Here is a 41808-nt window from a genome sequence, read left to right on the forward strand (position 1 = left end):
CCGGCATGTTCCCTCACTGCCCCGACGCTCCCTGCACGCTCGAAGGGCTCGATGCGCTCGAGGGCGTCATCGACATTGTCTACAACCCCGCCCGCACGGGTCTGATGCTCGAGGCCGAGCGCCGCGGGACCCCCTGCATCGGAGGTCTGCTCATGCTTGTTGCCCAGGCAGCACAGGCTGTCGAGCGCTATACCGGCCAAGCCACCCCGCGCGAGCGCATCCTGGATGTGACGGAGCGCTTGTCTCGCCGCGAGCAGAACATCGCGCTCATCGGCATGCCGGGCTCGGGCAAGACCCGCGTGGGCGAGCAGATCGCCCAGCTCACGGGCCGCGAGCACATAGACTTGGACCGTGCTCTCGAGGAGCGCCTGGGCATGCCCTGCGCCGACTTTATCGTCGAACGTGGCGAGGCTGCCTTCCGCGAGCAGGAGACGGCGGCGCTGGCCGACATCTCCAAGCGCAGCGGCCTGGTGCTTTCCACGGGCGGCGGCGTGGTCACGCGTGACGAGAACTATCCCCTGTTGCACCAGAACAGCCAGATCGTGATGCTCAACCGTAAGCTCGAGGAGCTCGCCCACAAGGGCCGCCCCATCACCGCCCGCGACGGCATCGACAAGCTCGCCGAGCAGCGCATGCCGCGTTACCGCGCCTGGGCCGACTACATCATCGACTCACGCGACAGCGCCGCCAACACCGCCCGCGCCGTCCTCGACGCCCTCTAAAACCTGCCAAAAAGGGACAGGTTTATTTTGGCAGGTTTTATCTGGGCAAACGTCGCAGACAGCAAGCCCCGCCACCAACCAGACCACAAAGGAAGCAACCATGAAAGCACTCGTCATCAACGGCCCCAACCTCAACATGCTCGGCATTCGCGAGCCGGGCATCTACGGCAGCGACAACTACGACCGCCTGGTCCAGATCTGCCAGGAGGCAGGTGCCGCACAGGGCTTTGACGAGGTCGAGGTCTTCCAGTCCAACCACGAGGGCAGCATCGTCGACAAGATCCAAGAGGCCTACGGCAAGGTCGACGGCATCGTCATCAACCCGGCTGCCTACACGCATACGAGCGTGGCCATCCTCGACGCCCTCAAGGCCGTCGCCATCCCCGCCGTTGAGGTCCACATTAGCGCCGTAGAGACGCGCGAAGACTTCCGCCAGGTGAGCTACGCCCGCCTGGCTTGCTTCGCCACCATCACCGGCGAGGGCCTGCAAGGCTACGCGCACGCGCTGGAGCTGCTGAGGGAGCGTCTGCTACACTAATCTATGGGGCAAATGAGTCAGTGGCGTTTGTCCTGAATCATTTGTAACTGTCTAATCGACATACAAAGGAGCATATCCATGTCCCAGTACGATTACCTCGTCGTCGGCGCCGGCCTTTCGGGTGCCGTCTTTGCCAATGCCGCCAAGCGCGCCGGCAAGTCGGTCCTGGTCATCGACCGCCGCGACCACATCGCCGGCAACATCTACACCGAGGACGTCGAGGGCATCCAGGTCCACCGCTACGGCGCGCATATCTTCCACACCTCCATGAAGGACGTCTGGGACTACGTCAACCGCTTCGCCGAGTTCAACAACTACGTCAACTCGCCGGTCGCCAACTTCCACGGCAACATGTACAACATGCCCTTCAACATGAACACCTTCGCCAGGATGTGGCCGGGCGTCGTTACGCCGGCCGATGCCAAGGCCAAGATCGCCGAGCAGGTAGCCGCGGAGAACATCGGCGAGCCGCAGAACCTTGAGGAACAGGCACTGTCGCTCGTCGGCCGCGACATCTTCGAGACGCTCGTGAAGGGTTACACCGAGAAGCAGTGGGGCCGTGATTGCCGCGACCTGCCCGCGAGCATCATCAAGCGCCTCCCCTGCCGCTTTACCTACGACAACAACTACTTCAACGACCGCTACCAGGGCATCCCCATGGGCGGCTACACCAAGATGGTCGCCAACATGCTCGAGGGCGTCGAGGTGCGCTGCGGCGTGGAGTACAAGGAGCTGATCGCCGCCGAGCCCGATATCGCCGCCAAGACGATCTACTGCGGCCCCATCGACGCGTTCTACGACTTTAAGCTGGGCACGCTCGAGTACCGCAGCCTGCGCTTTGAGACCGAGACGCTCGACGAGCAGGACCACCAGGGCGTGGCCGTGGTCAACTACACCGAGCGCGAGATCCCCTACACGCGCATCATCGAGCACAAGCACTTTGAGTTCGGCTCGCAGGACAAGACCGTCATCACGCGCGAGTACCCTGCCGACTGGAAGCCCGGCGACGAGCCCTACTACCCCATCAACGACGCCAAGAACGAGGCCCTGTACAAGCAGTACGAGGAGCTGGCGGCACGGGAGGGTGACGTGATCTTCGCCGGTCGCCTGGGCGGCTACAAGTACTACGACATGGACAAGGCCATCGCCGCCGCCTTCCAGCTCGTGCGCCACGAGCTGGGCGTGGAGCCGACGGAGGCGTAAGACCCCAACAGTCAAAGGCTGATAGCCATTCTGGGATGTAGAAAGTCCGGTGCAGCATCGCTGCATCGGACTTATTGTTGAGGGAGCACTGCACGCGCACGCGTCCCAAAAAGCAAAGACCCGGCACAATAACCGGGTCTTCAAAAACTCTCTGGTGCTCCATGGCGGATTCGAACCGTCGACCTTGGGATTAGAAGTCCCCTGCTCTATCCAACTGAGCTAATGGAGCATAAGGCCGCACGTCCAAGCGGGTACAAGTTCACACGGCTAATAAATTATAACCTACTTGAACTGGTCGTGGTATGCCTTGCAGACCTCATCCACGGGGCCATCCATACGTAGATCGCCCTTTTCGATCCAAACAGCACGTTGGCAAATACGCTCAACCTGCTCCATGGAGTGAGAAACGAATAAGACCGTGACGTCGCCGCTCTCGATAAAGTGCTGAATACGACGCTCGCACTTCTGCTGGAAAAAGACATCGCCAACAGAAAGAGTCTCATCGACGATCAGGATATCGGGCTCGGTAATCGTGGCGATAGCAAAGGCGATACGCGCGACCATACCCGAAGAGAAGTTCTTCAGCGGCATGTCAACGAAGTCTTTAAGCTCAGCGAACTCAATGATATCGTCAAAGCTAGCGTCGATAAACTCCTTGGTATAGCCAAGCAGTGCACCGTTCAGATAGATGTTCTCACGCGCAGTAAGCTCCGGATCAAAGCCGGCGCCGAGCTCAATCAGCGGCGCGATATTGCCGTGGACCTTAACCTCACCTTCGCTGGGCTCCAAAACGCCAGCGATGATCTTAAGCATCGTAGACTTGCCGGAGCCGTTAGTACCAACAAGGCCAACGACCTCGCCGCGATGCACATCAAACGAAATGTGCTTAAGCGCACGGAACTCCTCAAAGAACAGCTCGTGCTTTGCGAGCTTAATAAAGTACTCCTTGAGGTTTGTAAGCGATTCGGACGCCATGTTAAAGATCATGGTGACGTCTTTGACCTCAACAGCAAGGGGCTGCTTGCTGTAATCAATAGCAGATTCAGTCATGAACAGCACTCCTTAGATGTAGAGAATGAACTTGTGCTCGGTTTTGTGGAACACGGTATAGCCAATGGCAAGAGCAAGAACAGCCCAAACAACACACAGCCCAAAGGTAAGCGCAGAAGGCACGGTATTAAACAGGAAGATATCACGCATAAACTGAAGGTAGTTGTACATGGGATTGACAACCACGAGTACCTGAATCCAACGAGCCATCTGGCTGATAAAGTCTGTCGTCCAGAAAATCGGCGTCAAATACATCCAAGCAGTAATAACAACGCTCCACAGGTGCATAACATCGCGGAAAAAGACCGCCAACGCCGAAAGCATCAAGCCCAAGCCCATGCAAAAGCACATGAGCAAAAACAGGCAAACGGGCAGCAGGATAAGATGCCATGAGGGAACGATATGGAACCACAGCATAACAATCGCTACGGCAACCAGTGAAAAAGCAAAGTTCACCAGCGAGAACAGAACCTTCTGAACCGGGAACACCCAGCGATGCACCTTAACCTTCTTGAGCAGCGATGAAGCGACGATGATCGACATAAGTGCCTGATTCGTTGACTCGGACATAACCGAGAACGTAATGTTACCGACGATCAGATACAGCGGGTACATATCAGGCGTAATGGAGCCGTTGCGACCTTGAGCAAAAATGGTCGAGAACACAATGGACATGACGACCATCATAAGAAGCGGATTAAGCACCGACCACGCAACACCCAAAACGCTGCGACGATACTTAATCTTAAAATCCTTGGTGACAAGTTGCCTCAGGATGTATTTGTCTTTTTCGAAATCATTTTTAGCGTGAGAGGCCGGCTTAGCCACCGCTTTCTGACTATCTACGCTGTCAGTCACGGACCAACTCCTTGTCTCGTAATACATAACAGTGGAAAGTATAGCCTTCAAACTCGGCAACTAACCCAGCGATGCAAATCTGGAAAAGTACCCCATAGCAATTACAGGCACCAGCCGACAGGTATACTAGCAACCTGTCAATAACTTATGGGGGCATTCATCTTGGACTACACAGACACAGCGGTCATCATTCCCTGCTACAACGAGGCCGTCACCATAGGCAAGGTCGTCGACGACTTCCGCCGCGAGCTCCCCGGGGCCACGGTCTACGTCTACGACAACAACTCGACCGACGGCACGTCCCGGATCGCCATGGAGCATGGCGCCACCGTGCGCCTCGAGTGTTTAGGGCAATCTGATTGTTGCTAGTGCGGCACCCATTCTTTTCATCTACGGAAACGAAAAATTTCAGAAAAGGCAAAGGCATGCCGACCAGCTAGGCCTACCGTTGCAATTGCAGCTACCAACTGACAATTGCACAGGAGGCAGGAAGGATGATCAGCATGCCAATGATCGAAAGTATACGAGAGATGTCGAGAAGGGGCCTCTCCAATGCGGAGATACAGCGCAGGACGGGGATATCCCAACCGACGATCCGCAAGTACATCGCGATGGACGATTTCTCGCCGCAGGCCCCGAGCCTGCAATCGCGCCCGTCGATCCTTGACCCTTACAAGCCCTTCGTCGACGAGATCCTGCTCGGCGACCAGCGCGTATGGCGCAAGCAGCGACACAGCGCAAAGCGCATATACGAGCGCTTGCTGGACGAGACCGCCTACGACGGCGGCTACGGAACCGTCAAGAACTACGTGAGGAGGCGCAAGGCCGAGATATCCGCGGCGTCCGACTGCTATATGGAGCTTGTCTGGGCGCCGGGGGAGGCGCAGGCCGACTTCGGCGACGTCGACGTGCTGGCCGGGGGAGAGCGCGTGAGGATGCACTTCCTGGTGCTCAGCTTCCCCTTCTCCAACATGGGCTTCTGCCAGCTCTTCGCGGGCGAGACCAGCGAGTGCGTGTGCCAGGGCCTCCGCGACATCTTCGAGCACATCGGCTGCGTTCCCACCTGCATCGTCTTCGACAACGCCACGGGCGCCGGCAGGCGCCGCGGGCAAAGCGTGACCGAGGCGGACCTCTTCCGCCGGATGAAGGCCCATTACGGGTTCGAGGCGACCTACGCCAACCCCCGCGCCGGCAACGAGAAGGGCAATGTGGAGCGAAAGGTCTACTGGTGTCGCCAGCATCTGTTCACGCCTGCGCCCAGCGTCGACGACATCGAGCTGTTCAACGCGGAGCTGCTCAGCCGCTGCTCGGGCTCGGGTTCGAACCGCCACTACGAGAAGGGGCTGACATGGTCGGAGCTGTTCGAGAGGGACAGGTCGGCGATGCCGCCCCTGCCCGCCAAGCCCTTCAGCTGCATGCGATTCGTCACCGGCGTGTCGGTGGACAAGCGCGGCGACGCCACCGTCGACGGCGGCCACCGCTACCATGTGGGCCACAGGCAGGCTTCCGGCACCGTCACCGCCGTGTACGGCGCCCACACCGTCGCGTTCGCGGACGCCGCGGGCGAGATCGTGGCGGAGCACGCGAGGAGGTTCGGGGCCGCGAAGAACGGGCCGGAGGCCGTGTCCCAGCTGGCGTTGCTGGTGAGGAAGCCCGGCGCATGGCGCAACTCGGCGGTCAGGGCCGCCATGCCCGCAGACGTGAGGGTCCATGTGGACGCGCTGGAGTCGGCTGCCAGAAAGGACCTGATCGTGTGCATGCGCAGGTGGTGCAGGGAGAGCTCGGTCGAGGACGTCGGCGCCGCTATCTCCGAGGTGCTGGCCTCAACGGGGAGAGCCAGGCCCTCCGACGTGGAGATGATGCTCGCGAGGATGGGCGGGTTCGGCCTTGGGACGGAGCCCGACGTCGGCCCGGATCTCACTGTCTACGACAGGATGCTCGGAGGTGACGCCGCATGAGCGCGCGAGGCGACCTGGAGAGCGCGGTGAGAAGAGGGTTCAGGGCCGTGATGCTATCCAACCACACTGCGGAGAAGTACGCGTCGGAGTCGACGGCCGCAGAGCTCAGGTTCTTGGCAGGCATGTTCGAGGAGGAGCTCTCCTGGAGAGAGGAGAGCAGGAGGGGGCGGCTGCTGAAACGGGCCAAGTTCCCGGTCCCCAAGACCTTCGAAGGGTACGACTGGTCGAGGGTAAAGGTGCCGGAGGAGATCGGACGCGGGGGCATCGAGAGCTGCAGGTTCATTGCAGACAAGCAGAACCTCGTCCTGTACGGCGGCGTGGGGAACGGCAAGACCCACATGGCCATAGCGTGCGGAACCGCAGCCTGCGCCATGGGGATGACGGTGATGTTCACGACGATCGCAGACCTCGTCGTGAGGATGACCAAGGCCGAAGCCGAGGGAACCTTGGAGAAGGTGTTCAAAGAGGTCGAGAGGGCCGATCTGGTGATACTGGACGAGCTTGGGTACCTTCCCATAAACCAAGATGGCGCCAAGCTCCTGTACCAGGTGGTGAACAAGTGCTACGAGAGGAGAAGCCTTATCGTGACCACGAATCTTGAGTTCAGCAGGTGGGGAAAGATCCTGACCGACGACCAGATGGCGGCTGCCATGATCGACCGAATCGTCCACTACGGCCACCTGGTCGTGTTCGAGGGGCCGACGAAGAGGATGGAGGCCTCGCCTATGGCCCGAAGGGGCTAAGAGGCAAAGCCAAAGAGAGAAAGAGGCACGCCTTTGCCAAACCTGAAACCTTTCCTTGCCACGTGTGAAAAGAACCGCTGCCTCAATTGAAAGCCCGAGCTTGACACAAACACCTCGAGTCGCGCCAGGGCAAGGGCAACGTCTGCCGCCAGATGTTCCGCGACATCGACGCCGCCTGCTACCTCATGGTCGACGGGGACGACACCTACCCCGCCGAGGCGGCCCGCGCGCTCTGCGACCCCGTCCTCGCCGGAGAGGCGGACATGACCGTGGGCGACCGCCTGTCCAACGGCACCTACGCCGAGGAGAACAAGCGCGCCTTCCACGGATTCGGCAACAACCTGGTCCGCGCCATGATCAAGTGGATCTACGGCTACAGCTTCGAGGACGTCATGACGGGCTACCGCGCCATGAGCCTGCCATTCGTCAAGACGTTCCCCGTCCTGAGTGAGGGGTTTCAGATCGAGACCGAGCTCTCCATCCACGCCGTCGACCACCGTTGGCGAATTAAGGACGTCCCGGTGGAGTACCGGGACCGCCCCGCTGGTTCAGTGTCCAAACTCGACACGGTCGGCGACGGCATCAAGGTCATAGCCATGATCGGCACGCTCTTCAAGGACTACCGACCGCTCAAATTCTTCAGCCTCATCGCCCTGGTCTTCGCCGCTATCGGCCTTGTGCTCGGCATCCCCGTCATCGTAGAGTACTTCCACTCCGGGCTGGTTCCCCGCTTCCCAACTGCCATGCTCGCCGCGTGTTTCATGTTCCTGTGCGGCCTCAGCCTGGCAACGGGCTTCATCCTCGACTCGGTCGCCAAGGTCGAAAAGAAACAATGGGAGCTTCAGGTATACAAAACGCGCAATTCAATAGGTGAGTAGGCTTCAATGAACACTAATAAGCGTCTTACAAACTGGGATCTTCTAAGAGCCCTCTCAATGTTTTTAGTTGTTGTTGTTCACATCGCACCGCAACTAGGCAGTTTTCGCGGCATTAACGCTGGCGCAATAGCAGGCACGGCCGCCATCATCTGCGACCCAATCTTCTTTTGCCTGTCGGGCTATTTCGCGCTGAAGCCACTTAAGAAGAGCTACAAGGACTACCTCTTCGGAAAAGTCTTATCGTTGCTGCTTCCTATCTTTGTATATGCCGGACTTTTATATGCATACAAAGCAGCAACCGGCTCAGTACATGATACCAGCTACATCAGATATACCAGCGGTCTAGTTCAAGGCGGTTGGTGGTTTGTACCAGCGCTCATTCCGTGCATTTTGGTAGCACCGGTACTGGCCAAAATGTTTGATGCACTCGACGACCGCACCTGCAAAATGGCCCTGTTCATAACCTTGGGAATCTATGCATGGGGTGGGCTGTCGTGTGCCGCAAACTCCTTGCTCGTCAACTCTCAGCATGTCACCCTTGCAGCAGCCGTAAGCATACTTCAACGCATTATTCCGCGATCGCTGCTCGGAGGAACGTATTTCACGTTCTTTTGCTTGGGATATTTCATCAAGCGAGTAACGCCATTATTGGACAAGCGGGAAACTAGTTTTATTAAGTCAATCGGTATTCTATTTTTCATCTTCGATATTGCTAGCGCGTATTTTGGTTTCGAAAGATCCGATCCGAGCTTTAACTGGATGATTGTGACCGTAGCCGTATTCATCACGTTTGACGGAATCAGAGTCCACTCACAAGCGCTTTCAAAAATTATCGAATGGGCCGCAAAAAGGTCCTACTCAATTTATCTCTTGCAATATGCAACGATTGAATTTGCCACCACTGCAATCTATGCTGGAGCACTGAACGGAGGGTATGCGGAACTCACATGGCCCCTTAGGCTGGCGTCTTGGATATTAGCGGCAGCACTGGCCTACGGACTAGCGCTAGCGGTAGCATCGATTGTGGACCCGCTCATCATTGAGTCCATCCGAACAAAGCTTAAGCAGCATCGCCTGAAGGCCGCAGGCTAGGTTGTTCAAAGGTGAACACAGTTTGATAGCAACTTAAACGATATAGAGGCGGTTGGTAACAACATACCAACCGCTTCTCATCTAGAATTCAAATAGCCGCGATTCACGAACGGCGTCACCACAGTAATAAGAATTATGAGCGCGACTTAAACGCCTCAATCGCCTCAGAGATAGACGGTGCGTCTTCAAATAAGTCGTCCTGTATATCCTTCGCAGACAAAACGCCACACGCGGTAAGAAGCGAAGTTTTAGCGCGATCGATTAGCATAAACACAGCTGCCTTATAGCCCTTTAGCTCGGCAACAAACGAATAGATGCTGGATGCACCAAACGAAGCAGGGCCGTCTTGCGCGAGCAGCTGCTGGTAGAACTTTAGGATTCTATCACCCGACAGCAACTGTTCAATTTCATCAATCGTCAAATACTTCGAAAGAATGCGTTGCAGCTCTCGCAGTAGTTCCTCTCGAACTGCCTGGTTCCTGATTTCGAGCAGATCGAACACAAGGAAGTCTGCAACAAAGAGCAGCATAGAGCGACCGGACTCACCTTCGAATCTCCCCTGCTTGCCCCAATCGGCCATGATGCAATCGACCACTTGCAAATGCTTCTGGAGGCGCAATTTCTCATCCTGGGCCATCAGGCACATCGCCGAATCCTTGCGGGACAGACGGTAATCGTACAGCGAATCAGAAAGAAGCTTTGTGCGAGAAGACCTTCCCAGCGTAGCAAACGAAAAAACCTGGTCCTCGCCGAGCGTCAGCCCAACGGGAAAATAGAGCTCATGGTCGCGCAAGAAGGAAAGGCGATAAGCTCCATTCCAGGGAAACGGCCTAGTCTTAGCATAAAAGACTAGCTTATCACTGTAGCCGGAATACTCTTCATCATCCAATGACAACGTCGACGTAAGCCACGGATTGGAAAGCTCGATCGGAAAGGGATCGGCGGAGAACTTTAAGATATCCACCTGGTCATCATTGTCAAAGGCTTGGCGAATGACATCGCAAGCATTGGACTTTAGCAAGTCGTCAGCATCAACAAAAAGGACAATCTCGCCATGGGCCTTATCGATACCAAAGTTTCTAGCAGCAGAAACTCCACGGTTAACTTCGTGATAGACAGCAAATCGGGAATCACGAGCGGCGTACAAGTCGAGCAGCTCGCCCGACCCATCTGTGGATCCATCATCAACGCAGATAATCTCGATATTGCTGTAAGACTGAGCCGCAATCGAGTCGAGGGTATCCAGTAAGTAGCCGCCGACGTTATAAACAGGGACAACGATCGACAGCAACGGGCAATATGAAGCAGACATATTAACGACGAAGCTTTCTCTTCATCATACGAACCACCATAGAAAAGCCGCCAGCCGCAAAGTACTCGCGAATCGTATTGAATTTACCGGACCCCGTAAGCGAATACTGGACCGCGAGAAGATCCGCGTTCTCAGCAAAGTCCTTAACGCGAGCCAACTCGCTATGATTGAAGCCATAACGATCAAACGGAGCCTCGGCACAAATAATATTATTCGACTGAAGCTCCTCAGCCATTTCAGACGAAAAGACGGCGATAAAATCGCGACGGAGTTCAGGAGCCAGCCTATTAAGATTCCAATCGTAGTTATAGAACTTTACCTTTGCGCGAATGGGATCCAGCGCCGGCTTGAGATCAGGGCGGTCCTCATTAAGGAAGCGCGTCATCTCATGATGCTCATCGCAAACGCAAAATACTTTGCCGGGGTTATTCACCGAAGAATGTTCGTTATCCTGGCGATAGTGCAAAAACGCCTTTCCCGAATACATGGCACGCTGCGCACAAGCGAGGACTTTGAAAGTAAAACTGGTGTCCTGGAAGGATGCTCCGGGAGTGGGAAGGAACGAGATGTTATTGGAAGACAAAAAGTCCTTACGGTACAGCGCAGACCAAATGGAAGGTTTGGCCCAGAATGCATCGGGTGCATCGATGGGCTTGTGAACGCCCATGCCAATCAGCTCTTGGCTCATCGCAGGAAAATAGACATCGTGCCGATTGAGTCGTGCGCTATCGCAAGACGACCAATAGAGCCAAAAATTGCATTTAAACAGATCAAGCGTATTGTCCTCAGCCTGCTGAGCCATAAACTCAAGAGCATCAGCATCAAGGAAGTCATCGGACTCGAGGATGGAGATGTACTTGCCCTTCGCAGTCTCCAAACCGCGATTCATAGAGTCGCCATAGCCGGAATTTGGTTTATCGATAACAACAAAGCGAGAATCTTCAGACGCAAATTTGTTGATGATCTCCAAGGAAGAATCCGTAGAGCCATCGTTAATGCAGATGATTTCGATATCTTTGAGGGTCTGGTTCTGCAGAGAGCCAAGGCACTCATCGAGATATTTCTCAACATTGCAAATGGGTACAAGAACCGAAACAAGCGGCTGGTTTTGCGACACAATGACTCCAATACAAGCCCGACACGCATGATATACAACTCAAATGAATGATTATATCAAATGGCCTTACACGAGACCGAATCCTCAAACACCGCCGACAGCAAACAATAAGACCGTAAGCTAAACTCAGTACTGGCAGTTACGGACTTATTAAAACGCCCACATTGACGGCGCCACGGGTAAGGTTAATAAGAATGCCAAATCGCTTCTGATGCCATATCTGATTACCTGTATAGGCGTAATTGGATACTCGTTCTTAGGGGCGATCTTAACAGGAAAAACTAACCCGGCAGAGATAACAAACCACTGGTTTATGGCAAGTCTTTACGGCTGCGGAGGAATCACGCCCGCAATCCCGGCATTCGTATCCGCCATTGGCGCACTTTGGTATCCCTTCGCGCTATTCTTTGGCAAAATGCTCATAACCATCGTAATTCAATTTAGTCATCCCGCGATTTTGGTTCTCGGTTTTTTCTTCTGTGGTAATGTTTTGACCCAAATCATTTGGCTTCCCTGGAGCATCCTGCAGGCCTTGAGCGCAACGTTCTTTTTGTACATTGGACAGGTCGTTAGAAAGCACGCCCTACTCGAAGATAACTCAATCGAGCCCATCTGCTGGTTATTCATGGCAGGAATCTGAGACTATTCAGCCCTACGCTTTGGAAAGCTCTACATGGTAACAAACACCTACGTCAACGGGACGCAGGATGTCATTGGGAGCATCTTTGGCTCATTGGTGATTCTCAAGCTATGCCAATTGACTTGTAAGCACATCCCAAGCGTAACGAAACCCGTCGCTTGGATCGGAAAGTACACGCTCCCGCCCTTTTGCATGCACCTTATTGAGCTGAACATGTTTCCTTATCAATATGTTTCCGGTATCGTCGAGAGCCTTCCACTAGCGCCATGGATCGAATATCTGATTGTCCGCTTCGCCATCATTGCGCTACTCACTGGCATCCTATACGTGCTTCCACGCCCGATTTCCAAATGGTATTTCCAGTCAAAACAAAAGAGCCAAACTGGACGATAAAACCTAAATGTCCTCGCAAATAAGGACAGCGCCTCTATTCAATTGAGTAGAGGCGCATATCTTTCTCGCTTAAAACGAGCGAGAAGCCGGGGGTGGAATCATCAACCGAATCAATGCCCGTCCAGCCAGACCTTTGATAGCCAGGCATATCTGCGCCCTCGCGCCCACTCTCACCATAATCCAATACGAGGAGATACTTGGCACCAGCTTGCTTAACGTCGTGCGCAATCACCGAATCATAAGAAATGCGATCGAGCCCATAGCGAATTTCCCTGCTGGCAGTTGTCTCACTCTTACCAAAAGAGCTGAAATTTCGATACATAAGATTAAGATCGCTTATGGCATATCCGTAGACGCTGCCGTCAAAGGGGTTGTTGATAATCAAATCGTCACCGGCAATTTGCTTGACCTTACCAAGGAACGTCAGCTCATCGGACGTCAGATTATTATCGACATCATTGATGCTATACATGTAATTAAACACTTCCTTGGCAAAACCGACCGGCGAATAGTTGCTAACGGCAGGATTGACGCTTTCGGGCCAAAACAAGCCACAGGAAATCAAAACGACACAAAACGCCTGGGGAAAATACTTAGACGTACAATCTATTCCATCAGAAGCAGAAAAAGCGTCCTGCACTTTGCCGAGGATGAAATCGAGCCCGAGCGTCGAAAGCGGAATGCTGAACAGCACAACCATCGCAGCGATGCGGTATTGGTCTGTATACCAGAAGCCCGTAAGAAAATGCTTGATAAAGCCATCTTGGGTGGCATCGACAACAAAGAGTACAGCAGAAAATAGGTATACGAAGAAATAACCTCGGAAGGACTTATTGGCCAACGCGCAGAGGCTACCAAGAACGACCAGGCACGCAACAAGAATGCAGGAAGTATTCTCCTTAAAGGAAAATGAGAATGACCTCCAAACGGCATCAAAAAAGTAGGTAAAGGAGGGCCAGTGGAAATTGATGACCCCCTGCAAAAAACTTGCTCTTGTCATCAAAAACCAAATGATAGCCACGGCTAAAAGCACAAAGCCGCGTGAAACATGATAGGCAAATTTAATCGAGATAGATTGCATACGAAGCAGCTGGCGTTCAAGAAGACCACCAACGCAAGCAACAATCGAAGGCACCAAAAGAATGCCAAGCGTGAAAACCGCATTCGGTTGCAACGCAACTAGAGCCACCACACCAAAGAACAAAGCCACAAGGACAGAACGATGAGCTGCGCAAACAGAGCAAGAAACTTCAAAGTTTTGCATAAACCAAATGAAAACAGCGGCAACAGCAGGAATAGCACAATATGCAGCGAAATTTGGATAGACAGGTCCCCAGTAGAGCAGTGTCCAAGGGAAGGCCGTCGAAGCAAGCGTGACAACAGCAGCGCAAATGCCCTTTCTCGCATCATCCTTGGTGATAACCGCAATGAAGGACTGAATGCCCAGGGGCAATACAAACGCGACAAATACAAAATTGGTGAGATTAATGGCCGCCATAACAGAGATATTAAAAGTACGTGCCGCGAGGGCGGCAACGATATGCCAGGCAGCGGGATAAAAACCGGCACTTGCATTAGGGTTAAACGCCTCGGATCCAGCCTCGAGATACGACCCAACCGAGAGGATTGAATAGCTAGAAGCATGCTTCATGCTCCGGACAACACTCAAATGAAACGAATTGTCGTATACCTGAAGAAAGTTATCTGGCAGACCAATACCACGAACAAAAAGATAAACCGTCACAGGAACGGACAAGGCAAGGGCGCACAGGTATGGCAGTAGAGAGGCGATATCGGTGTCAAAAAAGGCGCTTCGTCCGCGAAATCGCAAAAAGCACGCCAAGCCACTGACCACAGCAAAAAGGAACAATGAAATCAATAAAGCAAAATAAGCCCCGGCAACACCAATAAACCGGAGAGCGATGCCCATAAAGACCAAAAAGAAGACGCTGATTACAGGACCAAAGGAAAGAGATTGTTTAAAGGGAACACCAAATGCCCGCGAAGCCAACATACCTGGCAAAATCAAAACAACGGCGACAACAAAGGCCTCAAGAAACAATAATGACCAGCTCATAAATGACCTCGCTAGAAGGTAAATAAATGTTTTGAGAATACTGCGTTCAATTCTAACAGGAGATATTGAGCATAGTGGGTTCGCCATATTCTGCCGAGAAAGCAAAGAGGCTCGTGCGCGAGAAAAACCCACGCACGACCCCAGAGAACCAGCTTATTCTAATGACAAAATCTCGAAGTCTTATAGGATGCTATCGAGATACTCCCCCAGCTCTTCCTCCCAGTCTGGCATGCGGAAGCCGACGGCCTCGAGCTTGGACAGATCGAGTGCGGAGTGGACGGGGCGCAGGGCGACGGGGCCGGAGGCATTCGCGTAGTAGCCGGCGGTGCTGACCGGCACGACCCTCTCGCCGTTGCCGTTGGCCGCCTCGAAGACGGCGCGGGCGATGTCCGCCCACGACCTGATGGCGCCGGAGCCAGTGCAGTTATATGTGCCGTAGGGCGCATACGTCCCCAGCACATGGAAGATGGCCTCGGCCATGTCGTGCGTGAAGGTCAGGCGGCCCAGCTGGTCGTCGACCACGGTGACCTGCTCGAGCCCGTCCTCGGGGTCGGCGACGCGGTCGGACAGGCACTTCATGGTCTTGACGAAATTGTGCCCCTCGCCGATGACCCAGGAGCTGCGCATGATGTAGTGGCGCGGGCACCCGGCCACGGCGATGTCGCCGGCGGCCTTGGTCTGGCCGTAGACAGACAGCGGACTGAAGGGCTCCTCCTCGGTATGGACCTCGGCGGTGCCGTCGAAGACGTAGTCGGAGGAAACGTGAATGAGGGTGATCCCGTGCCCGGCGCAGGTGCGGGCGAGCAGCGCCGGGCCGGTCGCGTTGGCCTTCCAGGCGGCTACGCGGCCCTCGGGGGTCTCCGCTTTATCCACGGCCGTGTAGGCGCCGCAGTTGATCACGGCGCCGTAGAGCGACCAGTCGTACTGCGAATAGGCCGCCGGGTCTGACATGTCGAAGGTGTCGATGTCGCAGAAGTCGAAGTCCTTGGCGACGCCGCGCTCCTCGGCCAGCGCGCGGACCGCACGGCCCAGCTGGCCGTTGCAGCCGGTGACGAGGGTGCGTTTCGGAGCCATGGGGACGACGTCGGCGAGCATCGGGTGGTTGAGGTCGGCCTCAGAGACGGTGGCCTCCTCCAGCGGAATCGGCCACTCGATAGCGAGCTCGGGGTCGGCGAGGTTCACGAAGGTGTAGGTCTTCTTGAGCTCCAGCGACCAGTGGGCGTCCACCAGGTAGGTGTAGGCGGTGCCGTCCTCCAGGGCCTGGAAGGAGTTGCCAACGCCTCGCGGGACGTAAATGGCCTTGCTTGGGTCCAGTACGGTCGTGTAGACCTTCCCGTAGGTGGAGCTGCCCTCGCGCAGGTCCACCCAGGCGCCGAAGACCGAGCCTCGGGCCACCGAGATGAACTTGTCCCAGGGCTCGGCGTGGATGCCGCGGGTGACGCCGCGGCTGTCGTTGTAGGAGATGTTGTTCTGGACGACGCGGAGGTCAGGGACGCCCAGAGCGGTCATCTTGGCGCGCTGCCAGTTCTCCTTGAACCAGCCGCGCGAGTCGCCGTGGACGGCGAGGTCGACGACCTTGAGGCCCTCGATGCCGGTCTCGGTGACGGAAAGGTCCTTCTCGAATGCGATGTCTGCCATGCGGGAAAAGCTCCTATCGACGATACGATGGTTGTGGGCGTCCCGTGCGGGCCGCAGGATCATCCCCATGCCCTGCGGTCCGCCCGGGGCGCCCCGTAAGGACACTCGGGCGGCCTACTGGCCCTGGGCGCGGTAGCGTGCCTCGGTGGCCTCCTTGGCCGGTCGCCACCAGGCCTCGTTGGCGACGTACCAGTCAATGGTGGCCTTGAGCCCCTCGGCGAAGTCGGTGTGCGCCGGCCTCCAGCCCAGCTCGCGCTGGAGCTTGGTCGAGTCGATGGCGTAGCGGCGATCGTGGCCGGGGCGGTCGGCGACCCAGTCGAAGTCCTCGGGGTCGCGGCCCATGGCCGTGAGTATCATGCGCAGGACGGTGATGTTGTTCTTCTCCCCGTCGGCGCCAATGAGGTAGGTCTCCCCCATGCGGCCCATCGTGAGGATGTCCCAGACGGCCGAGGAGTGGTCCTCGGTGTGGATCCAGTCGCGGACGTTCTCGCCCTTTCCGTAGAGCTTGGGGCGGACGCCGTCGATGATGTTCGTGATCTGCCTGGGAATGAACTTCTCCACGTGCTGGTAGGGGCCGTAGTTGTTGGAGCAGTTGGAGATCGTGGTGCGCAGGCCGTAGGTGCGGGTCCAGGCGCGCACGAGCATGTCGGAGGACGCCTTTGTGCTCGAGTACGGAGAACTCGGCTTATACGGCGTCTCCTCGGTGAACTTGGCCGGGTCGTCGAGCGCCAGGTCGCCGTAGACCTCGTCGGTGGAGACGTGGTGGTAGCGGACGCCGTACTTCCTCACGGCCTCCAGCAGACGGAAGGTGCCCTCCACGTTGGTGCGAAGGAACGGCTCCGGGTCGGCGATGGAGTTGTCGTTGTGGCTCTCGGCGGCGTAGTGCACGATGGCGTCGTGGCCCGGGACGATCTCATCGAGCAGCCCGGCGTCGCAGATGTCGCCCACGACGAGCTCCACGCGATCGGCCGGCAGCCCGGCGATGTTCTCGGGGTTGCCGGCGTAGGTCAGTTTGTCCAGGACGGTCACGTGCACCTCGGGGTGGTTCTTCACCACATAGTGCACGAAGTTGCTGCCGATGAAGCCGCAGCCGCCTGTGACGATGATGTTCCTGGGCTCGAAGAGCTCTTCGGACATGTTTCTATCTCCCATTGGATCGGATTAGTACTCGCGCGGGCTGTTGACGATCTCGCCGGCGGCGACCTTCTTCAGGTGCTGACCGTAGACCGACTTGCCGTAGGCCTTCGCGGCCTCCTCCAGCTCGGCGGTCGTGATCCAGCCGTTCTCCCAGGCGATCTCCTCGGGGACCGAGACCGGCAGGTCCTGGGAATGCTCCACGGCGCGGACGAACTCCGCGGCCTCGTGCAGGCTCTCCATGGTGCCGGTGTCCAGCCACGCATAGCCGCGGCCGAGGGTCACTACGGACAGCGTCCCCTCCTCCAGGTACATACGGTTGAGGTCGGTGATCTCCAGCTCGCCGCGCGCGGACGGCTCCACCTCATGTGCCTTGGCGGCAACGTCGCCCGGGTAGAAGTACAGGCCGGTGACGGCGTAGGAGCTCTTGGGACGCTCGGGCTTCTCCTCGATGGAGACGGCACGGCCCTCCCCGTCGAACTCCACGACGCCGAAGCGCTCGGGGTCGTCCACGTGGTAGCCGAAGACCGTGGCGCGGCCCGAATCGGCGTTCTGCACGGCGCGCGTCAGGTGGCGCGACAGGCCGTTGCCGTAGAAGATGTTGTCGCCGAGCACCAGGGCACACGGCTCGCCGGCGATGAACTCCTCGCCGATGGTGAAGGCCTGCGCCAGGCCGTCGGGGCTGGGCTGCTCGGCGTAGGACAGGTTCACGCCGTAGCGCGAGCCGTCCCCGAGCAGGCGCTCGAAGTTGGGCAGGTCGGCCGGCGTCGAGATGATGAGAATGTCCCTGATACCCGCCAGCATGAGGGTGCTAAGCGGATAGTAGATCATGGGCTTGTCGTAGACCGGCAGTAGCTGCTTGGAGGTCACGAGCGTGAGCGGGTACAGGCGCGTGCCGGACCCGCCGGCGAGGATGATGCCCTTCATGAATTAGCCTCTTTTCGCGTGGCTCTCGTCATTGTAGTGACGCTCGAGCTTTTCAATCGCCAACTGCTGGGTAAGCTCGCGAAGCTTTGTATCGAGCTGAGAAAGACGAACGCTCAACCTAAAGCAAACAATAAGCAAGATGAAGATGAAGAATAGAAACACGAAGTTCGAAGGCGACATGGTGCCAACGAGATTCGAAAGCGAGAAAAACACCTGAGGGAAAATGCTGGCAAGCAGCAGCAAAGCCGAGAAGCAAAACCAGAACAAAGAGTCCTCAAGACGCATTTTTGAATCGCGAATCTTGACGGTCATATAACCAAAGGTGAGCAGAGACGCTGCAAACAGCGTAATGCGAAGCGGAAGCGTCATGCAGCATCGCCCTCCAAGCGTTTACGGAAGAACTGGATAAACAGAATAGACAGAGTCATGCGAAGCATGTACTTAACGGAAGATTTCCAGTTAAGATAGCTCTCCCCCGCCTCGCGCTCTGCCATAGTTACTGGAACTTCAACAACCTTGGCGTTGGCCGATCGAATGAGATACGAAACGGTATCGGGCTCTGGACCCATATTGAGACCGAGAGCAAGCAGCTTAATCATGCGCTTGTTAAAAGCACGCATGCCCGAGGTGGGATCATGGATGACTTGACCTGTCGTGACTTTAATAGCTCCTTGAATGATATTGCTGCCAAACATACGCAGCGAGCTGCCCTTGGGCTGATCGACGAATCTCGAGCCAATTGCAATATCGCTTGTCTGGAGCGCCTGCTCCAGATCGTGAATGTATTGAGGCAGGTGCTGGCCATCGGCATCAAACTGAATAGCGCAGTCGTACCCATGCCGATAAGCATATTTAATACCCGCCTGGAACGCACCCGCGAGGCCAAGATTGCAGGGCAGATCCAAAAACGGATAGCCATTGTCACGGCAAATTTGGGCAGTTCCATCAATGGAACCGTCATTAACGACCAAATAATCAACATCGGGAACAACAGCCGCCAACTTGGCAACCGTATTCCCCAGAGAAGCTTCCTCGTTGTAGGCAGGAATAATGATTAGCGTCTTCAAAACTTGCTCTCACAATATTTGACTAATAATGTATCCATGATAGCGAATGATTAATGACTATACCTTAGCCAGCTTAAATGTGGCAATTTCTCCAGTTTAAGGATGAGAAACGTAAGAAGCCACGATGCGATAAGCACGATTACAAACATCGCGTTTTGAGTTACGCAACACCCAAAGTAACTCATCAAAATGAACTGCAAGTTTGCATGTAAACAAAATGTCACCGTGCTCGCACAGCGTAAAAACTTCGTATGCTCAATTTGAACATCACAACTAAGCAGCAATAGAAATACGGGAATGCAGAAAAAAGGCAGCGTAAAATAACAGTCATCTGCAACAGCCCAGCCCCGTGACATAATTAAAAATTGTTCACAATAGAGCAGGACAATGCCAGAAGCACTTAATATAACGAGCTCTTTGGGTTTCGGAGCCTTATCAGGCGGAAACTCTGCAAGCATTTTCCCAACTACAACCCAAAACAGAGCAACCCAAAAATTGTTATAGTCGAACCCATATGATTGGGAAAATACGCTAATATGAGCCTGCATAAACGCAGTATTACCGTAACCGCTCATAAGACAGCATGCTACAAAAGGTACCAAAGATAATAGAAGCATCGTGGCATTCGAAAGATATCGCGAGAGCACAGTTATCAAAACTATTGCAATAACCGCTGCCATAATAAACCATGAAGCAATAAAGGTACTGCCCACAAAAAACGACCTAGCCCACAAAGCAAACCCATTAAGTACACCATTCGCAAACCACTGTCTATACCTAATGGTAGGAATCAGAAATGCTATCATCCAAAATAGATACAAACGTAGATTTCGAGAAACATGACGCTCTATATGGGCGACCTTTTCATCCAGGCCAGACAGGTCCTTATGCCGGACAAAGAAAAAATAAGACGTAATTAGAAAAAAGAGCGGAACAGCCGTTCTAAGAACAGGACGGAAATAAACTGAATACGCGTCAAATGGTCGAACATGAATTGCGACGACAAAGATGCTCAAAATAAATTTTGCCAGATCAATCGAATCGTAGTTTCTACGTATCGCAGAAGGCATTGACGCACCAACCAATCTTATAACTTACTAAATGCCATATGAATACGACAGAGATAGACCCCAATCGGCGTACATAGCAACTAAGTGCGGCGAAGCCTATAATACCCATTGCCCAAGCGGTCATTCAAGACTCGCAACCACTGCAAGTTCAAACGTCAAAGAGAGTATTATGCCGAATATCTCTGTCATTATGTCGACCTATAAAGAAAATGCTGTCCTCGTAGAGGCATCTATTGACTCAGTTCTTCACCAAACCTATTGCGATTTTGAATTTATAATTATTATCGACTGCCCAGATAATCAGCCGGTAAAAGACCTCGCATACCGAAAACAAATCGAGGATAATAGGATTACAGTAATTGAAAATGAATATAACCTAGGTCTCGTTAAATCTCTAAACAAGGCACTCGGCATAGCAAGAGGAAATTATATTTGCCGAATGGACGCTGACGATATTTCGGAGCCCAATCGAATCGAATCACAGCTGTCGTTCCTAACATCGAACGAACTAGATCTTGTTGGCGGCCGAATGAGCATTATCGACGAGAGCGGCGCCTACCTTTACGACATTCCCCAGCCGCCTATAACACCAAATGCTGTCAATAGAGCCTTGCGCTGGAATAACTGTGTCCCACATCCCACCTGGCTTGGCAAAGCCTCCGCTTTCGCCCAGGGCTACAGAGAGATCCCCCTCTGCGAGGACTACGACTTTTTACTCCGCGCATCCATGGCAGGACTTAAGATTGGAAACTGCAACCAAGAGATACTTAAATACCGAATGACTTCAGAAAGCATCTCAAGGTCATCGCTCTTTCGACAATATCTCTATCAGCGCTACATTACAAAAGAGTTCAGAAAAAATCGGGCAGCAGACCCTCGAGAAGCCGATATATATGTTGATGCTGCCTACTCAGAAGCAAAAGCCATTCGCTACTCAAAGGCAAACGATATCTTCAATAACGCTTTGACATCCTTGGGCGAACGCAGGTATTTTAAAGCTTTCGCCAACTCAGCAGAACTCCTATTCTGTTCTAGCAATTATCTCAACAAGATACTTAGGCTTGCCTTAGCGTCTTTTACTTTCTGACGGCAGTCTGTGTGCAGCCACTAGCACATAAGCTTTATTAAGGATTTTCTATTAAAAACAGAAGGGTGGCACCAATACAGGCCACCCTATCCTAAGGAAAACCAATTAACACCTAAATGTAATACGCCTCATATGAATGACGGACTCTATCTTTCTCCGGAGGCAGCTGCATATAATCGCCGAATTGACGGGTAAGCACATCATCGAACCGCTTGGGCACGTAGAAAGATTTCCCGCAAAATGAGAGCTCGGCGACCTCATCCCAAAGCGAGGCGTCGAAATAGTGTTCATCGTGATCAGCCCAAGTGATATCCATAAGCTTATCGCCAGAGTCTGGCATCAACTTTTCAATCTCGAGCATCTTGTACGTGAGATTTGGACAGGCAGCGCCAAATAGAGAAATAATTCCTTTTACCATCGTCAGCAAAGGTGACAGTGCCTTGTATAGCGGTGTAGAAAAATCACCAGCAACAGCAATCTTATTCAGGTTACGCAATTTCATTATGTGGTGATACTTATCGATGGTCTTAGAAAAGTCGGCGTCGCAGTGTGAGAGGCGAAAAACATCAAGCCAAAGCCCGATGGAATATTGGCGATCAATATCCTTTTCATAGACAATGGTGCATGTATCAACGACTTTTAAAAAGGGATAAAAGTTTGGCAACTCTGCAGGCAAAAGAAACTTATACCGCTTCAAAGAATCAAGGTAAGGGTCTTCTTTAGCAAGTGCAACGAGCTTGTCATATTCAGCGTCAACCATCGAAACATCTGCATCATCGTCCCACGGGATAAAACCTTTATGTCTTACAGCACCTAATAAGGTTCCATCAGACAAAAAATATATTAGCCCATGTCGTACGCAATAATCGTGAAACGCAGAAAGCATGTCTAGAAGAAGAGGCTGGATATCGTCCTGATTAATTGATCGCATCGCTAAAGCACCTCTTCATATCGTCCAAAATCAAGCTCTTTGGGAAAGTGATTCGTGCGTTTCTCGACCGGAGGAAGCTCCATATAATTTGGACCCATATGCCTGCAAACTTGTTTCTCGTACTCATGCACAAGCTTCACGCTCGTGTTTTCGAAAGGCATATCAACCAGGGGATACAATTCATCCTCGTCAACATACATGTACGTCATACCGTAATCTGTAAGAGCGGAATAGCGCTTGGTTTTTCCCCTATACTTTTTGGACAGGGCATCGTATTTCTCCCATATCCACTTCTCGCTTCCTGGAATCAAGCGCAGCGCATTACCAATAAGATAACTTGCAACATACTTGGACTTGCCCATCAAAGTGTCCTGAGTATCAAGCAAATTTTCAAAATGAACATGATAGGCAAACCATAAAATGGTAAAAAACTTGCACTGACGATGGTATTTAGCAAGTTCACCCTTATCAACGGGAATATTGTCATAGATAAACAGATCGAGGAAAAAACCGGGCTTGAATCCCGCAGACCATGCTTCATTGGTCACGAACGTCGTGCCCTTTAAAACCAGATGCGGCTTAAGGTTGTAATACTTATGCTCAAACTCGGGACCCATCAGATAATACTTGTCTGCAAGCTCCACCTTTGCATATCTTACAAATCGCTCGTAGTCATCACGCAGCATGGCTATGTCAATATCATCATCCCAAGGGATAAAGCCCTGATGACGCAATGCGCCAATTGCGGTACCGGATATTGCAAAATAATTAATCTGATGACGTGCACATAAATCTGCAAAATCCTGATAAATGCAGAGATTGATCTTATGGACCTTCTCAAGGGTCTCGCTGTCATAACATTTAGAAATCAATTTTGCTCCATGATGCTAAAACAAAAGTAGCGGTAACTATACACATTAATTGATGGTCTTCGTAAAGCGGGCACAACAAAAATGCTCAAAAATTCGAGCTATCGCGATTGACTCGTCAAGGGTTACTCCGGGCATGCGGGCACCGCGCTCCACGGCACGAGAAAAAGCAGCAAGCTGATTACGAATACCTTCACCGTCAAGCTGAAAAAAATAACGCCTGTTATTATCGGCATTCTCACGCCTAACTTCAAAATAATCAGTTTTCCACCATGGAGCCGGAACGTAGATATACCCCTCCGTTCCAGAGATGATTAACTCGCCCTCAGATTTAACCGTACGCCCCACTTTAAATGAAGCCACTGCGTTGGGATATTCAAACGAACCGCGCACAAACATATCAACGCCTTTTTGAGCGGCGTCGGTAAAGGAAACATAGCTCTCCGACGCAAAGGAGTCTCCAAGAAGCTGGACGATAGGAAGAACTGCAGTAGGAGCCCAATAATCCATCGCGCCTTGCACGGCATCGCCATCAGTACAATGGGATCGAAAACCACTCATTCCAGTGCAAGTAGCATCGACAGACACAATCCTTCCGACCGTTCCGGCCTTTGCTAGCAGGAGAAGACGCGTGTACGCCATCGCATGGGCAGTTTTAATGGCATCCATTAATACAAGACCACGTTCTTGGGCAATTTTCTGCAGCCAACGAGCCTCATCCTCAGTTTTTGCAATTGGAGACTCACATAAAACGTGAACACCGCGATGTAAGGCAGAAAAAATCTCTTGATAGTGGCCGTCGGGATGAGTGGCGAGGAAAACCGCATCACTCTGAGCGAGAATGTGCTCATAGTCCTGGCTCGAGGCATCCGTTACTCTCGAAATAACGAGCCGACCAGCTTCTTTCATCCCGTTAACAAAGGAGCTCTCCACAATATACTTATCAAGCACGGGGCCTGATCCAACAAATGCCATTTTGAGAGCTTGCCTTTTGCTTCGGATCTCGGAACTAGATATACCTGCAGTGCGATCGAGATAAACAACCCTGCAGTATTCGTTGAGGTAGTCAAAATGACCCTGCCAGTCAGAGCCAACGGTGAATATATCGATATTGTACCTACGGATATCGTCGATTTTCTGGCCTTCGTACTCCTCAACAATGATCTCATCAGCTAAGCCGGTAGCTCGAACGGCTTCCATGCGCTCTGCCAAAGGCTGTTCCACGTTGATTTTTCCACGGGCACGATCGAAGTCATCGGCGGTAACGCCAACGATAAGGTAATCGCCTAGCTCACGCGCCCGCTCCAACAGTCGAATATGACCATAGTGAAGCATGTCGTACGTGCCATATGTAATGACTTTAACCATAGTGACTCTATCCCACCGCCCTACAAAAGCCCCTTTGAGAGCATATCCTTAAGAGCAACGATCAGCACTGTATTGTCTTCAATTGAAAGGCATCCGATATGACCGACGCGGAAGATAACATCAGCAAGATCACCGCCGTTGGGGCAGACCCAAATGCTATAACGATCCTTAAGGGTTATAAAAACATCGCGCGCGGAAACATGCAGAGGCTTAAGGACGGTCACCGCATTTGAGGGTGCAGGGGAAACCTGCTCAAAAGGCATATCCGCAATGCGAGACCTAAAATCATGGGCCAGGGAAGCGACACGGTCAATCTCAGCAGAGGGGCCACCGTTATCAGCAATCAAATTGAGACGCTTATTAATCTGCAGGAGCGTTCCCACAGCAGGAGTAAACGGAGTCTGCCCACGCTCGCCGTTCTTAAGAGCAGAGCGAAGGTCAAGATACATACAGCCCGGATCGTTGGAATTAACGCGGTCGATCGCCCGAGGCGAAAGAGCAATGAGCGAGACGCCCGGCGGGCACGCAAGAGCCTTTTGCGAACCCGTAATAAACACATCGACACCAAGCTCCACCATGTTCAGAGGGTCGGCCAAAAAGGCACTGATGGCATCCATGATGTACAGAGCATTATTTCGCTTGCAAAAATCTGCAAGCATGGAGGCGTCGTACAGAACACCCGTTGAGGTTTCATGAATATTGACCAGGAGTGCCGTGTAGCCTTTTTGATCATACTGACTCAAGATTTCCTGCGTCAACGTAGTTCCAAAGGGCAAAACGATATCGTCATGGGGAACCCCATGGATATCGCAGAGCTTGGAGAAGCGCTCGCCAAAACTGCCGCCAACCACAACAAGGGCCTTATCTTTTGGCGACAACGCATTGGCAACCGCTGCCTCGAGCGATGCGGTTCCCGAGCCTGTAATAAACACCGCTCGAGAATTATCGGGCGCATCAATAAACTGAAGAAAGAGCCGCTCGTTCTGCAGCATCACGTCAGAAAACTCAGGCGTTCTAAAATACGGAACCTGTTCTGAGCCAAGGCGAAGCACCTCGGAATCGGACATCACCGGACCGACGGTAAAGTTAAGCATCGTCATTACTCCATTCAAACGAAAGCCGCGCATAGGTGCAAATATAGAGGGTTTTCTACATAAACTTACCCCATGAACTAAAACGTAATGGGCAAATAAAATATTAAGAACTAGCTTTCTCGATTCCAGCAAGCTTAGAAACATAACCCGAAAACAAAACGAACCAAAGCAAGAGCCTAAAGTAGCCGCCCATAAGCAGAGAGTACTCAATTCTATGAACAGGCAGAAGCTCTTTTCGCGTTATGAGATGATCGTACTTTAAATATACATCCCTCAGCATTCGGTACAAAGGAAGTTCAATCTCAAGGGATTTAACCTCCTTGCGCCTGACATTTACCACCTGAAACGGCATCTGGCTCACAATGCGACGAGAGAAAGCTCTCGGATTCGTACGATCAAAGCCATGGGCGACAAGATAAGACACCTCTAGAGCAAGCGCCCGATCGATACCATCAATCGTGTCGGGACTCACAGACATAGATGCGCTGTGACCCTCACGCCTAAGCCACTCATAATACGACTCTGGAATTAAGCCAATTGAACGGGCCACAGACAACACTTGCATATTAAACAAAAAATCTTCAGCCCCATGGCGGAGGGACTCATCAAATTGAATCTGATTAGCGAGCAACATGCCCCTACGATAGCATCTACACCAAACGCCATCCGATGCATAGGCCACCTTGTCATAGTTATCGGCAATTGCTTCGCCGTAAAACACGTCACGCACAGAAGGAACAGCCTCGGATTCATACAGCAGCGTCCCGTTTTCGGCATATTGCCTCAAATAACGTCCGTAGCAAATGCAGTCAATATCCCCGCCATTTACCCGGATGAAATCATGCGCCGCCTCAAGCAAACCCGGAAGATAGTGATCGTCATTGTCACAGAAAGTTACATAAGTGCCCGTTGCCTCTCTGAGCGCAACGTTTCGTGCGTGGCACATGCCACCGTTCACCAGATGAAAGGTCTTAATCCTAGAATCCGCAGCGGAAAACTCGTTACAGATCTTGCCTGAATTATCAGTTGAACCGTCATCAATGAGCAGCAACTCCCAATCGGCAAAGGATTGCTCAACGATACTTTCCACGGCTGAAGCAAGATACTTATCCGAGTTATACACGGGGACAATGATGCTGAAGAAGGGGTCTTCCATTAGCAGTCCCCCCACAGCTGTTTCATTTCCTTATAGTCAACAAAGCCCTTGTAGGAATAAAAATCACGGGGTGTTGTAATCTTAATATTATCGACAGGTCCCTCAATAGTATGAATCACATAACCATAGTCAGACATAAGGGAAATCGAGTCGATATAGTCATGGCGGCCCTTTGCACGAGCATCGAGCTGTGCGGAATAAAGATCTTTGAACATAAAGGCTTGGGGGGCGCGTGCGAGCTTACACTTGGAGCGATCCACAACGCGAGTAACGACCCCATTTTCCTCTTCGATAATCGTCTCCCCCGCCGGTGCAACCGTCGCGGTGCAGCCCCTGGTAATAACAGACTCAATACACGCATCGATGGTCTCACCATCGATAAGAGGACGTACGCCATCGTGGACCAAAACCACCGATGAATCGTTTACGGCATCATGCCTCGCAAGCCTGGCAAGGCCTTCAAAGATAGAATCCTGGCCAGTCTGGCCACCGGGAACAATATCCAACACCTTTTTAAAGCCTTCGGCGGAAACAATCTCTTTCATGCGAGAAATCCCCGATGCAACAGAAACAACGACTATTCCAGCAATCCGCGGATGTTTTTCAAAATGCTCGAGCGTGTGGGCTATAATGCTCTTTCCGCCAAGTTCGAGAAATTGCTTTGGAATGCTGGCTCCCTTCATACGAGACCCAACACCGCCAGCAAATATGACGGCGTAACAATTGTTGTATGCTGTATCCATATGATGCCAATCAATTGATTGCGGTTCCTTTTCGACTAGATTATACAGAGGTAGACATGCGTTCCAACATTCTTGACAAAGCCTTCTCTCAAATTGACAGGGATGCCTTTGAGCCCTTCGTTCATAAAAATATCCTCGTCACTGGTGCAACTGGGTTAGTTGGATCACTATTGGTAAAAGCTTTTTCCTATGCAAATGAAGCATACGGGGCTTCGGTAACCATTTATGCCGTCGTGCGCAATAAAACAAAAGCCGTGTCCGTTCTCGACGGGTACCTGTCTAATGAAATTAATCTTGTAAAGCAGGATTTGTCTAAAACTCTCACTGCCGAGCTTCCCAAAATCGACTATATCGTTCATGCAGCAGCCATCACGCAGTCAAAGATAATGGTTCAACGCCCTGTCGAGGTAATTAAAACCTCGCTTGTGAGCACGCAGGAACTGCTACGCCTTGCCCAAGCAGATTCCGCAAAAATGCTGTATATCTCCTCAATGGAGTACTATGGCACACTCCCGAAGGACACGTTGGCAACCGAAGATAAGCTGGGCTATATCGATCTATCTTCTGCTCGCTCCTGTTATCCCGAGAGCAAGCGCATGTGCGAGTGCATGTGCAATGCCTACGCACAGCAATTTGGAGTTGACGTATGTTCCGCAAGGCTCGCACAAACGTTTGGAGCCGGCGTCCTTGAAGGTGAAAATCGAGCATTCATGCAGTTTTTACGCAGCGCTCTCGCCAACGAGAACATCACCTTAAAGACCAGTGGTCTCTCGGAGACAAATTACATCAACAGCATCGACGCCATAAAGGCTATTTTGACACTCCTTGCATCAGGGATTTCCGGCGAAGCATACAATGTTGTTAACGAAGAGACCCACAGCACCATCAGAGACGTCGCACAATTGGTAATCGATAAGTTTTCGAATGGGACAAGTCGACTTGTATTCGATATCGATATGAAAAATACCAGCGGATATGCTGCCGATGTAAAGCTCAAGCTATGCGCGAAAAAGTTGGAAACCCTTGGCTGGTCACCCCAATACGGCCTCATCGACTCATTTAAGCAATTACAGTGTTACCTCAACGAACAGCAGGCGAACGGATAAAGTGATTTGCGTTGCTAGAATAACGTCAAACCGATTACAAACCGAACTCTAAGCGAGCCATATGAACTTTAAAAAAGTACTGAAAGACATCGCCTTGGCATTTTTATCCCAGGGAATTAGCACACTTTCCTCTATTGTGCTTTCCCTGGTGCTCCCCAAGCTTTTGGGCGTACGCGAATATGGCTACTGGCAGCTACTGATCTTCTACATGAGCTATGCAGGATTCATGCACTTTGGGCTCAATGATGGCCTATACCTAGAAAAGGGAGGACAAACTCGCGGAAAGATCGATAAAAAATCGGTCAACTCGCAATTTATGGTCGGCCTCCTGTTTCAGGGCATAATAGCCGTTGGCGTTTTTATTACGGCATTGATTGGCCCCTTTGAAGAAGAGCGCGCTTTTGTTCTTGCCATCTTTAGCGTAACGTTCTTGCTCACCAATGCGTCAACTCTTCTTGGGTTCGTCTTCCAAGCCATGAACGAAACGCCGCTTTTCTCGCTTTCGTGCGTCATTGAAACGCTCTCTTTATTTGCGATCTTTGTTGCACTGATGATCGCGCGCGTAAATGTGGTCGAACCTTATCTTGTGGCATATCTTATCTCAAAGGTTTTTCGCCTCGCATACTGCGTTTTTCATGCCAAGGACTTTATTAAAGCTGGTCTATATTCCCCAAAGGAATGTGTCGCCCTTTCCATACACAGCATCAATATTGGCATCAAGCTCATGATTTCAAACATCATGAGCCAACTTATCTTGGGTTGTGTTCGATTCTTCATCGATGCCAATTGGGGTATCGAAGTCTTCTCTATCGTCTCGTTCTCTATCTCCATCGCATCGCTATTCTTAACCTTCTTGTCTCAGGTAAGCATGGTATTTTTCCCCAATCTCAAGCAGACCTCCGAAGACAATCTTAAGAAGGTCTTTCTGGTTATGCGCGATGGACTTGATGTAATGCTCCCAGCCATCTATGTTCTATTTGGCCCGATCGTCGTCATCCTCACCGCATGGCTTCCGCAGTATGCCAAAAGCCTTGAGTTGTTCTCGATCTTGTTTCCCATCTGCGTTTTTGACGGCAAGATGGACATAGTGGGCACTACGTTCTTTAAGGTGCTGAGGCAAGAAAAACAGCTGCTCAAGATTAACATTGTCGCCTTTGCCACGAGTGCCGTTATCACCATTGCCGGAACATATGTCTTCCATTCTGTTGAATTTACGCTCACCGGTGTCATGCTCATCTTGGGCATCCGAAGCACTTATTCCGAGCTCAAGATCACCAAGATTTTGGGCGTCGAAACAACACGTCTAGGCTTTATGGCGCTCGTGCTGAGTGCGGCCTTCGTTGTCATCGCTCAAGTTGCATCGCCGCTTGCTGCGAGCCTCGCATTCTGCATAATCTATCTGGCCTACTTGTGTCTTAACAAAAAGCACCTGCAGTCCATTTTGCAGGCCGCAAGCAAGCTCAAAAAGGCAGCCTAGCCTCCACAGAGTTAAAGCTCGGTTTAAGTGAGTTAATTCAACCCGCCTCAATGCGCGCAAAAACCATGTCAGTGCTTGCATTGAGGCGGACTCTTCAAATTACGTTTCTGTGTATCCCAAAGGCCAAAGAGTTAGAACCGAGCGATAATACCCATGATGTTCTGCCCGTAGGTGGTACCGGGGACAGCCCATTTACCATTCAAGTCTGTAATGAGCGGAGCACAGCCGCGCTTAACAAGATGGAATCGCGGGTCAACGCAAGGCTTGTTGAGCTTATCCGTACATGCATAGGCCTTAAGATGCTGAACCTGAGCGCGAATGCCTTCGGCAACATTCTTAAACGTTGCGCCGCCAGTCTGAGCATTAACCGCACCAATGCCCGCAAAGTTACACTGAGAGGCCTTAACGGAGCCACCAAAGCTCAGCCAACCGGTCTCGAGCATAGCCTGCGCAAATACGACATCGGCGCGCACGCCCTCCGCTTCGGCCTCATTCACAACAATCTGCGCAAACGCATCGATAGTGGAAGCGCCCTTAGAGGCATAGACATTCGAGGGATAGGATCGGCCCGTGCGTTTATAAGCCGCCGCCATTTGCGCAGCTGTAGCAGTCGATTTTCCCATAATCTTATCGGTGCTCGTAGCCGATTCTTTGATCCTAAAGGGCGTAGCGATAGAACCAGGGGCGGCACCACCCTTGCGGACGAGCTTTATCTGAACAGCCTGAGCAGCCCTGCCGAAACCCTGCGACCCGGCACTCTCGCCATTCTTTGCCCAGCCAAGCCAACCAAAGTTGGCGGAATGGACACGATAATAGACATCGTACGTCTGAGCTGCTTCACCCGTAAGCTTTATCTGCAGGGCCTCAATTGCCAAGCCCCTACCCGTGGTTCCTGCCGTGCCTGTAGTCCAATTTTGCCAACCGATATTGGCAACGTGTGCACGCACCTGCACCGAAGACGACATCGCCCAACTGCCCAATGAAACATTCAGCGCTTCCATGCGCAGGCTACGACCAGTCGTGCCGGCCGTCGCGCCGTCGCGAACCTTATTTTGCCAGCCAATGTTTTGGACATGCGCGTTGTAAATAACAAGCGGTGTCTTAAATGCCTCACCCGATGTGCTGGGCGCCGCGGAACCCTTTTTAACGAGTCTGACCTCAATAGCCTCGGCCGCATAGCTATACCCCTGCGAACCAGCCTTCTCGCCGTTTTTTGCCCAACCAAGCCATCCGATATTGGCGACGTGCGCGCGGTAGTAGATATCGTACTTAGCCGCAAGATCGCCCGTAAGGCGCAAGCAAATCGCCTCCATGCGCTTACTCTTGCCCGTAGTACCGCTCACAGCGCCAGTATCTACCCAGTTCTGCCAACCAATGTCTTGAACATGAGCCCTGGCCTGAATGCCGCCACCGATGCCCTTGTTAACAAACGAAAACTTTACGGCCTCCAGCGGGAGACTGTGTCCAGTCGTGCCAATGACGACGCTCTTTCCCTCAGCGGCCTTTTGCTGAGCCATCCAGCCAATCCTGCTCACGTGTGCCTGAGCAGCAAGCTCAACAGGGTCGTTACCGTGATCGAAAAAGGAATTTGCCGTTGCGCCCGGAGCACTCGAGCCCTTAGGGACAATGACGACCTCGAGTGCCTGAGCAGACCTCCCATAGCCAAAGCTACCGGCACTCGATCCGTTTTTAGTCCAGCCGAGCCAACCAAAGTTGGCGGAATGCACACGATACCAGATGTCATATTTATTTGCCGCAGCGCCGGTCAACTTAAGCTGCACGGCTTGGAGCGATTTGCCCTTACCGGCAGCGCAGGCCTCTTGACCGTCAGTTTTCCAATCTTGCCAAGCACCGTCAACGTTTGCGCGATAGGCAACGCCGCCATACTGGGCGACCGAATTAAGGGCAGACACCTTAAAGGACTGAAGCCCCAGGCTTTTACCCGTAGTGCCCGCGACCTTTTTGTCGTAAACAGTGCTCTCCCAGCCAAGATTGGAGACATAGGCCGTAACACCAACCGTCGCATTTGCGCGGGCAGCCTTGTCCTTAACGAGGTTGTATTGCTCGGCTACTCCCCTAGCGTCCGAAACGCCCAGCTTATATCTAAACGAATCATCGGCAAGACGAGCGGCATCCTCTTTGTTTGTAACAAATGCATGCTCGACGATAATACCCGGAATGTTATAGGTACGGGCGGTGCGGATGACGCTGTAGTAGTCCTTCATGCTGCCATCGGGGTATTTGTTAGCGCCACTCGAATCCTGTCCCCAATCACGAGACTTAACGCCACGATATGTAAGCCCCAGGCTTGCCAGCTGACGCACGATTTTGGTGCCCAGCTCTTCGCCCTCCTTATGAACGTGGTTGTTATAGGAGCTGTTATTGGGAACCCAAACCTCGCAACCGCCCGCATTGGAAGCGGCGGAATTAACATGGACGCTAATAAACACGTCTGCACCAACACTGGCGGCACGTTGTACGCGTTTCTCGAGACCCGGCTCTTCACCATTGGTCGTAAGATACGGCGTCACGCCCGTGTAGGTAGAAAGCTCATCCTTAAAGTGATTGGCGATGCTCCAGTTAACGTCGCGCTCAACGACGCCATTTGCACAGGCGCCTGGGTCGTTTCCGCCGTGACCGGGATCAATGGCAACCACGAGATAGTTTTCCCTATAATCGCGAGCTGCTGCACGACCAGCATCGCCAGCATCATCGACGTCGCAGACCGCAACATCGGACGAGCTATCAGCGAGAGACAAAGCCTCCTCGACAGAATCGGCCGACTCAAGTGAACCGTCCTCGTTGATGACCACGGCGGATACGTCGTCACCGTCGGGATCAGTTAGAGAATCTTTAACATCCGAAGAGACAACTTCAAACGAATAGGTGTTTTGAGACACCTCGTCATCCTCAAACGAGACATAAAACGTTTCGCCGCCAGAAAGCGTGTAGGTCATATCGCGAAGCGTATAGCGAAGCGCCTGGCTCTGTTCGTCGAAAGACCCAGCAAACCTGACGGCATTGCCGGCGCAATCAGACGCCAAAATGACATGCGAAGTGCCCTCGGAGTCGACAAGCGTGGCACAAGCGTCATCGATAGTAACGCCGGCATCCTTAAGGGCAATAGCGAGATTCCACTGTTCCCCAAGAGACACCAGGGAATTCTCGACGTAAACAAAGTCAACGACATCGAGTGAAACCTGTGTGGGTTTAGCCTGGGCAATTGCCGATTCGTCTTCGGTTGGCATCTCCGCGTCGTTGGACCCTGGATTAGATTGAGAGTCAATCACGACCTCGTTAGAAGCCGATGCACCTTCCCCAACCGACGCATCGATCTGACTGTCATCCAAAGATGCGTCAGCCGTGCCAACATTGATATCTGAGGTGGTAGCTCCTTCTGCATAAACGCAAACGGGACACAGCATGGGCTGAATGGTAAGCAAAGCAGACAATAAGAGAACAGCAAAGCGTTTAAGCATATTTCCCCCTTTATTCGTGTGTTTCTATTCTACGTTACATAGGGTTGAATTCCCAAATCTCGCAACAAAAAACGGAGGTCCCAAGAGACCTCCGCTACAAGGAGCACAATCTGCAATTGCGGAAACCGTGCTAGTAGATAACAACCTTACTGCCAATGGGAACATTATCCCAAACCCACTTGGCGCGATCGAGCAAAAGTCGAACACAGCCGTGTGAAATGTGCATTCCCATTCGATCATCCATGACCCTAAACGTGCCTTGATAGTACGTACCGGAGTGGATGAGGTAGTCGCCATAGAACTGCGTGTAGTAATAGCAGGTATAGCCGTTGCCAAAGGAATATCCCTTACCAGTTACCGAATATTCGCCCGCAGGCGTCGGCGTACCCGGGGCACCCGTAGAGCACGCCCAGTGTTGGGCGTAACGCCACGAACCACGAGCACCGCGGAAAACACCCAGGCGGCAATTGGTGCGATCGACCATAACGAGCCAACCCGTTTTACTGGAATACCAGTTAGCGCGATTGAGCATAGAACGCATCTCATACGACATGGCGGGCTGATCGGTAAACGGATAGCTCGTGGAACCAGGGGCACCAGCACCCTTAGGGACAATCTTAACCTGAAGCGATTCGAGACGATATCCAACCTTGGAAGTTCCTGCCGGTTGTCCGTTGCAGGTCCACCCCATCCATCCATAATCCTGGCAATACGCCCTATACCAGACGTCGAAGTACTTGGCCATATTGCCGGTCAGCCTAATCTTGACCGCTTCGACACGCCTGGACTGACCAACAGTACCTGAGACCTCTCCTCCAGAAACCCAGTTTTGCCAGCCGATACCCTGGACATGAGAGGAACACTCAATGCCGCCCGAAACCTCTCCCGAAACACAAAGCTTAAGTGCCTCGATGCCGAGCGACCTACCGCTCGTGCCCGCAACGCCACCGTTGCCTACAGGGTTCATCCAGCCAATGTTAGAAACATGCGCCTGAACCGAAAACGCAGGATTCGTTACGCACGGGGGTTCGCTCGAAGATGGAGCCGAATCTCCCTTGGCAACAAGCTTAATCTGAATGGCTTCGGCCTGAAGCCCCAAACCGGTGGTACCAGCGGAAGAACCGTTATTTGCCCAGCCGAGCCAGCCGTAACGGGCTGAGTGCACACGATAGTAGATATCGTATTTATTTGCAGCCGAACCCGTTAGTCGAAGTTGAACAGCCTGAATGGCCTTGTTTTGACCCACGGTTCCCGCATATGAAGAGGAGACCCAATTTTGCCAGCCGTTGTTTGCGACATGAGCCTTAACCTCGAGGCCAGAATCGTCGCCAATATTTGAAAGTGAAACGTTTAGCGCCTGAAGGGACAACGACTCGCCCGTAATGCCAGCCGTGTCGCCGTCGCTAACGGTATTGCCCCAACCTTGATTGGCAGAATGAGCCTGATAGATGACATGCGGCGAATTCGAGGCCACTTCCGCGACAAAGGGACTCCCTACCGAACCGGGTTCCGCGGCGCCCTTGTTAAGGATTCGAATCTCGAGGGCAATAAGATAAGAGCCGGTTACAGACGAACCGGAGTCTGCACCATTACAGGCCCAATCAAGCCAGCCGCCCTTTGAATCGCAACAACGATACCAGATGTCGTACGAATTCGAAAGCATGCCCGAAAGTTGCATCCTGACGCCCTTAAGAGCGCGTCCGTTATTTATCGCATTGAGTTGGGCGCCGTCTGCTACGGCCTGCGTCCATCCGCCATATTCATAAAGCCCGGCGTAGCAAACAGAACCAGCCAAATCCTGATTTTCGATGTTAATCGCCAGCGACCCCAAAGCCGCTTTGCCCTTTTCCGATCCCAGCACGACAGTCTTACCACTCTTGGACCCCAGACTTTTACGATTAAGGTTAAGCGCGCTCACGCGCAGAGAATCAACATCACCGACAAATCGACCGTCGGTGCTTCCGGGCGCTTTGTCACCCTTTGCGACCAACCTAACCTGTATGCCTTGTATCGCAGCGCTCTTACCAGCAGAACCGGCGGACGAACCGTTAGAAGCCCAACCAAGCCAGCCACCGAGTTTGGAAGAATAGACGCGATACCATACGTCATACGAATTGGCAGCTTCGCCACTCAACTTAAACTGAAAGGCTTCGACAGCCTTCGAGCGGCCTGTGGTCCCGGCGGTTCCTGTGGTCCAATTTTGCCAACCAATACCGGCAACATGGGCACGCGAAGAGATCTGGCCTTTGTGGCCATACCAATTGACGCGAGCTTCCAGCGCCTCGATAGCATTTGAACCGCCGGCATATCCAGACGTCTTTCCGTCAGACACATTGCCCATCCAACCAACATTGGATACATGAGTGCGGTATGTCACCGAAGGAGGCTCGGCAGTCCTATCCTTAAACGCCACTGTTTGCTGCGGCGCATCGGCTGAACCCTTGGGCAGTACCTTGATCTGCAGCGCTTCTGCACGGCGAGCATACCCCTGAGAGCCAGCGGGCTCACCGTTCTTCGCCCAACCAAGCCAACCAAAATTGGCGGAATGCACGCGATACCAGATGTCGTAACTAGCAGAAAGCTCATCAGAAAGCTTGATCTTAAGAGCCTCGATAGCACGCGACTGCCCCGTAGTGCCAGATACCTGGCAGTTACCCGCTGGCTGAACCTCCCAACCGATACCAGAAATATGCGACTGAACCGAAATGCTGCTATTGGGAAGTTCCTCACCGTCCTTGGAGAGCAAGCTTACGCAAATGGCCTCGATGCGTTTGGAGCGACCCGTGGTACCTGCCGTTGCACCGTCACAAACCGAGCGCTGCCAGCCTATGTCTTGGACGTGAGCGGCATACGAAACGCTGTCGACACTAACGGTCGAGACCGAAGCCATATCATTTTGGACAGACTCACGGGGGACTTCGGGCGAAGACGCAACCTCCCCTGCTTCAGAATCCTCCTCGGCAATCATCTGATCGATAGTCTGCGAACCGTCAATTGTCTCGCTCGAATTGCCCAACTGATCAACGTGGTCACTCGATTCTAAGGAGGGTGACGGCTGGGCATTTGCAACCTCTGCCCAAACAGAAATCGGCGAAAGCAGGCTTTGCAAAGCCATAAGCGTCGATAGCGTCATAACAAACGCCAGGCGTATCTTTCTCATTGTATTCCCCTTACAACAGATAGCTCTAAGACCATTATCCTCCGATACCCGAGTGTCAGCCCAACAAAAGGGCTAAATGGTCATCAATCGGTTTTGAGTGGGGAAAGAGCGTGCATATTGGACGGCAATTCTAATGCTAAAACCCAGATGAACCGCTTAAGAGGCCCATGCAGAATAGGTTAAAGCCTAAACCCAAACGCCCAATACAAATAACGGGGACCAAATAGGGGTCCCCGCAAACAAAGCGATGTCAATTATGAAAAAGGTCTTCCTGCACCAATGGGCACGCCAGGGGCGTAAACCGAACGCTGTGTCACGCCAATACCAGGCCACGAATCGATAATCTGGCCATTACCAATGTAGATGCCGATGTGGCCTCGATAGTAGACAACGTCGCCGCGTTGCATTTTAGAGGTGCTCACCGGCATAAACGTGTTGTTACGATACCAGTTCATAGAGTTATACGTTTGCTCAGGCAGCCAACGGTGGTTGTACAGGTTATACCAGCCCATATCCATACCCGTGACATAGAGGCACTGGAGCACCAAGTCAGAACAATCGACGGCATCCCCAGGTAGCGATAACCACGGTTTAATATAGCATGTGCCCTTGTACTCGTACGCACGCCGAACAAACGCATTGATGCAATCCTGGCGCGTTGCGTTATATCGAATGCGAGATGGCGTCACGTACGTAAAGTATCCCTTGCAGTACGAAGGCAGCTTAACCGTATTACAGCTCACCTTGGGATAGCGTCCCGGCGTCTGATATCCGATATAGCGAGGCGTATCAAAATAGGAGCCCGACGTGGACCCAGGTGCCGAAGACCCTTTGGGCTTAATCAGAATCTGGATCACCTGAACGCCAGACCGTAGCCGGTCGATCCAGCCTCCCCGTCATCACAAGTCCAGTCAAGCCAGCCAAAATTGGCAAAATGAATGCGATACCAAATCGAATAGCCAGAAGAAAGTTCATCCGAAAGTCTGATCTTCACAGCTTCAATTGCCTTAGACTTGCCGGTCGTTCCGGCCTGGGCATCATTGCCAACAGCATTAACCCAACCGATGCCGGCAACATGCGCCTCAACGGAGATCGCATTTGTAGCAAGCAGCTTACCGTTAGCGCAAAGTCTAACCTTAAGGGCCTCCATATTGAGCGACTTGCCTGTGGCGCCCGCAGTCTTGCCGGCATCGACGTAACCCATCCAACCCTTGTTTTGAACATAGGCCGTGTAGGAGAGGATAGGCGCAGCCGCCTTGGCAGCCTCAGATGTCGAAACATCGTCAGAAATCGATGATTCCGAGGCCGTCTCCACCACAGCATCGGGACCAGCCTCGGCCGCAGCGGTATCTTGATCCGGCTCGGAAACGTCAGGCAGAGCAGAGGCAGCCTGCTCCGCAACCGCGACATTCTGTGCAAACTGCGTCTCACCTGTATCGTCGGCAAGCGAAAGCTGAGGAGTCAAAAACACAAGCAATGCAAACAAGCAAGCAGCGAACACCTTGGACCAGCGTCTATCGTTCTTAGGCGATCGCGTCGAAAATGTTGGTGTAAGGATGACGCCCTAGCGCCCGTTTAACGAAGAACGGCCTTCGTCCTAGAATCTGAAATCACCACAACAACAGGTTCTAGGAAAGGACGAAGACCGCTACGGAAATCTTATCAGACCCGACGCCGGACATGCTCGCCATGCCCCGTTTCGACGACGGCGCCATCGACATGCAGGAGCTGCTCCGCAGACTCGCCGAGCAAGTCGTGAATGCAGTGATGGACGCCGAGGCCGACCAGCTGTGCGGGGGCGGGGCGAACAGCCGCAACGGCTACCGGGAGCGCGGCCTCGCCGCCTGCGTCGGCACGCTGACGCTGCGCATCCCCAAACTGCGCTCCGGCAGCTTCTTCCCGGAGGACGTGCTCGAGCGCCACCGGCGCGTCGACCGCGCCCTCGTCGCCGCCGTCGCCGAGATGTACGCCACGGGCACCAGCGCCCGCAGGGTGCAGAGGGCGGCCGAGAAGATGGGCGTCTCCAGGCTCTCGAAGGACCAGGTGAGCGCCATCGCGTCGAGCCTGGACGCAGACATCGAGGCGCTCTGCGCAAGGCCCCTCGACGGCACGCCGGTGCCCTACGTCTGGCTCGACGCCATCTACGTCAAGTGCCGCCGCGGGGGCCGCGGCGACGCCGCCGTCGTGGTCACCGCCATCGGCTGCGATGCGGGCGGCTGGAGGCGCGTCCTGGGCGTCGACGTGGTTGACACCGAGTCCTACGACTCGTGGCTCGCCTTCCTGCGGGCTATCCGCTCGCGCGTGGCGGCGGGCGTGGGGCTCGTCGTCTCGGACGCCCACCCGGGGCTCGTCCGCGCGCTCGGCGAGGTCTTCCGGGGCGCCGCGCGGCAGCGCTGCGCGGTCCACCTCATGCGCGACCGCATGCGCGAGGCCGGCTCCTGGCAGCTCAGGCGCCGCGTGGGCAGGGTCGTGTCGCAGGTGTTCCGCGGGCGCGACGCCGCCACCGTGACGGCCATGTACCACGCGGCGCGCGACATGCTGGAGGGGTGCTGCCCGAGGGCGGCGGCGATCCTCGAGGAGGCCGAGCCCGACGCCCTGGCCTACCTCGACTTCCCGCCGACCCACTGGAAGCGCCTGCGCACCAACAACGTGCAGGAGAGGACCAACCGGGAGATAAAGCGCAGGTCGCGCGTCGTGCAGGTGTTCCCCTCCACGGGCTCGCTGGTGCGGATCGCGGGCGCGGTCATGTGCGAGCAGGACGAGATGTGGCAGGAGTCGAGGTACTTCTCGGAGGCAAAGATGGGCGAGCTCTACGACGAGGGCCGCACGCGCGGGATCGACGGGACGGTCGACTGGGCGCGGCTGGAGGCGGAGTCCAGGAAGATGACCGAATCGGGTCTCGAGCTTGCGGACAGGACCGAGGCGGCATAGGATATCAACCGTGTTCCAGGTTCCAGGACGCCGGGCCGACTCGCTTCGGATAGGGCGCTACACCAACTTTCTCGACACTACCCCTTAACTAAAGTCGCGGTAGTCGATTCCTCGGAGGATACAGAGAAACCAATAAGGTCAAAATTCTCCAGACAGACACTAATGGCCAGCGTGCCCGATCCATTCTCAGGAGAAAAAGGAACCTGTTTAATTTGTACCGGTTCGGGCGACCCATGTTCTACGCCAAAAATGCGTACAATCCCCGATCCACCAAGAACCAAATTCAGGCAGACCTCATCAAGCCCCGCGTATTGTCTCCATTTCAAGGCAGAAAATCCGTTGACATACGTCATAAAGTCAACGGTTCCATCTACCTGCAGGCTACCCCCCGGAAGGATGCGCACAGCGCTGCCACGTTCAATCCGATAATAGATCTCCAAATGGGAAGCCGCGTGGTCATCGATACGGCCCTGAGCACTGCTGAATATCGCGAAAGCCATTGAACTCGGACACCGGGACCGACATGGATTCCGGTGCCTATTCTTGCTAGCGGTTCACTCAACGGCGCCACAATACTACCGATTGCATTTGTCAACAAAACTTGCCATCGCAGAGCGAACATCGGGATCAGACAAAACGTCCTTAGCAAAATGGTCATGTCCGCAGATGTCCATAGGCATATACGGCCAACCAGGATAACAGTCTTCAGCAACCTTTTCAGCCTTCGCGGGAACCGAAAAGGAGAAATGGTCAAACGGGTGCTTTACAACGGGAATGATATCACTACGGTCCCAGATAATCCTACGTTTAGGGGCGTCAAAAATGTTATCAATCGCGTATGCGAAATCACCAACAGGTTCGTCAATCAACAAACCGAAATCGTGAGCCTTTTTGTTAAACGAATCGAAGACCCCTTGGACGAGATCGATCTCGGCAGAAGAAATAACCGTTCTTTGAGCCTCCAAGTCAACATCTCCGCTTTGTACGCAAAACCCGCTGTCGGGATGAACCATCCAGGGATTATCCTTCCAAAAACTAAACTCACGCTCGTTATTGTCAAAGAATTCCATTAGCTCAATTCTGAGCTGTCTAAGCTGATCGTTCGAACGCTTAGAGCTATCAGCTGCCCAATCATAAATCGAAATATCAACAAAACAAGGTATAAGCGGATTAGTTGAACAAAAGCGAACTTGGCGACACTTTACAAACCAGTCGAATACAAGAGTGATTTGAAAATTAGGATCATCCTTTAAAGCAAGGGCGAGTCTTTCGATGTCAGACCTTATCATGCAGATATCAATGTCATCGTCCCAAGGAATAAAACCCGATCGAGACAGGGTCCCCACAAGAGAGCCGTAAGAAAGCCAGTATTGAATTTTATTGGCAGTACAAATCGCGTCCAGTTTACTCATCAACGCCGCGTTTGCCTGCTGCATCAATCGAATATCGCCCTCGGCATCGGGTAACGCATCAAAGATTTTGCAACGGAGTTCAAACGGGGTGAGATCGGGGTACGCGCGCCGTGCAAGCAATTCAAAGCGAAGGCTCATCTGTTCTGACAAACTTTGCTGGCGCTGCTTGAGCAGTTCGATTTCTGGAAATAATCGAGTATCGAATTTGTAATTGATATTCATATTGATGCCATTATCGGCCTGCTCAATACGCGCGAAAACCTCATCAAAACGACGGTCCATGTCCTCATGCATGGCATGCAATGATCTAGAGGAGCCGGGAAGAAGCATTTTAATTTTTGAAAGTAGGGACATGGCTTTACCTTCCCAATGTCAAACAACAAACGATGCACTGCCGCGTATATGATACAAAAGAATGAGTGGACTCCACATTGAAACCCACTCACACGAAGAACGCAGCGACTTCTCCTTGATTATCAACTTTATCCGAACACCTCCCACATTCATCCGTACATGTGCGGATGAATGTGGGAACCCGATACCCTGAGGGCCGGATCGGCCGGCCCCGGGAGATCGGA

The 41808-nt window shown here is 53.0% G+C and carries 36 protein-coding genes and 1 tRNA gene (1 of these 37 running past the window's edge); 12 read left to right on the top strand and 25 right to left on the bottom strand.

Translation table 11 applies throughout. The features are described from left to right. The 3 genes from ACTQZF_RS01740 to glf all read left to right on the top strand — a co-directional run. Nucleotides 1-722 carry the 3' portion of a shikimate kinase gene (locus ACTQZF_RS01740; protein ID WP_441554378.1) on the top strand. 517 nt of this gene lie to the left of the window's left edge, so only the last 722 of its 1239 coding nucleotides appear in the window; its start codon lies off the left edge, out of view; the stop codon is at nt 720-722. A 100-nt stretch (nt 723-822) separates the two neighbouring features. Beyond that, a complete protein-coding gene (aroQ, locus tag ACTQZF_RS01745) occupies nt 823-1260 on the top strand; it encodes a type II 3-dehydroquinate dehydratase (protein ID WP_128620624.1) in 438 nt (145 codons plus the stop codon). A gap of 78 nt (nt 1261-1338) precedes the next feature. Then, the gene (gene glf / locus ACTQZF_RS01750) at nt 1339-2463 is read left to right on the top strand and encodes a UDP-galactopyranose mutase (RefSeq protein WP_441554380.1); all 1125 of its coding nucleotides are present in this window, start codon (nt 1339-1341) and stop codon (nt 2461-2463) included. A gap of 152 nt (nt 2464-2615) precedes the next feature. On the opposite strand, the gene ACTQZF_RS01755 is transcribed toward glf, so the two are convergent. The 3 genes from ACTQZF_RS01755 to ACTQZF_RS01765 form a co-directional block, all read right to left on the bottom strand. Next, nucleotides 2616-2692: transfer RNA gene (locus ACTQZF_RS01755), tRNA-Arg, on the bottom strand. Between the two features lie 53 nt (nt 2693-2745). Beyond that, nucleotides 2746-3513, bottom strand: a complete 768-nt coding sequence (locus ACTQZF_RS01760) for an ABC transporter ATP-binding protein (RefSeq protein ID WP_117639984.1) — start codon at nt 3511-3513, stop codon at nt 2746-2748. Nucleotides 3514-3525: 12 nt separating this feature from the next. Next, the gene (locus ACTQZF_RS01765; RefSeq protein WP_441554382.1) at nt 3526-4371 is read right to left on the bottom strand and encodes an ABC transporter permease; all 846 of its coding nucleotides are present in this window, start codon (nt 4369-4371) and stop codon (nt 3526-3528) included. 147 nt (nt 4372-4518) lie between these two features. Here ACTQZF_RS01765 and ACTQZF_RS01770 point away from each other — a divergent pair, with 147 nt between their 5' ends. From ACTQZF_RS01770 to ACTQZF_RS01790, 5 genes are all read left to right on the top strand, one after another. After that, complete coding sequence (locus tag ACTQZF_RS01770; RefSeq protein ID WP_441554384.1) at nt 4519-4740, top strand: glycosyltransferase; 222 nt, start codon at nt 4519-4521, stop codon at nt 4738-4740. 134 nt (nt 4741-4874) lie between these two features. Next, complete coding sequence (gene istA / locus ACTQZF_RS01775; RefSeq protein ID WP_441554385.1) at nt 4875-6329, top strand: IS21 family transposase; 1455 nt, start codon at nt 4875-4877, stop codon at nt 6327-6329. Next, entirely contained in the window at nt 6326-7072 is a 747-nt protein-coding gene (istB, locus tag ACTQZF_RS01780; RefSeq protein ID WP_304202432.1) for an IS21-like element helper ATPase IstB, read from the top strand. The genes istA and istB overlap by 4 nt, the downstream gene beginning before the upstream one ends. Nucleotides 7073-7257: 185 nt before the next feature. After that, on the top strand, nt 7258-7950 hold the full coding sequence (locus ACTQZF_RS01785) for a glycosyl transferase (RefSeq protein ID WP_441554386.1): 693 nt from the start codon (nt 7258-7260) through the stop codon (nt 7948-7950). A 6-nt stretch (nt 7951-7956) separates the two neighbouring features. After that, nucleotides 7957-9042: an acyltransferase gene (locus ACTQZF_RS01790; protein WP_441554387.1), complete on the top strand. Its 1086-nt coding sequence runs from the start codon at nt 7957-7959 to the stop codon at nt 9040-9042. 133 nt (nt 9043-9175) lie between these two features. On the opposite strand, the gene ACTQZF_RS01795 is transcribed toward ACTQZF_RS01790, so the two are convergent. The 10 genes from ACTQZF_RS01795 to ACTQZF_RS01840 form a co-directional block, all read right to left on the bottom strand. Then, the gene (locus tag ACTQZF_RS01795; RefSeq protein ID WP_441554389.1) at nt 9176-10354 is read right to left on the bottom strand and encodes a glycosyltransferase; all 1179 of its coding nucleotides are present in this window, start codon (nt 10352-10354) and stop codon (nt 9176-9178) included. Nucleotide 10355: 1 nt separating this feature from the next. Beyond that, nucleotides 10356-11471: a glycosyltransferase gene (locus ACTQZF_RS01800; protein ID WP_441554390.1), complete on the bottom strand. Its 1116-nt coding sequence runs from the start codon at nt 11469-11471 to the stop codon at nt 10356-10358. 400 nt (nt 11472-11871) lie between these two features. Next, on the bottom strand, nt 11872-12051 hold the full coding sequence (locus tag ACTQZF_RS01805; RefSeq protein ID WP_441554391.1) for a hypothetical protein: 180 nt from the start codon (nt 12049-12051) through the stop codon (nt 11872-11874). Between the two features lie 487 nt (nt 12052-12538). After that, nucleotides 12539-14581: a DUF6541 family protein gene (locus ACTQZF_RS01810; protein ID WP_441554392.1), complete on the bottom strand. Its 2043-nt coding sequence runs from the start codon at nt 14579-14581 to the stop codon at nt 12539-12541. Nucleotides 14582-14761: 180 nt separating this feature from the next. Continuing rightward, entirely contained in the window at nt 14762-16219 is a 1458-nt protein-coding gene (locus ACTQZF_RS01815; protein ID WP_441554394.1) for a sugar nucleotide-binding protein, read from the bottom strand. Nucleotides 16220-16333: 114 nt separating this feature from the next. Beyond that, nucleotides 16334-17356 carry a dTDP-glucose 4,6-dehydratase gene (rfbB, locus tag ACTQZF_RS01820; RefSeq protein WP_441554395.1) on the bottom strand — a complete coding sequence of 341 codons (1023 nt, stop codon included), beginning with the start codon at nt 17354-17356 and terminating at the stop codon, nt 16334-16336. Nucleotides 17357-17380: 24 nt separating this feature from the next. Then, nucleotides 17381-18280, bottom strand: coding sequence for a glucose-1-phosphate thymidylyltransferase RfbA (rfbA, locus tag ACTQZF_RS01825; protein ID WP_441554396.1), 900 nt, complete (start codon nt 18278-18280; stop codon nt 17381-17383). Nucleotides 18281-18283: 3 nt separating this feature from the next. Beyond that, nucleotides 18284-18649 (bottom strand): DUF2304 domain-containing protein, encoded by a 366-nt coding sequence (locus ACTQZF_RS01830; RefSeq protein ID WP_441554397.1) that lies wholly within the window; start codon nt 18647-18649, stop codon nt 18284-18286. Beyond that, on the bottom strand, nt 18646-19347 hold the full coding sequence (locus ACTQZF_RS01835) for a glycosyltransferase family 2 protein (protein ID WP_441554398.1): 702 nt from the start codon (nt 19345-19347) through the stop codon (nt 18646-18648). Before ACTQZF_RS01835 ends, ACTQZF_RS01830 begins: the two co-directional genes overlap by 4 nt. Before the next feature lie 50 nt (nt 19348-19397). Then, a complete protein-coding gene (locus ACTQZF_RS01840; RefSeq protein ID WP_441554399.1) occupies nt 19398-20417 on the bottom strand; it encodes an acyltransferase family protein in 1020 nt (339 codons plus the stop codon). A gap of 169 nt (nt 20418-20586) precedes the next feature. On the opposite strand from ACTQZF_RS01840, the gene ACTQZF_RS01845 reads away from it, so the two are divergent. Continuing rightward, the gene (locus tag ACTQZF_RS01845; RefSeq protein WP_441554400.1) at nt 20587-21504 is read left to right on the top strand and encodes a glycosyltransferase; all 918 of its coding nucleotides are present in this window, start codon (nt 20587-20589) and stop codon (nt 21502-21504) included. A gap of 112 nt (nt 21505-21616) precedes the next feature. Here ACTQZF_RS01845 and ACTQZF_RS01850 read toward each other — a convergent pair whose 3' ends face one another. The 6 genes from ACTQZF_RS01850 to ACTQZF_RS01875 all read right to left on the bottom strand — a co-directional run bounded on the left by ACTQZF_RS01850 (nt 21617) and on the right by ACTQZF_RS01875 (nt 27665). Beyond that, nucleotides 21617-22390, bottom strand: coding sequence for a LicD family protein (locus ACTQZF_RS01850; protein ID WP_441554401.1), 774 nt, complete (start codon nt 22388-22390; stop codon nt 21617-21619). A 47-nt stretch (nt 22391-22437) separates the two neighbouring features. Beyond that, nucleotides 22438-23307, bottom strand: a complete 870-nt coding sequence (locus ACTQZF_RS01855; RefSeq protein ID WP_441554402.1) for a LicD family protein — start codon at nt 23305-23307, stop codon at nt 22438-22440. A gap of 45 nt (nt 23308-23352) precedes the next feature. Next, the gene (locus tag ACTQZF_RS01860; protein WP_441554403.1) at nt 23353-24672 is read right to left on the bottom strand and encodes an adenylyltransferase/cytidyltransferase family protein; all 1320 of its coding nucleotides are present in this window, start codon (nt 24670-24672) and stop codon (nt 23353-23355) included. A 20-nt stretch (nt 24673-24692) separates the two neighbouring features. After that, the gene (locus tag ACTQZF_RS01865) at nt 24693-25772 is read right to left on the bottom strand and encodes a pyridoxal-phosphate-dependent aminotransferase family protein (RefSeq protein ID WP_441554404.1); all 1080 of its coding nucleotides are present in this window, start codon (nt 25770-25772) and stop codon (nt 24693-24695) included. A 97-nt stretch (nt 25773-25869) separates the two neighbouring features. Then, entirely contained in the window at nt 25870-26922 is a 1053-nt protein-coding gene (locus ACTQZF_RS01870; protein ID WP_441554405.1) for a glycosyltransferase family 2 protein, read from the bottom strand. Then, on the bottom strand, nt 26922-27665 hold the full coding sequence (locus tag ACTQZF_RS01875; RefSeq protein ID WP_441554406.1) for an IspD/TarI family cytidylyltransferase: 744 nt from the start codon (nt 27663-27665) through the stop codon (nt 26922-26924). The genes ACTQZF_RS01870 and ACTQZF_RS01875 overlap by 1 nt, the downstream gene beginning before the upstream one ends. Before the next feature lie 56 nt (nt 27666-27721). On the opposite strand from ACTQZF_RS01875, the gene ACTQZF_RS01880 reads away from it, so the two are divergent. Both ACTQZF_RS01880 and ACTQZF_RS01885 read left to right on the top strand, forming a co-directional pair. Continuing rightward, on the top strand, nt 27722-28771 hold the full coding sequence (locus ACTQZF_RS01880; protein WP_441554407.1) for an NAD-dependent epimerase/dehydratase family protein: 1050 nt from the start codon (nt 27722-27724) through the stop codon (nt 28769-28771). A gap of 61 nt (nt 28772-28832) precedes the next feature. Continuing rightward, the gene (locus tag ACTQZF_RS01885; protein ID WP_441554408.1) at nt 28833-30248 is read left to right on the top strand and encodes a lipopolysaccharide biosynthesis protein; all 1416 of its coding nucleotides are present in this window, start codon (nt 28833-28835) and stop codon (nt 30246-30248) included. Nucleotides 30249-30379: 131 nt separating this feature from the next. On the opposite strand, the gene ACTQZF_RS01890 is transcribed toward ACTQZF_RS01885, so the two are convergent. The 4 genes from ACTQZF_RS01890 to ACTQZF_RS01905 all read right to left on the bottom strand — a co-directional run bounded on the left by ACTQZF_RS01890 (nt 30380) and on the right by ACTQZF_RS01905 (nt 38373). Next, on the bottom strand, nt 30380-33496 hold the full coding sequence (locus ACTQZF_RS01890) for an N-acetylmuramoyl-L-alanine amidase (protein WP_441554409.1): 3117 nt from the start codon (nt 33494-33496) through the stop codon (nt 30380-30382). 361 nt (nt 33497-33857) lie between these two features. Continuing rightward, nucleotides 33858-36887 carry a L,D-transpeptidase family protein gene (locus ACTQZF_RS01895; RefSeq protein WP_441554410.1) on the bottom strand — a complete coding sequence of 1010 codons (3030 nt, stop codon included), beginning with the start codon at nt 36885-36887 and terminating at the stop codon, nt 33858-33860. A gap of 254 nt (nt 36888-37141) precedes the next feature. Continuing rightward, nucleotides 37142-37744, bottom strand: coding sequence for an NlpC/P60 family protein (locus tag ACTQZF_RS01900; protein ID WP_441554411.1), 603 nt, complete (start codon nt 37742-37744; stop codon nt 37142-37144). After that, nucleotides 37741-38373, bottom strand: a complete 633-nt coding sequence (locus tag ACTQZF_RS01905; protein WP_441554412.1) for a hypothetical protein — start codon at nt 38371-38373, stop codon at nt 37741-37743. The genes ACTQZF_RS01900 and ACTQZF_RS01905 overlap by 4 nt, the downstream gene beginning before the upstream one ends. A gap of 194 nt (nt 38374-38567) precedes the next feature. Here ACTQZF_RS01905 and ACTQZF_RS01910 point away from each other — a divergent pair, with 194 nt between their 5' ends. Continuing rightward, the gene (locus tag ACTQZF_RS01910; protein WP_441554413.1) at nt 38568-39818 is read left to right on the top strand and encodes an IS256 family transposase; all 1251 of its coding nucleotides are present in this window, start codon (nt 38568-38570) and stop codon (nt 39816-39818) included. Nucleotides 39819-39895: 77 nt separating this feature from the next. On the opposite strand, the gene ACTQZF_RS01915 is transcribed toward ACTQZF_RS01910, so the two are convergent. After that, nucleotides 39896-40318, bottom strand: coding sequence for a hypothetical protein (locus ACTQZF_RS01915; RefSeq protein WP_441554414.1), 423 nt, complete (start codon nt 40316-40318; stop codon nt 39896-39898). A 75-nt stretch (nt 40319-40393) separates the two neighbouring features. Beyond that, a complete protein-coding gene (locus ACTQZF_RS01920) occupies nt 40394-41584 on the bottom strand; it encodes a LicD family protein (protein WP_441554415.1) in 1191 nt (396 codons plus the stop codon). Nucleotides 41585-41808: the final 224 nt, after the last annotated feature.

This window comes from Collinsella sp. LCP19S3_H3 (assembly GCF_052119145.1).
Classification (GTDB): Bacteria; Actinomycetota; Coriobacteriia; order Coriobacteriales; family Coriobacteriaceae; genus Collinsella.

Bases quoted from the DNA above. Each gene is read 5' to 3' on its own strand.
- aroQ (WP_128620624.1), top strand. From the start codon at position 823: ATGAAAGCACTCGTCATCAACGGCCCCAACCTCAACATGCTCGGCATT.
- glf (WP_441554380.1), top strand. From the start codon at position 1,339: ATGTCCCAGTACGATTACCTCGTCGTCGGCGCCGGCCTTTCGGGTGCC.
- ACTQZF_RS01760 (WP_117639984.1), bottom strand. From the start codon at position 3,513: ATGACTGAATCTGCTATTGATTACAGCAAGCAGCCCCTTGCTGTTGAG.
- ACTQZF_RS01770 (WP_441554384.1), top strand. From the start codon at position 4,519: ATGGGGGCATTCATCTTGGACTACACAGACACAGCGGTCATCATTCCC.
- istA (WP_441554385.1), top strand. From the start codon at position 4,875: ATGCCAATGATCGAAAGTATACGAGAGATGTCGAGAAGGGGCCTCTCC.
- istB (WP_304202432.1), top strand. From the start codon at position 6,326: ATGAGCGCGCGAGGCGACCTGGAGAGCGCGGTGAGAAGAGGGTTCAGG.
- ACTQZF_RS01785 (WP_441554386.1), top strand. From the start codon at position 7,258: ATGGTCGACGGGGACGACACCTACCCCGCCGAGGCGGCCCGCGCGCTC.
- ACTQZF_RS01790 (WP_441554387.1), top strand. From the start codon at position 7,957: ATGAACACTAATAAGCGTCTTACAAACTGGGATCTTCTAAGAGCCCTC.
- ACTQZF_RS01795 (WP_441554389.1), bottom strand. From the start codon at position 10,354: ATGTCTGCTTCATATTGCCCGTTGCTGTCGATCGTTGTCCCTGTTTAT.
- ACTQZF_RS01810 (WP_441554392.1), bottom strand. From the start codon at position 14,581: ATGAGCTGGTCATTATTGTTTCTTGAGGCCTTTGTTGTCGCCGTTGTT.
- ACTQZF_RS01815 (WP_441554394.1), bottom strand. From the start codon at position 16,219: ATGGCAGACATCGCATTCGAGAAGGACCTTTCCGTCACCGAGACCGGC.
- rfbB (WP_441554395.1), bottom strand. From the start codon at position 17,356: ATGTCCGAAGAGCTCTTCGAGCCCAGGAACATCATCGTCACAGGCGGC.
- rfbA (WP_441554396.1), bottom strand. From the start codon at position 18,280: ATGAAGGGCATCATCCTCGCCGGCGGGTCCGGCACGCGCCTGTACCCG.
- ACTQZF_RS01830 (WP_441554397.1), bottom strand. From the start codon at position 18,649: ATGACGCTTCCGCTTCGCATTACGCTGTTTGCAGCGTCTCTGCTCACC.
- ACTQZF_RS01840 (WP_441554399.1), bottom strand. From the start codon at position 20,417: ATGCCTTCTGCGATACGTAGAAACTACGATTCGATTGATCTGGCAAAA.
- ACTQZF_RS01845 (WP_441554400.1), top strand. From the start codon at position 20,587: ATGCCGAATATCTCTGTCATTATGTCGACCTATAAAGAAAATGCTGTC.
- ACTQZF_RS01850 (WP_441554401.1), bottom strand. From the start codon at position 22,390: ATGCTTTCTGCGTTTCACGATTATTGCGTACGACATGGGCTAATATAT.
- ACTQZF_RS01860 (WP_441554403.1), bottom strand. From the start codon at position 24,672: ATGGTTAAAGTCATTACATATGGCACGTACGACATGCTTCACTATGGT.
- ACTQZF_RS01865 (WP_441554404.1), bottom strand. From the start codon at position 25,772: ATGACGATGCTTAACTTTACCGTCGGTCCGGTGATGTCCGATTCCGAG.
- ACTQZF_RS01870 (WP_441554405.1), bottom strand. From the start codon at position 26,922: ATGGAAGACCCCTTCTTCAGCATCATTGTCCCCGTGTATAACTCGGAT.
- ACTQZF_RS01875 (WP_441554406.1), bottom strand. From the start codon at position 27,665: ATGGATACAGCATACAACAATTGTTACGCCGTCATATTTGCTGGCGGT.
- ACTQZF_RS01880 (WP_441554407.1), top strand. From the start codon at position 27,722: ATGCGTTCCAACATTCTTGACAAAGCCTTCTCTCAAATTGACAGGGAT.
- ACTQZF_RS01885 (WP_441554408.1), top strand. From the start codon at position 28,833: ATGAACTTTAAAAAAGTACTGAAAGACATCGCCTTGGCATTTTTATCC.
- ACTQZF_RS01890 (WP_441554409.1), bottom strand. From the start codon at position 33,496: ATGCCAACCGAAGACGAATCGGCAATTGCCCAGGCTAAACCCACACAG.
- ACTQZF_RS01895 (WP_441554410.1), bottom strand. From the start codon at position 36,887: ATGAGAAAGATACGCCTGGCGTTTGTTATGACGCTATCGACGCTTATG.
- ACTQZF_RS01910 (WP_441554413.1), top strand. From the start codon at position 38,568: ATGCTCGCCATGCCCCGTTTCGACGACGGCGCCATCGACATGCAGGAG.
- ACTQZF_RS01915 (WP_441554414.1), bottom strand. From the start codon at position 40,318: ATGGCTTTCGCGATATTCAGCAGTGCTCAGGGCCGTATCGATGACCAC.
- ACTQZF_RS01920 (WP_441554415.1), bottom strand. From the start codon at position 41,584: ATGTCCCTACTTTCAAAAATTAAAATGCTTCTTCCCGGCTCCTCTAGA.